The organism is Aeromonas sp. QDB63, assembly GCF_027707425.1.
In the GTDB taxonomy this organism is placed as follows: domain Bacteria; phylum Pseudomonadota; class Gammaproteobacteria; order Enterobacterales; family Aeromonadaceae; genus Aeromonas; species Aeromonas caviae.
Genome location: NZ_JAPCIS010000012.1, coordinates 1 through 55786, shown reverse-complemented (window position 1 = coordinate 55786; position 55786 = coordinate 1). Strand labels below are relative to the sequence as shown.

Sequence of the window (55786 nt, the reverse complement as noted above, 5' to 3'; positions counted from 1 at the left end):
CTGCCCCAAACCCGTGGTGGCCATGGTGGCTGGCTACGCCGTCGGTGGCGGCCACGTGCTGCACATGATGTGCGACCTGACCATCGCCGCCGACAACGCCCAGTTCGGCCAGACCGGCCCCAAGGTGGGCTCCTTCGACGGCGGCTGGGGCGCCTCCTACATGGCCCGCATCGTCGGCCAGAAGAAGGCTCGGGAGATCTGGTTCCTCTGCCGCCTCTACGACGCCAAACAGGCCCTCGACATGGGGCTGGTCAACACCGTCGTGCCCCTGGCCGAGCTGGAGCGTGAAACCGTGCGCTGGTGCCGCGAGATGCTGCAACACAGCCCCATGGCTCTGCGCTGCCTGAAGGCGGCCCTCAACGCCGACTGTGACGGCCAGGCCGGTTTGCAGGAGCTGGCAGGCAATGCCACCATGCTGTTCTACATGACCGAAGAGGGTCAGGAAGGGCGCAACGCATTCAACGAGAAACGCCGTCCCGACTTCTCCAAATACAAGCGGAATCCCTGATGACACTCGCCCTCTACCGCTACCAACTGCCCTTTACCCAGCCCCTGGCCTTTCACGGTCAGTTGCAGGTAGCGCGCGAGGGCCTGCTGGTACGCATCGACGATGGCTGGGGGGAGATAGCCCCCCTGCCAGGATTTTCCAAAGAGACCCTGGCCGACGCCCAGGCCGAGGCCCTCGACTGTTTGGCGCAGCTGGCGCGGGGACAGACCCCGACGCCACAGCTGCCCTCGGTGCAGTTCGGGCTCGACTGCGCCCGTCGTAGCTGGCCCGAGCAGGGTGCCCCCCTGCCCGAGCCCTATCCGCTGATCCAGGGCTCCCCCCAGGAGCTGCTCAAGAACTGGAAGCAGTGGCTGCACGAGACCCCCCTCAAGGCCAAGCTGAAGGTGGCCCGCTACCCCATGCGCGACGAGCTGGCGCTGATCCGGCTACTGCTCGATCGGCGCCCCAACCTCAAGCTGGTCCTGGACGCCAACCAGGGCTGGACCCGCGAGGAGGCCTGGGCCTTCTGCGGCCACCTGGATCCGAATCGCATCGAATACCTCGAAGATCTGTGCGCCGACTTCGAGGACATCGCCTTCGTCGCCAGCCGCACCGGCATGCCGGTGGCGCTGGACGAACTGCTGGCCCAGGGCAAGCCCTGGGAGCCCATCCCGCAACTGCGCGCCCTGGTGCTCAAGCCGACCCTGCTCGGCGCCCTGGCCAACAGCGAGGCCCTGGTGGCCCGCGCTCGCGAACTGAAGCTCAAGGTGATCGTCTCCTCCTGTTTCGAGTCCGGTCTCGGCCTCGGCCAGCTCGCCCGCCTCGCAGGGGAGTGGGCGCCGGATCAGGCCCCTGGCCTCGATACCCGCCGCTGGCTGGCCAGGGATCTGCTGGACAAGCAGGGACAACCCGATCCGGGCAGGATGGACCCCCTGTTTCACCGTGACTGACCCATGGTGACCCGTCAGATCCCACGGCAAGAAACCTGCCCGGTACGACGCTGGGCGACACTGGCCCCTCATCGCATTGCCATCCACAGCGGGGAGCCTCTTAGCTACCAGCGCCTCGACCTGCGCCTCAACAGCCTGTGCAATCAGCTCGCCCGGGCCGGGCTGGAACGGGGAGATCATCTCGCCGCCGTGGTGCGCGGCGCTCTGGAGGATGTGTTGCTGGCCTGGGCCTGCGTGCGCAGCGGCATCGTCTTCTGCCCCCTCAATCCCGCCTTTCCGGCAACCAGACACAGCGAACTGGCGAGCCAGCTCGAGGCCCGGGCATTCTGGTCGGCAGGCGAGATCCCGGCGGGCGACTGGCAAGCCCTCAGCCTCGACTTCACGGGCGATCTGGCCGCAGATGGGGAGTCCCCGCTGGTACCCGACCAGCCGAACAACATGATCCTCACCTCGGGATCCAGCGGTACCCCCAAGGCGGTGGTCCACCGCCTCGCCAACCACCTCGCCTCGGCCCGGGGTTCCGCCACCCTGATCCCCCTGGACGAAGCCTGCGGCTGGCTGCTCTCCCTGCCACTGTTTCACGTCGGCGGTTACGCCATCCTGTTCCGGGTCTTCCTGGCGGGAGCCGCCCTGGTGCTGGACGATCGCAGCCGCCCGCTCAGGGAGCGGCTCGAGGATCAGCCCATCACCCACCTCTCGCTGGTGCCGACCCAGCTCTGGCGCCTGCTGGCACAGGGGTTCGACCCATCCCGCACCCGGGTGCGAGAGCTGCTGCTCGGGGGCGCCGCCATCCCGGCCCCCCTGGTCAACCGGCTGACCGCTCTGGGGCTGGAGCCCAAGGTGAGCTATGGCCTCTCCGAGATGGGCAGCCAGGTCTGCACCGGGCAACCCTGCGCCGCCGGCGTGGTGGGTCGCCCGCTGCCGGGGCGGGAGGTCTGCATCCGCCAGGGGGAGATCTGCGTGCGCGGTGAGACCCTGTTTGCCGGCTATTTCAGGGAGGGCGAGCTGGTGCGCCCCCTCGATGAAGAGGGCTGGTTCCACACCCGGGACAAGGGCCGCCTCACTCCGGGGGGCGATCTGGTGGTGGAGGGGCGGCTCGACAACCTCTTCATCTCGGGGGGGGAGAACATCCAGCCCGAGACCATAGAGCAGCGGCTGGTGGATCACCCCGCCGTGGCCCAGGCCCTGGTGGTGCCGATGCCGAGCGACGAGTGGGGGCATAGGCCCGCCGCCTTCATCGACTGGCACGGCGAACCGGCACCATCTGCCGAGCTGGCCGCCTGGATCAGGCTGTCGTTACCCGGCTTCATGGTGCCGGACCAGTGGCATCCCTGGCCGGATCTCGGCGGCAATCTGAAACCCTCCCGCACCCTGCTCGCCCGCAGCTTGCGACAAGAGGAGTGACGCCTCCCCCATATGGGGCGGAGTCCTTGCTATCAACACAGCCCCCTTTGGGGCTGTTTTTATGTTGTTTGCTCCCGAATGCATCATTTCGCTGCGCCATCTGGCCAATTGATATTCCTTTGGAGCCCAATACCCTCTCTGGTCCCCACGCCTCTCCATCCACCAAAGGGATCATGATGAAGCACCTCTCTCCCCGGCTGCTGCTCCTGGCAGCCCCAAGCCTGCTCGCCACTTCGGCGCTGGCCAACTACTCCCCCTCCGACTGGCAACAGTATCAACTCAACGGTGAATCCAGCCGTCAGCTGGGGGATCGTCTCACCGAAGTGACCTTTGAACTGAGCGCCCACAGCAGCGACACCCCTTATCAGCAGTTGAGGGTGTATCGCCGCTTCGACTGGCGCGATGCCAACCTGGCCGCGCTGGCAGAGCAGCAGTGCGGCGAGCCGCAACTCAAGATCGAGCAGGGCTGGCAGATCCGTTACCTCAGCTGTGAAGAGGTGGTACCGGCCGGCAAGGCCGTCCCGGCCAGCAGCTATGACTATGGCTACGGCATGAAACAGGGCCGCTGGGAGCCCCTGGCGGGCACCCCGACCGCGCCGCGTCAGGATCGTCTGCCGCTGGCTGAGCGGGTCATCCTGGGTCACAGCGAGCAGGAGCTGGATCGCTGCGAGCTCAACGCCGAAGGTCGTTGCGCCGAGCAGGCATGGCAGTACCAGCCGCAAAACTGGCAGCAATTGAAGGTGTTGGAAGAGACCCCCAATGAACGGGATGGCCGCCTCGAGCAGATCTTCTTCCGCCTGCAGCCCATCGCAGGCAGCCAGGCCGCCAAGCAGGTGAGCGAGCTGCACGTCTGGCGCCAGTACACCTGGCTGCTGGACGAGATCAAGGCCCAGCAGGAGTGCGATGAACCCCAGACCCGTCAGGAAGGGGACAAGACCATCAGCTATCGGGTGTGCCGTCAGACCCTGCCCGCCGGCAGCGAAGTGCAGGTGGTCTTGAAGGACACCGGCTATCAATACCCGGTGGGGGGCAGCGAATGGCAGACCCTGCCGGAAACAACCGAGTGGCAGGAGAGCCGGGTGCTCAACCGCCCCATCGTGCTGGCCAGCAAGGAAGAGCAGATCGACTGTCGCCGTGCCGACGGCCGCGCCTGCTCCGAGCCGGATCTGCCGGGCACCGAACTGCTGGACGCCGAAGCGGCCAAGATAGTGCAGGATGCCAGTGGCCAGCCCGCACCGGTCTGGCAGGAGAACTATGGTCACGATGACACCAAGCTGCTGGCCGTGTCGCGCGGCATCCAGAGCCTGCTGGCGGCCAATCAGCCGGCCCATCCGGCCATGAAGCTGCTGCTGGAATACGTGCGAGCCCACAACTACCACAACTACGGCAAGCACAAGGAAGACGGCCCGGCCGCCGCCGAGGCGCTGGCTGAGGCGCTGACCGCGCTGGGTGCCCATCCGCTGCTCTTCCCGGAGCAGGCCAGCGACGAAGTAGGCGCCGTCATGGGTGCCTGGAGCATCGCCCTGCACGGCCAGTTCAAGAGCCCGGCAGTGCAGAGCCGTTTTGGCACCCTGCTCGGCGAGTTCAACCAGATGCTGGCCTACAGCACCCGCCATGCCAGCGAGATCAACAGCCGGCACCCCTGGGCGACCGGCCTGTTCGATCTGCTCAACTTCCTCGACTTCGCCAGCGACTACAGCGACCCCTTCGCCAACGACTTCCGCCAGCAGGATGGCGAGCTGCGCAAGCAGCTGCACGCCCTCGGCATGAGCGAGCTCGCGTTGTGGCAAGGAAGGGATGGCGCCGATCTGTTCCTGCTCAACAACGTGCTGGATGCCTACACCCGTCTCTACCGGGTCGCCCGCTACACCCGCCCGGACGAGCTCGACGGCTACCGCAAGCTGCTGGATGACTCCGTCATCGCACTGGTTCGCCACCACGACCTGATCCCCGGCGGCCAGCAGAGCCAGGACTTGCTGGAAGACATGTCGCTGACCCTCTCCACCTACTACCTGACCTACACGGACCGCACCAGCGAAGCCTGCATCAGCGGTGACTTCGCCGGGCTCTGCACCCCTGTCCGGGTGGAGGACGTGCTGCCCTTCGAGCACACCTGCTCGCCGACCCTGCGCCTGCGGGCCCAGGATCTGACCATGGCTCAGGCCGAGGGGATCTGCCGTGAACTGGGTGCCGAAGAGCAGCAGTTCCACCAGCAGATGGAGACCGGCTGGCAGCCGGTGGCGGATGATCACAACGAGGCACTGGAACTGGTGGTCTTCAACTCCTCCGCCGACTGGAAACGCTACGGCAGTGCCCTGTTTGGCGGCGTCTCCACCGACAACGGCGGCATCTACATTGAGGGAGATCCGGCACGCCCCGACAACCAGGCCCGCTTCTTCGCCTACGAGGCGGAGTGGAAGCGTCCTGCGTTCCAGGTGTGGAACCTGCGCCACGAGTACGTGCACTACCTGGACGGCCGCTTCAACCAGTACGGCAGCTTCGGCCACTACCCACTCAACCGCACCACCTGGTGGTCGGAAGGGCTGGCGGAATTCATCGCCCACGGTCAGTGCTTCTCCCGCGGTCTGGACAACGTCGCCGGCCGTCCGGCAGGGGATCGTCCGGCCCTGGCCGACATCCTGCACCTGGATTACGACAAGGGCGGCGAGATGGTCTACTCCTGGTCCTACACTGTGCACCGCTTCCTGAACGAGACCGGTCGCGGCGCCAGCTGGCTGGCCATGGCCCGGGCCCTGCGAGGCCCGGATCGAGAGCAGGCCATGAGCGCCTTCGAAGCCGAGCTGGACCAGCTGATTGCCAATGACAGCGAGGCCTACCAGCAGTGGCTCGGCCGCGAGCTGCTGCCCTGGTGGGAAGCCAGCAAGGACTCCGACGAGTGCAAGGCCAACGACTCTTCCCACTGAGAACGAGACGGCTATGACAAGGGGCGGCCATGGCCGCCCCTTGTTTATGGCGCCGTTTGATAAGCCCGGGATCCTGGCGCGCGCTGCGACAACCTCTGCCCGAGTGAGCCCCTGCGCCGCCATCAAACCTGACGCGCCACAACAACTTGTAATAGAATGACCCCCTGTCTTCTCTTACTTCAGACCCGAACCGCACCGCGCATGAAGAAGTTTGCCAAGATCCTGCTCGCCTGCCTCTGCCTGTTGCTGGCCTCCATCGCCGCCCTGCTTGGCTACAGCGAGTGGACCGTCTCGGACGCCCGTCACTACACCTATGACGACGTCAACGCGGTGCCCTACAACCGGGTCGCCCTGGTGCTCGGCACCTCCAAATACCTGATTGGCGGCAGCCCGAACCACTACTTCAAATACCGGATCAAGGCCGCCGCCGAGCTCTACAACAACGGCAAGGTGGACTACATCCTGGTCTCCGGCGACAACGCCACCGTGCAGTACAACGAACCGCGCCAGATGCGGCGGGCCCTGATCCAGGCCGGCATTCCGGCCAGCGCCATCTACAGCGACTACGCCGGTTTTCGGACTCTGGACTCCATCGTACGTGCCAAGGAGGTGTTCGGTCAGGCCCACTTCACCGTGGTCTCCCAGGCCTTCCACAACGAGCGCGCCATCTTCATCGCCCGCCATTTCGGCATCGAGGCGGTCGGCTTCAACGCCGTGGATCCCAGCGCCTATCAGGGCATCAAGACCCGGGTACGCGAGGTGTTCGCTCGCCTGATGGGGCTGCTAGACCTCTACGTGCTGGACAAGGGGCCCAAGTTCCTCGGCGAGCCCATCGTCATCGGCGCTCCCGTTCCCTGCCAGGCGTTGAGCACCATAGGGGCTAACCAGCCCTGCCTGCCCATTGCACCGCCCCCTCATCAGCCGAAGGCCAAGCAGGCAGCGGCAGTGAGCGCTGCAACCGCCACCAGTGCAGCGGCTGCAACCAGCAGTGCCTTGGCCACCAGCGCCGCCGTGCCGAGCGAAGCTACGCCTGTGGATAATCCGGCTGCCGCCAGCGCGGCAACGTCAACCGGCAGCACACTGACCCCTCAATAGCAGAGACCCGCCAACAGGCGGGTCTCTTTCATCAGGTGAAATGGGTCGTCAGGCCAGCGCCGCCACGTAACGCCGTGCCACCTCGTCCCAGTCGATCACGTTGTAAAACGCAGCTATGTAGTCGGGACGCTTGTTCTGGTACTTGAGGTAGTAGGCATGCTCCCACACATCCAGCCCGAGTATGGGGGTGAGCCCCTCCATCAGGGGGCTGTCCTGGTTCGCGCTGCTCACCACCTGCAAATTGCCGCGCCCATCGACCACCAGCCAGGCCCAGCCGCTGCCAAAACGGCTCAACGCCGCCTGGGTAAAGGCCTGTCTGAAGGATTCCAGCCCACCCAGATCCCGCTCGATCGCTGCGGCCAGCTCGCCGTCCGGCTCGCCGCCGCCCTGCGGACTCATCACCTGCCAGAACAGGCTGTGGTTGGCGTGACCGCCGCCGTGATTGCGCACCGCCCCCTGCACCTGGGCCGGCAGGCTGTCGATACGGGCAAGCAATGCCTCCAGCGGCAGGGCAGCCAGCTCCGGCAGATCGGCCAGGGCGGTATTGAGGTTGTTGATGTAGGTCTGATGGTGACGGCTGTGATGGATCTCCATGGTCTTTGCATCGATATGGGGTTCCAGCGCGTCATAAGCGTAAGGAAGGGCTGGCAGGGTATGGCTCATGTTCATTGTCTCTCCTGTTGGGCTCAATGCAGTTGATGGGCAGAGCCGGTCTGACACAGACATTGACCCAGGCTGCGCTGGATGCCGTCGTGATGACCGTGTTTGCCCAGAAAGGCGAGCAGCTCGGTACGGGTGCTGCGGGCGTGGCGAACAGCCGCCTCCCGCAGGGCAGCGGAACTGGTGGGGGACTGGCTGGTGGCCAGCAGGCAATCATGGATGTGACACAGCAGGTCGGCGGCCCGATCCGGCAGGGTCATGGCCACCAGCAGATCCGCCAGGTTGTGATGGGCCACCACCAGGGCCGCCACCGCTTCGTCGGCATCATGCCAGTCGGCAAACTGCTGGCGGGCAAGCCACAGCGCCTGCTGATAGCAGTCGAGCGCCCTGGCGTACTCCCCCGCATCGAAATGGCGGTTGCCACTCAGGGTCTGCGCTTTCCAGTGCGCCATGCTGCTGTCCGCTCCGGTGGTACCGACCCACCCCTTCACCCAGGTTCCCGTCATGACTCGACCACTCAAATGATAATAATTACTATTTAACTTATTTAATGGGCAGTCACAAGGAATAGTTGGTGCCGCCTTTTTTGCCCATATGGGTAGGGTTTTTCTGCAATCCCCGGTTTAGTGATCCCATCCACAGATACATTTGAGTTCAGCCACCATGCTGCCGGTACTGGCATGAGGCCGGTGGCTGCCCGGTGACGCCCCCCGGTGACGACCAGAGTGCAGCCGGTTTTTTCACAAGGACGGTGAAGATGAAAAGATGGCTATTGATGCTGTTGTGCGCCCTGCCCATGCTGGGTCAGGGGGCCGGTTATACCCAGACCCGCTACCCCATAGTGCTGGTGCACGGTCTGTTCGGTTTCGACAAACTGCTCGGAGTCGATTACTTCTACGGCATCCCCCAGGCCCTGACCCGGGATGGCGCCAAGGTCTACGTGGCCCAGGTCTCCGCCACCCAGAGCTCGGAGCTACGCGGTGAACAGCTGCTCAAGCAGGTGCAGCAGGTGCTCGCCGTCACGGGGGCAGAGAAGGTGAACCTCATCGGCCACTCTCACGGTGGCCCCACCATTCGCTACGTCGCTTCGGTCGCCCCCGAGCTGGTCGCCTCCGCCACCAGCGTGGGCGGGGTCAACCATGGCTCGGAGATCGCCGACCTGGTGCGGGCCAAGGTGACGCCGGGCTCGGCGGCCGAAGGTCTGGCGGTGGCCGCCGCCTCGGCCCTGTCCGGGGTCATCTCGCTGCTCTCCGGGGGAAGCCAGCTGCCGCAGGATCCCCTCGCCGCCCTCGACGCCCTCACCAGCACCGGCGCCCAACGCTTCAACCAGCGCTATCCGGAAGGGCTGCCGAGCCAGCATTGCGGCGAAGGGCCCATGCAGGCCGCCAACGGGGTCTACTACTTTTCCTGGAGCGGACGCGGCACCATGACCAACATCCTGGATCCGGTGGATCCGGCGCTGGCGCTGACCGGCAGCTTCTTCAAGGAGCCCAGTGACGGCCTGGTCGGGGTGTGCAGCAGCCACCTCGGCAAGGTGATCGGCACCCACTACCGCATGAACCATCTGGACGAGGTGAACCAGTCGTTCGGCATTCGCCACCTGTTCGAGACCGACCCGGTCAACCTCTATCGCCAGCACGCCAACCGCCTGCAGAGGCTGGGACTATGAACAGGGCATGGCTGATGGCCGTTCCGATGGCGGCGGCCCTGCTGCTGGGGGGCTGGCAGTATTGGCCCTCCGCTGACGCAACCGCCCCTTCGCCGCAACATGCCGGGCCCGCTTCCCCTCTGGTCAGGCAGGCCGCACCGCCGTCGGACAAGGGCTCGCTGCAGGCCCGCCATGAAGCCTTTCTCGCGGCCGAGGGCAGCCTGACGGTGCCGACGGATCCGGGCCTGGCCAGCTTGCAGAAGCTGTTCGACGAGCGCGAACAGTTGCGCAGGCAGCGTTTCACCCCGGTCGAGCAGGAGCAGCTGTTTGCCGAGGACAGGCTGATGGAGCAGTGGACCCTGCGCCGCAAGGCGCTGGCGGAGTCCAGCGATGCCGACAAGCCGCTGCTGGCGAGCGAGCTGGAGCTCTGGCTGGCGGAGCAGCCCCAGTGGTTTCGGGAGGCGGAGGCCAACAGCCGCCTGCTCGGCGATCTGCAGGCTCTGGAGCAACTCCCCGCAGCCGGGCGTGACGCCGCACTGCGCGAACAGTTGGGACCGGAGGCGGCAGACCGGTTGCTCCAGCTGGCAGAGAGCCAGCAGGGGTTCGAGCAGCAGCTGGCCGGCTATCTGGCAGAGATCAGGCCCCTGCCTGCCGAGGCCCGTGCCAGCCAGCAGCCAGAGATCCTGGCACGCTGGTTCGAGCCCGGTCAGTGGCGACGGGTGGAGGCCCTCACCCGGCTCACCCTGGGCGAGCAGTAACCGGCATGAAAAAGGGGCCCGCAAGTGGGCCCCCATTCTTTGACGCTGCCGCCCTTACTGCGGCTTGTTGGCACCCGGCAGCGGCTGCCAGGTGAGGCGAGTCACCCGATTGCCCTGCACCTCGCAGGTGAGGCAGAGATCCTGCCACCCCTTCTCCTGGCGCAGGGAAACTTCTCCCTTGATGCCCTCTGCACTTCTCTTGAGTTTGGCCGGCTCGAAGGTCACCTTGTCACCTCCGGCAAGCGCCATCAGCTTGCCATTGCAGAGCCACTGGGCGAGCTCGGCCCCCTTGAGCTTGACGCCCCCCTTGTCAGCCTTCTCCTCGGCGGTGCTCGGTGCAAACAACCCGCCCAGCTCGGCCGCCCGTCTGGTCAGCCAGGCTTCCCGCTGCTGCATGCTCATCTTGCTGACAAACTCCGCAGGCTGCCCCTTGTCGTCCAGCCACTGGGTCAGCTTGCCACTGTCATCGAAGGCGAACTGGGCGGCGGGCTCCTTCACCCCGAACAGCTTGCCGCCCTTGAAGTAGTAACGGCTCTCCCCTTCCTGTTTGCCCTGCTCGTTCAGGATGGGCACGGCGATGATGACGGGCGTGCCGTCGACCCAGGCCTTGATGTCAACGCCATCGTGGCTGAACAAGCGGGTATCGAGGGCGCTGTCGGCCCCCTTCTCCATCAGGGTGAACTGCTCGGCCAGGGAGGCGGCGAATGAAGGCAGGGAGCAGAGTCCCAGTCCCAAGCCGAGGCTCAGGGCGATCGCGGTTGTGCGCATAAGTGTCCTGTGGTGGGCCCGAAGGCCGGATTAACTCTCTACCAGCCAGACCCTCAGTCCCTCCCGGTGAGCCTCGCTCAAAGGGATGGACTGCCGGGACCGGTAGTCAAAATGGATCAGGGTCGTCTCGGCGGTCACCGCCAGCTCGCCGCCCTGCCAGGCTTCCTGCCAGAGCGTGAAGGAGCTGGTACCGATACGCCGCACGCCGGTCTTGATCGACACCATCTGGCCATAGAACAGCTCCCGTTTGAATTGCACCGTGTAGCCCGCAATGATCAGATGCCAGTCATGCACATCCAGCTCGGGCGAGAAGAGGCGAAACAGGGGATCACGGGCCGATTCAAACCAGACCGCCGGCACCGTGTTGTTGATGTGACCGAGGGCGTCCGTCTCTTGAAAACGGGGTTGGATCTGCATTTCCAGCATGGATGTCGACTCCTTGTCGTAGGACCGCGCACAGGCTAGCGCGCCAACCCGTCCGACTCAAGCGTCCCTGCCTGGGGGTGAGAGCCACCGCCGGTTTCCGGCTCCTGCGCCACCTGCTCGGGCTTTAACCAGGCGCTGCGAAAATCGAACCAGCCAAGGGCCGTCATGCGCACACCGTGCACGCCGACCCGGCTCTCCAGCTCCAGCCAGTGGTGAAACAGCGGCACGAACCAGCTCTGGCGCTGCACCTCGGCCAGCAGGGCACGGGGGCCGGGCTCTTCACCATGGGCGCGCCACTGCGTCAATCCCTGCCACAGGGCCTGCTGGCCGCCCCACACCCGGCGCAGCAAGGGGGTGCCCTGAAGCCAGGCGTAAGGGGCGAAGGCGTGCTCATGCTCCAGGTTGAGGGTGCCGAACCAGAGATCCACATCTTCATCCTCCCCGCTCACCCAGCGCCCGTAGTCCAGGGTACGCACCTCGAGCTGGATCCCCTGCTCTGCCAGCAGGCTGCTCATGGCGCTGGCGCACTCGTTGAACTCCAGATGCTGGTTGAAGCAGGCCAGTACCAGCCGAGCTGGCAGTCTGACCGGGCCTGGCTCGGGAAGAGGCAGGCTCTCGCGCCAGTGGGGCAGGAGGCCCAGAGCGCTGGTCCAGCCCCGCTGCAGTTCGGGTGCCACCCGGGCCATCAGGGCGATGGGGTTGAGCAGCCGGGTCAGCCACTGGCGCAGGGCCGGGTCCTGCAGGGGGACCGATCTGTCGTCCTGCAGCAGGAAGTAGCAGCCGGATTCCAGTTCTGACTCCCCGCGCATGGAACCAAGCTCCGGGGTGTCGCTGCCCAGCCTGACGTGGCTCTCCAGCCGTTCCGCCAGCTCCGGCAGCATCCAGATGTCGATCTCGTCGAGCAGGGCCCGCAGCCCGAAGTAGTCGTCAAATGCTTCGAGGCACAGGTGCAGGGGGTCGTTGGCGCTCACCCGATAGGGGCCGGTGCCCACCGGCTGCAGGGCGAAATTCGCCTCCCCCTTGAGCTCCCGCGGCAGGATGGCCGCCACCGGCTCGGCCAGCAGGTGCGGCAGCAGAGGATCCGGGCTGTCGAGATGGATGTCCAGGGTGCGCGGCCAGCGGCTCTCCAGCCGTGCCAGATGGGCGAACAGCGGGCGATCCCGCAAGGCCTGCAGGCTCTCCATCACATCCTCCACCACCAGTTCGCGGCCATGGTGAAAGCGCACCACGGGGCGCAGATAGAAGCGCCAGTGACAGGGGGCCAGACACTCCCAGTGGTGGGCGAGATCCCCCTCGATTTCCCCATTTTCCTCGTTTCGCCGGGTCAGACCGTTGAAGAGCTGGCGGCTCAGGTGAATTTCGGAGCGGCGCAAGGGCGCGGTGGGCAGCAGACCGGGCAGAGGCCGGTAGTAGGGCACCCTCAGGATCTGGCGCCCCTCCCGGGTGGCCTGGCCGAGCTGCTCGATAAGCAGCGGAGTGAGCAGATCCAGGCGATCTTCGGCCAGCCGCATCGCCTGCGCCAGCTGGCCCTGGCTCAGCAGATCCCGCAATCGGCGCCGGGTCAGGCTCTCCTGGTTGTCGAGCAGGGTGAGGCGGGAGCGCCGCCCCCGCCCTGCTTCTGCCGTCCAGCACAGCCAGCCCTGCCCTGCCATGCGGCGCAGCAGCAGGCGGGCATTGCGGGGGGTGCAGCAGAGCAGGTCCGCCACCTCGGCGAGGCTGATTTCCCGCTCGTCGCAGCCAAGCTGCTGGGCGAGCCGTTGAAATTGCTGATAAAGGCGGCTAGTAGGCATAAAAGAGGAAATCCCTTGACTGAAAGTCATCAGTTTTTACTTCCGCATTTTAGCTCAATACTGCTGGCGAACGTGAGAACCACAGCACAGGAGCACCATCATGAGCCATGCCAACCCCCTCAAACCGAACCGGATCCAGCAAACCCTCCGTCGCTACTTCCTGAGGATCCTGCCCCGCCCTCTGACGCTGGTCGAAGATCCCATGGCGCAGCTCAACCGCCTGATGCAGTGGGATATGCACCAGATAGACGACAGGGAGTATCGCCGCCGTCTCTGAGGTCGCCGTCACAAACGCCATCCGGTCACCGCCATCCCCCGGCATTGCTTTGCCGGAATGGGTGGTTTACATCGGCGCCAGGACTGCTAGATTGGACGTCTATCCATCCATAATGGTGACATCCAACAAGGAGTGTGTGATGAAAGATGCGACCCTGGCCCTGCACCACGGCTTTGCCAACGACCCCACCACCAAGGCCGTTGCCGTGCCCATCTACCAGACGGTGGCCTACGAGTTCGAGAGCGCCCAGCACGGGGCGGACTTGTTCAATCTGGCGGTGCCGGGGAACATCTACACCCGCATCATGAACCCCACCAACGATGTGCTGGAGCAGCGGATGGCCGCCCTTGAAGGGGGGATCGCCGGCTTGGTGGTCTCGGCAGGTTCCGCCGCCATCACCTACGCCATCCAGGCGCTGACCGCCGCCGGTGACAACATCGTCTCCACCCCCCAGCTCTATGGCGGCACCTACACCCTGTTCGCCCACATGCTGCCGAGCTTCGGGGTCGAGGTACGCTTCGCCAAGGATGACAGCGCCGAGGCCATCGCCGCCCTCATCGATGACAAGACCAAGGCGGTCTATTGCGAGAGCATCGGCAACCCGGCGGGCAACATCGTCGACATCGCCGCCCTGGCCAAGGTGGCCCACGCCCGCGGCGTGCCGCTCATCGTCGACAACACGGTCGCCACTCCGGTCTTGTGCAAACCCATCGAACACGGCGCCGACATCGTGGTGCACAGCCTGACCAAATATGTCGGCGGCCACGGCAACTCCCTGGGGGGCGTCATCGTCGACTCGGGCAGGTTCCCCTGGGCGGATCACGCCGAGCGCTTCCCCCAGCTGACCCAACCCGAGCCTTCTTATCACGGGGTGGTCTACACCGAGGCCTTCGGCCCGGCGGCCTTCATCGGCCGGGTGCGCACCGTGCCGCTGCGCAATACCGGCGCAGCGCTGGCGCCGATGAACGCCTTCCTGCTGCTGCAAGGGCTGGAAACCCTGAGCCTGCGCATGGAGCGCCACGTGGACAACGCTCTGCGGGTGGCCCACCACCTCAAGCACCACCCCAAGGTGGCCTGGGTCAGCTACGCCGGTCTGCCGGGTCACCCCCACTACCCGCTGGCGGAGAAGTACATGGCCGGTCGCCCCTCGGCCATCCTCTCCTTCGGCCTGAAGGACGGCTACGAGGCGGGTGTGCGCTTCTACGATGCCCTCAAGATCTTCAAGCGGCTGGTCAACATCGGCGACGCCAAGTCCCTGGCCTGCCACCCCGCCTCCACCACCCATCGCCAGTTGAGCGAAGAGGAGCAGGCCAAGGCTGGAGTGAAACCTGAGATGATCCGGCTGTCGGTGGGGATCGAAGCCATCGAGGACATACTGGCGGATCTGGATCAGGCGCTGGAGGCCTGAGTCAATCGACGAAGGAGCGGGCACCACGCCCGCTCTTTTTCATCCATCAGTGAACCGGCTACCGGGGCGCTGCGTATCACCGCCTTCCGTCACTGCGTCGAGGTTTTCATGATAGTCCTGCACCACCTGAACAAATCCCGCTCCCAGCGCATCATCTGGCTGCTTGAAGAGCTGGGCCTGCCCTACCAGATCAAGGCCTACCAGCGCGATGCCGCCACCTTTCTGGCGCCGCCCGAGCTCAAGGCCGTCCACCCCCTCGGCAAGTCGCCGGTCATCGAGTTTGACGGGCGGGTGCTGGCGGAATCCGGTGCCATCACCGAGTACCTGATCGCCCGCCACGCCCCGGACCGGCTGGCACCGGCCGCCGACAGCCCGGAGTATCCCGAATACCTGCAGTGGCTCCACTTCGCCGAGAGCTCCGGCATTCTGCCGCTGCTGCTCGACATGTTCGTGCGCAAGGATGGCAGCCCGATGCGCTTCCTGCCGGACTACGCCAAAGCCGAGTGCGCCAAGGTGCTGGGCTATCTCGATGAGGTGCTGGCAAACCGCCGTTACCTGGTGGCCAATCACCTCACCGGCGCCGACATCCTGAACTCCTTCCTGGTGGATCTGCTGGCCCAGAGCGGCCAGCTGGCCCAGTTCCCGCACCTTGAGGCCTACTGGCAGCGACTCAACACTCACCCGGCCCGCCAGAAGGCGGCAGCCCTGGAGCGCGAGCTGGACCGCAGCGCCGAATAAACGGCGGTGCCCCGATGACACCCTGCAAAACGCCCCGATGATCGGGGCGTTCTCTTTTCCGTTGGTCAGCCGGTGATCAGAGGACGAGGGAAAGGATCCGCGCCACTATGGTTGCCAGGATGACTTACAGCGCGTGGGAGAGGATCCTGGCTACCTTGTCGGGATCGATGTCCTGCTGCTCCCCGAGGGCGGTCAGCCCGAAACGCTTGAGGTTGGAGCAGATGCCGGGGATGCAGCCCTCGCTCAGCCCGTAGTCGGCAAGCCGGGTACCCACCCCCATCTGCTGGAAGAACTGCTCGGTGCGGATGATCACCTCCTCAATGCGCAGCGCCTTGTCCTCCCGGCTGGAGTGCCACACCCGCTCGGCAAACTGGGCCAGCTTCTCCTGCTTCTGGGCCGCTTGCTCCCGCAGCAGGGAGGGCAGCACCACCGCCAGACTCTGGGCATGATCCAGCCCGTGCAGGGCGGTGAGCTGGTGACCGATGGCGTGGGTGGACCAGTCCTGGGGCACACCGCGACCGATGAGGCCGTTGAGGGCCAGGCTGGCAGCCCACATCAGGTTGGCACGTACCTGGTAGTTGGTGGGCTCCGCCAGCGCCCGCGGACCGTTGTCCACCAGCACCTGCAACAGCCCTTCCGCCAGCCGGTCCTGCACCTCGCCCCCCACCGGGAAGGTGAGGTACTGCTCGAGGATGTGGACGAAGGCATCCACCACGCCATTGCCCACCTGGCGCGGTGGAAGGCTGTAGGTGGTGGCGGGATCCAGCACCGCAAACACCGGTTGCACCAGCGGATTGTAGAAGGAGAGCTTGGCCTCCCCCCGGCTCACCACGGCGGCGGGGTTGCTCTCCGAGCCGGTGGCCGGCAGGGTCAACACGCAGCCCAGCGGCAGCGCTGCCTTGATGGGGGCCTTGTCCCGCAGGATCTCCCAGGGATCGTCCCCCTCGAAGCAGGCCGCGACGGCCACGAACTTGGTGCCATCCACCACGGAGCCGCCACCCACCGCCAGCAGGAAGTCGATGCGCTCGCGCTTGACCAGATCCACCGCCTCCATCAGCTGGTCGTACTGGGGGTTGGCGCCGATGCCGGGAAACTCCAGCCACTCCCGGCCCGCCAGCGCCTGGGTCAACTGCTCATAGACCCCGTTCTGCTTGATGCTGCCACCCCCGTAGAGCACCAGCAGACGGCTGCCGACCGGGATCAGCTCCGGCAGAGTGGCTATCTGGCCTTCACCAAAGCAGATGCGAGTGGGATTGGCATATTGGAAGTTGTACACGGCAGAGCCCTCGGTTGATTGCATGCCGGGGAATTGTGCGCCTGCCGTGCCATCAGGTCAAAAACGGGAGCCTGTCGTCAAAAATACGATGCCAGCCTGCCGATGCCGGGCGCTCCTGCCCGGCTTTGCTATGGTGATAGCGGGAAGACGAGTTCGTCGCCCCCTCAAGCCCCTCCCGGGGTCCCTTTCCCACTCACAGGGTCTCTATCATGAAACTGAAGCACGCCTGGATTGCGGGTGCCCTCACCCTCTGTGCCCCTCCCCTGCTCTATGCCGCCGAGGTCACCACCCATGTGGCCGTGGCCCCCGGACAAGCCAGTCTCGCCGAAGAACTGACGGCCAGGGCAACCGTCACCGCCATCGACCTGGCCACCCGCAAGGTCAGCCTGAAAAATGCCGAAGGGCAGACCCTGGATCTGATCGCCGGGGAGGAGGTGACCAACCTTCCCCAGCTCAAGGTGGGAGATGTCGTGGCCTTGAGATATCTGCAACTGCTGGACCTGACCCTGCTCAAGGGCACCGCCGGGGTGAGAAAACGGGTGGTGGAAGTGGAAGGGGGCAAGGCGGCCGCCGGGGAGAAACCCGCAGCCGGCGCCGGCATGCAGGTAACCATCTATGCCGATGTCATCGACGTGGACAAGGCGCACCAGACCATCCGGGTCAAGGGGGTCGACCACACCCTGACCCTCAAGGTGCAGGATCCGGCCCAGTTCGCCCTCATCGCCAAGGGGGACCAGATCAAGGCCGTGCAGACCACCGCCATCGCCATCGGCATTGCCCCCCAGAGTCCCTGAACCCTGACCACGGCAGGCCGTGCCTCCCACGGCCTGCCAGCCCCGTGGCAAGGGGGCAACCCCTTGCCTTTAACGCCCAAGGATTGCCGTTTGAATCACATCATGCCTGGGAGGCGGATTTGCCGGTGAGGCGATCCATGGCCTCCTTGAGCATGGCATCGCGCTGCGCGGCCAGGTCCTTGCTCTGCGTTTCGCGCTCCTCGGCAGAGAGCGTCTTGTCATCCGCTATCCCCTTGAGCTGACGCTCGAGATCGTCAAATTTTTTGCGATCAAAGCCCAGGGCCTTGTCCACCATCTGCTGCACCCGCGCATCCTTGACGCCACCGGTCAGGACTGTGTTCTTGCCGTTCCTGGCCAGATGCTCGTAGGTCAACGCCTGCTGCGCCTTGCCGGTCAGCACCTGACTGGAGAGGCTGACCTGCTGAGACCAGCCGCTCTGCTTGTCGTCGCTGTCGCTGAGGGTCGCCAGGGCACGGTTCTGGGACGCGCTCTGGGCGAGTTGATGACCATAGGGTTTGATATCCATGAAGGCTCCACGCTCACTGCCGGCCTCGCCGGCTCCGGGGATGGTTTCCCCACCATGGGCCGGAGACAGCAAAATGCAGGCCAACTTGAGTACCCCCTCTTTCGACGGTTCAGCACGGGGTCGCAGCACGCCTCCTTCTGCACTCCATGACGAGTGCGACCAGACCCATCAAAAAAAGGCGCCCGAAGGCGCCTCTTGTGGACAGGAGTCGGCTCGTCATGACATCAGCGACGGCTGATGTGGAGCGGACCGAAGGTCTGGGCCACCGGCATGATCTCGATGCTGTTGATGTTGACGTGGGCAGGCTGCTCGCTGATCCAGAGTACGGTATTGGCGATGTCTTCCGGCAGGATGGCCTGCACCCCCTGATAGACGGTGGCCGCCTTGGCGTCGTCACCGTGGAAGCGCACGTTGGAGAACTCGGTGCCACCGCACAGGCCGGGCTCCACGTTGGTGACACGCACCGCCGTGCCCGCCAGATCCGCACGCAGGTTGAGGCTGAACTGCTTCACGAACGCCTTGGTCGCGCCGTAGACGTTGCCACCCGGATAGGGATAGGTCCCTGCGATGGAGCCGATGTTGATGACGTGGCCGCGGTTGCGCGTCACCATGCCCGGCAGCAGCAACCGGGTGATCAGGGTCAGGCCGCTGATGTTGGTGGCGATCATCTGCTCCCAGTCTTCCAGATCCGCCTTGTGGGCAGGCTCCAGCCCCAGTGCCAGGCCAGCGTTGTTGACCAAAAGATCCACCTGTTGCCATTCGGTCGGCAGCCCCTCGATGGCGGCGCGGGTGGCAGCCTTGTCCTGGACGTCGAACACCAGGGGCAGGAACTGCTCGCCCAGCTCCTCGGACAGGGCGGCCAGCCGTTCGGCGCGACGTCCGGTGCCGATCACCCGGTGGCCTGCGCTCACCAGCACGCGGCTGATGGCCTCACCAAAGCCGGACGAGGCGCCCGTTACCATTGCAATCATGTGAACCTCCATTGTTATTTGTCTTCTTGAAAAATCAGCACGTTATATGTCGCGCTTGCCCAGCTTTCGCCATGCGAACACCGCCAGATGCAGCAGGAAGAGACCCGAGCCCCCCAGCGCAAACAGCAGGCCGGTCAGGGCGTTGACCGAGGTATCGGCGCCGCACCACCACCAGACCAGCCAGCCGACGACCCCGATGAGAAAGGTCTGGGCGGCGCAGACCGGGCAGCGCCCGAGCTTGGCCCTGATGGCCGTGGCCAGGCAATCCTCGCAACTCATGATGGCGCCTGCCGCTCATCCCCCAGCGCCAGCACCAGGCGGTGGGCATGCTGGCCGGGCCCGTAATAATCGGGCAGCCGTACCCCGGGGCGAAACCCCAGCCCCTGATAGAGGGTCCTGGCTTCTGGGTTGGCGTCGGCGACCTCGAGGCGAATCGCCCCCCAGCCGGCCTCGCGCCCTTCCCGGATCACCTGCTCCAGCAGGCGGCGTGCCCACCCCTGACGGCGGACGGTCCAGCGGATGGCGAGGGTCTGGATGATGAGACGATCCCAGCCTTTGTGCTCCAGCACGCTCAAATAGCCCATCACCTGCGCCTTCTCGTCTTGCAGCAGCAGGGTGCGCCCCTTGGCCTGATTGAGCAGATAGTGCCAGCGGCTGCGGCCGAAGGCGACCTCGGGGGGAAAACAGTAGCGTTCCAGCTTCACGATGGCGCCCAAATCATCGGCTCGGGCGGCGCGCACGGTCAACACGGGGAGTCCTTGTTCGGTTATTTATCCTCAGCACCAGAAATGCGACTTGTATCACAAGTTACCAAGGCAGAATATTAGGCACTGTAACCTCTTGTTTCCCCTCGCGCCATTGTCGTGCTTGTCGGTGCATCGAAGCCCACTGGGGATCCTGCCGTTTCTGGCAGTCCTTTCTGTGGAGCCTGAAAATATGAGTACCTATGTCATCGTCGAGGAGCCGGGCGACTGGCCCTGCCATGCCGACTATCTGCTGACCGCCCGCACCTACCTGCAACACGGTCTGCCCACCACAGGGGGGCGTCCGCGCATCATCAACCTCTGCCGCAGCCTGGAACACCTGGGGGCCGGTTATTACTGCTCCCTGCTGGCCCAGGCCCGCGGCCACCACTGCCTGCCGGGATTGCAGGCCATCAGCCGGCTGCAACCCCAGCAGCCTCCCGCCAAGCTGTGGCGCAAATTGCAGGGCTGGCTGGCCCAGCAGAGCGAGGACAGGATCCGGGTGCGCGCCATCTTCGGCCAGTGCGAACAGAGTGAGCTGGCGGGGCTCGCCCGCTATTACTACGGCCTGAGCCAGTTGCCGCTGCAGGAGCTGACCCTCAAGCGCGGTCGCCACGGCTGGTCGGTGCGCCAGCAGGAGAGCCTGTCACCGCTGGCGCTGAGCCCGAGCGAGAAGGCGCTGATGGTGCAGCACGCCCAGGCGCTGGTGGGCACGGGGGACGAGGAGCAGACGGCGCCACGCTACCAGCTCGCCATCCTGGTCGACCCCAACGACGGCCGCGCCAGCAGCGATGCCCTGGCGCTGGAGCGTTTCATCAAGGCGGCCGCTGCCCAGGGGATCCAGGCCGAGATCCTGCCTCCCTCGGCCATCGAGCGGTTGCCGGAGTTCGACACCCTCTGGCTGCGCGCCGAGACCGCAGTCGGCCACTACACCTTCGAGTTTGCCCGCCGTGCCGAGCAGCTCAAGATGCCGGTCATCGACAGCTCCCGTGCCATCCTCGCCTGCAGCAACAAGCTCTATCTCTACGAGCTGATGGTGCGCAGCGGCGTGCCCATGCCCCCCACCACCGTCGTGACCCGCCGCGGCCGCCAGCATGTGGACGAACTGGTGCAGCGCCTCGGTCTGCCGCTGATGGTGAAGATCCCCGACGGCGCCCAGGGGCGCGACCTCGCCATGGCCAGCGATGACATCCAGCTCGCCCGCCTGCTGGACGAGGGGCTGGCCCGCTCCGCCCTGCTGCTGGTCCAGAGCCGGATCCCTGCCGAGTTCGACTGGCGCATCGGCTTTCTCGACGGCTCGCCGCTGTTCGCCTGCCGCCGTTACCGACCCGAACCCGGCAACCGCATCCGTCGCCGCAAACACCCCCTCGACATGAGCCGCATCGAGGCGCAGCCCCTCAACGACGTGCCGGAGCGGGTGCTGCAAACCGCCCGCCGCGCCGTGCACCAGCTCGGCAACGGCCTGTTCGGGGTGGATCTGCGCCAGCAGGGTCAGGGCTGCGTGTTGCTGGAAATCATCGACAACCCCTGGATACGTGGCGATATTGAAGACAGGGAGGCAAAGGACCTCTACGAGCGCCTCGCCCGGGCCTTCCGCCAGCGGCTGGAGAACCGGGGGCAGAGCGCGACAGGATAACAAGCATCGCGAGCAGAGGTGGATATGATGACAATGCAGTGGTGGGACATCGCGCCCCTTGGCTGGGAGAACATCCTGGTCTGTCTGGTGTGTGGCACCCTGGTGGGGCTGGAGCGGCAGCTTCGCGGCAAGCCGGTGGGGATCCGCACCTCTTCCCTCATCGTGCTCGGCACCTACTGTTTTCTCGCCATCGGTGCCGCCGTCAGCCCTCAGGGCGCCGATCAGGCGCGGGTGCTGGGTCAGCTCATCACCGGGGTCGGCTTTCTCGGGGCCGGGGTCATGATGACCCGGGATGGTCAGGTGCTGGGGGTGACCTCCGCCGCCGCCATCTGGATGCTGGCCGCCCTCGGCGCCCTCATCGGCATGGACATGCTGCATCAGGCGCTGCTGCTCACCGTCGTCACCCTCTCCATCCTGGTGGGGGTGGACTATCTGGAAGCCAGCTTCAAGAGCCTGCGCCGCGGGGTGCACAATCGGCTGGAACACTGGCGCCACGGGGCCGAGCCCTCGGTCTCTTCCCGCCGGGACGATCTGGGCAGCGGCATCGAGAAGTAAGCCGCCACCATGAAAAAGGGCTCCATCATGGAGCCCTTTCTGTTGTCTGCCTCCCTCAGCGCACCAGCAGGAAGCGACCGGTGAGGGGTGGCAAGTCCACCGTCACGCTGCTGCCACCGATGGCCAGGTTCTCGCCGCTCTGCAGATCCACCAGGGCGCTGCCGCTGCGCAGCTTGCCGACCGGCACGGCGTAGCTCTGGGGCGTGGTGGAGACGTTGAGCAGGTAGACTACTTGCTCGCCCGCCGTCTGCTTGATGTCGCCATAGACGCTCCCCTCGGCCACCAGCTTGACCCGCTCCCCCTGATAGAGGGCCGGGTGCCCGGCGCGCAAGGCCAGCAGATCGCTCAGCCACTGCTTGAGCTCGGCCTGCTCGCTGCTCGGCACGAAACCGGTGACACCGGGCACCTTGCCATCGCTGCGGGCCACGTGATCATCGCAGAGCCCCTGGGCCGCACAGTCGCCCCCCACCTGACTGGCAAAGCCAGGCACCTCGTCGCCAAACTCCTCGCCATAGTAGAAGGTAATGGGACCGGAGCGGGCAGCCATGAAGCTGAAGGCCGCCTTGTGCCGCTGCCAGTAGTCCGCCCCATTGAAGTTGCCCCGCTCCAGCAGATCGCCGAAGCGCACCAGATCGTGGTTGCCCAGCATCAGGTTGGGCATGGCGTGGTCCGGGTAGTTCTCCACCTTGTTCCAGCTGGCGTCGAGCACGCTGGCCCCCTGCCCGCCCTTGCCGGACTCTTCCACCGCCAGCGCCTGTACCAGACCGTAGCGCAGGGGGAAGTCGAACGCCGAAGAGAGCGCCGGGTTGTCGCTCGGGCCATAGGCCTGGGTGCGGATCTCGTCGGCGCCCTTCCACACTTCCCCCACCATGTAGCCGAGGGTGCCCCACTGCTGGCCGGCGGCCTTGCGCGCCGCGCTGGCCCGCGCCACCTCGCTGCGAATGGCGCGCCAGTCATCCAGCCCCAACTGATAAGCCTGATCGAGGCGCCAGCCGTCGATGCCGTACTGCTCGACCCAGTAACGGGCCACCTCCTTGAAGTAGGCCAGACTCTCGGGCTGGCTGTAATCCACCAGCTGGCCCGGGTAGCCTGCGCCGCCGCTCTTGAGGGCAGGCAGCCGCCCCTCTGGTGAAGGCTTGCTCACCCCCACCTTGTTGACGTGGCCGAACACCCCGTCGAGGAAGACATAGAGCCCGCGCTGGTGCGCCCCGTCCACCAGTTGCTTGAGCTGGGCGTTGCTGCCGAAGTTGGGATCCACGTTGAAGAAGTCGCAGGCGAAGTAGCCGGTGGCATCCAGCCGGTCGTCCCCGGCCTGGCCAGCGCAGGAGTCAAACACCGGGGTCAGCCAGATGGCGTTGACGTTGAGGCTCTTGATGTGGTCGAGGCTGTCGATGATCCCCTGCAGATCGCCGTTGTGCCGGGAGGGGCCGTAACCAACGCCGTAGTTGGCGCTGCCGTCGCCGTCGACGAAGGACTCCACCATCACCTGGTAGGTGCGCAGGTTGCAGGCTGGCTGATCATTGCCGTAGCAGGCGCGGCTGGCCGACGCGGGGGGCGGATTGACCACCGGGGGCTGGGGGTCACTGCTGCCACCGCCTCCCCCGCTGCCGCAAGCCGTCAGTAACAGGGCGGCCCCGATGAGGCCGCCACGACGCAACGTTCCTTGTTTCATTGTTATGTTCCCGCTGTGGTGGATGGGCGCCCAAAGCGCCGCACTGGGGTCATGATATCGACCTGACCGACGCGGGTCTGTGACTGAAAACGTTACCTGACTCAACGAGTTAGCATGTCAGAATCGATGCATGTTGCGATCGGGGAAGGCGGCGCGCTCGTCGATGGGCAGGATCAGGTGGTAGACCTCGTGGGCCGCCAGGGTGAAGCCCGTGGGCCACGCCAGTTGATGGCGATCATCGATGAAGACACGGGCGAAGCGACGCTCGGTCTCCATGGCCGCAAACAGCGGCTGGCCGCGCCAGGGGGTGAGATCCAGCACGCCTGTGGTGCCGTCGGAGAGCACCACGAACAAAGACCAGCCCTGCATATATTCCACATCGATGAAGACCGGCATCCCTTCGGCTCCGATTGAGAAATTCGGCGCCATTATAGGCACGACCCTTGTCTCGATGTGCCAGCAGGATCACAGTTTTCCCAGCGTTTTATGCTCTCTTCGAACCCTGCATCCCGTCACAAAAAAATCATAAAACGTGCCAACTTTTCCATGTATACCCCATGCCCATGCAACCTTTGCCAGGCGCCACTGTCATACTCCTGCACCATAACAACAATGCGTCCGGGGACTGGGCGCAAACAGGTTTGCAGGAACAATATGACCACCATCAGACAATGGCTGGGACCGGTTTGGCCCATCGCCGTATTTTCATTGATCGCGCTCATCTCCCTGACCGTCAGCCGCCTTGGCCTGGGGCTCTGGCAACTGGAACGGGTGGATGCTGTCTCTGGCTGGCAGGAGATGCTGCTGCAAGGCATTCGCGTCGACGTCGCCACCCTCTGCTGGGTCTGGGGCGTACCCGCCGTCTTGACCCAGTTGCTGGCCGGGCCCCACGCGCCGGGGCGGCTCTGGATGCAGCTTATCCGGATCTGGCTCACCCTGGGGCTCTGGCTGATGCTCTTTCTCGAGATCTCCACTCCCGCCTTCGTCACCGAATACGGGGTGCGCCCCAACCGCCTCTATGTGGAGTACCTCATCTATCCGAAGGAGGTGCTCTCCATGCTGTGGGCTGGCCGCAAGGGCGAGCTGCTGCTGGCCGTGATCTTCAGCGGCGCCGTACTCGGCGGTGGCTGGTGGCTGAGCGGCCGCCTGGTGCGTGACCTAAGCTTCCCCCGCTGGTACTGGCGCCCCGCCTTCGCCCTGCTGATCCTCGCCGTCGGCTTCCTCGGCGCCCGCTCCAGTCTCGGCCATCGCGCCCTGAATCCGGCCATGGTGGCCTTTGCCGACGATCCCCTGGTCAACGCCCTCACCGTCAACTCCGCCTACTCCCTCTTCTTTGCCATCAAGCAGATGGGGGCCGAGGAGGATGCCAGCCAGTTTTACGGCAAGATGGCTGACCATCAGGTACTCGACATAGTCCGCGAGGAGAGCGGCCGCCCTCTCGGCGATTTCACCTCTGCCGATCTGCCGAGCCAGACTTTCAACACGGCCAGCTACCAGGGCAAGCCCAAAAACCTGGTGATCCTGCTGCAAGAGAGCCTGGGGGCCCAGTTCGTCGGCACCCTCGGCGGCCTGCCGCTCACCCCGAACATCGATGCCTTGTCGAAAGAGGGTTGGGCGTTCGAGCAGCTCTACGCCACCGGTACCCGTTCGGTACGCGGCATCGAGGCGGTGCTCACCGGCTTCACGCCGACCCCGGCCCAGGCCGTGGTCAAGCTCGGCAAGAGCCAGACCAACTTCTTCACCATCGCCGACCTGCTCAAGCAGCGAGGCTATGACACCAGCTTCATCTATGGTGGCGAGAGCCACTTCGACAACATGCGCAGCTTCTTCCTCGGCAACGGCTTCACCACCATCGTCGAGCAGAAGGACTTCAAGAACCCGGTGTTCGAGGGATCCTGGGGCGCCTCGGATGAAGATTTGATGGCCAAGGCCAACGAGACCTTCGCGGCGCTGCACAAGGAGGGCAAACCCTTCTTCAGCCTGGTGTTCAGCTCCAGCAACCACGATCCCTTCGAATTCCCCGACAACCGCATCGCCCTGTACGAGCAGCCCAAGCAGACCCGCAACAACGCCGCCAAGTACGCGGACTACGCCGTCGGCGAGTTCTTCAAGAAGGCCAGGGCATCGGACTACTGGCAGGACACCCTGTTCCTGGTCATCGCCGATCACGACAGCCGGGTCGGGGGAGCCAGCCTGGTGCCCATCCCCCGCTTCCATATCCCGGGGGTCATCCTGGGGGACGGCATAGCACCGAGAAAGGACCCCCGCATCGTCAGCCAGATCGACATGGCCCCGACCCTGCTCTCCCTCATGGGCATCAGTGCCGACTACCCCATGCTGGGCAAGGATCTCACCCGCATGCCCGCCGACTGGCCGGGACGCGCCATCATGCAGTACGACAAGAACTTCGCCCTGATGCGTGGCAAGGATGTGGTGATCCTGCAGCCCGAGCGGGCGCCGGAAGGCTTCATCTACGAGGATGCGACCGAGACGCTCACCCCGGCGCCGCAGCCGGGCGCCATGAAGGATGCCGCCCTGGGGCTGGTCCTGTGGGGCAGCCTGGCCTATCAGCAGGGGCTCTACCGGACGGCGCAGGACAGCCGGCTGGCTCTCAACTGAGGAACCGCCCACAAAAAAACCGCCCTCGGGCGGTTTTTTCTTGCGGCTCGCACCGTCAGGGGTGGGGGAAGCAGGGAAGCGAGCGGCTGAACCTGTGCTCGAACACCAGGGAGGTCTCGAGGTGCACCACCTCTTCCCGGGAGGTGAAGTGATCGAAGACGAAATTGCGCAGGTGTTCGGTATCGGAGACGCACAGGTGCACCAGGAAATCATCCTTGCCACCCATGTGGAACAGGCTGATCACCTCGGGCAGGGCCAGGATGGCGTCGCGAAACGCATCGATGATCTGGCGACTGTGACGGGCCAGTTGCAGGGAGACCATGGCCTGGATGTGACCGCCCAGGGCCTGGTAATCCACCTCGCAGTGCGCCCCCTTGAGCACGCCATCCTGCTGCAGCTTGCGCACCCGCTCCAGACAGGTGGACGGCGCCACCCCGACCAGGGCCGCCAAATCCTTGTTGGTCATGCCCGCATCGCGAAACAGATGGGCCAGGATGTCCAAGTCCAGTTGATCCAGGTTTCTCATCTTTACTCCTTGCATCGCTCGATTTTTTTAGACTCTGCCCGTAAACCGGGCCGAACACAACGCAGATTGACATCGCCTCCGGCCCCTCTATGCTGTGCCGCACCCGCGGGATGCCGATCCCGTTGATCCCGGCCACCACGAGGAACCCCATGCTCAGTGCCCATCCCTTCTGGAGCCTGGACATTCCACGGCTCGACGGCCAGCTCCTGCTCACCCCCTGCCCCGGCAGCCAGCAGGTCCCCATGGCCGACGCCCTTGCCCAGTTGCAGCTGGCCGGTGCCGGCGGGGTGCTTACCCTGATGACGGAAGAAGAGCTGGCCCTGTGCGGGCCCCTCTCTCTCGGGCAGCTGGTGCAGGCCAGAGGCATGAGCTGGTTCCATCTGCCCATTGCGGATGACGAGGCACCGGATGCAGCCTTCGAACAGGCCTGGCCCGGGGTGCAACCCCGACTGCTCGCCCTGCTGCGCGAGGGACGGCACCTTGCCATTCACTGCCACGGCGGAAGCGGGCGTACCGGGCTGGCGGCCGCCCTGCTGCTGATGACCCAGGGGCTGCCCCAGCAGGAGGCCATGACCCTCATCCGGGCCAGACGGCCACGGGCCTTCACCCTGGCCTGCCACCGTCACTGGCTCGATACCCGTGGGCGGCGGCTGGCCGGGGCGGACTGATGGGCTCTATCCCTTGGGCTGCTGGTAGGTAAACACCTTGCCGATGTCTTCCACCTTGTAGCTGGTCAACTGGTAGACGTAATAGTTGAGCCAGTTGGAAAACAGCAGGTGACCGTGGCTGCGCCAGGTGGCGCGCGGGGTCTGGCTCGGGTCGTTGTTCGGGTAATAGTTGACCGGAATGACGGGGGTGAGCCCGGCCGCCAGATCCCGCCTATATTCCCCATCCAGGGTCAGAGCGTCATATTCCGGATGGCCGGTGACGAACACCTGGCGACAATCCTTGGTGGCGGCCAGATAGACACCCGCCTCTTCCGACTCGGCGAAGATCTGCAGATCGGTGTGGGCGCGGATGAGATCCCCGTCGAAGGCCGCATAACGGGAGTGGGGCGCCACGAATTCGTCATCGAAGCCACGCAGCAGCGCCTCGTGCTCGTCGAGGCGGTGGTGGCGATAGACCCCGGAAAGCTTCTCGCCGTGGGTCTGTTTCTCCATGCCGTACAAGGCTTTCAGCGCCGCCTGCACCGCCCAGCAGAGGAAGAGGGTGGAGGTGACATGCTGATGGGACCACTCGATGATCTCGACGATGCGGGGCCAATAGACCACCTCCTCGAACTCCACCAGCCCGAGCGGCGCCCCCGTGATGATCATGCCGTCGTAGTTGTTGCCTCTCACCTGCTCGAAGTCGTGATAGAAGTTCTCCAGGTGCGCCTGGGGCGTGTTTTTCGACTCCCGATCGTCGATGCGCAACAGATCCACGTCCACCTGCAAGGGCGAGTTGGAGAGCATCCGCATCAGCTGGATCTCGGTTTCTATCTTCTTGGGCATCAGATTGAGGATGAGCACCCGCAGCGGGCGGATGTTCTGGGTGACGGCCCGGGATTCCGTCATCACGAAGATGTTCTCCTGCCCCAGCACTTCGGCGGCGGGCAACTGGTCCGGGATCTTGATCGGCATGCTGACTCCCTGTACTGCATCGGTAAATATGTCTGGACATCTAGAAGCCTATAATAAAGCGCTCCCGCTGTCATCAGATACCTTTTGTATTCACCCCGCCCTTTGACTAGCATACGGCTCAGTGTGTCCCTCGTGCCCAACCCCATGACAGGAATCAAGATCTCCGTAGAACGGCTGCAAGTCGGCAATTATGTCTCCCTGCCTTTGGGATGGCGTGAGCACCCGTTTCTGTTCTCCAGCTTCAAGCTCAAGAGCGAGGAGGAGATCGAGCTCATTCGTCGCCTTGGCCTCAAGCTGGTGACCATCATTCCCGACAAGAGCGACACGCCGCCCAAGCCCCTCGGCCAGACCCAGCCCCAGGCAGATGAGGTTGAGGGGGAAGGTCTCCTCGCCCGCCAGGAGGAGATGCAGCAGGAGAAACTGCGGCGCATCGAGCAGTTGCAGCGCTATCGCCGCGACCTGCAGCAGTGCGAGAAACAGTTCCGCCAATCCCTGGCCCAGGTGCGCAACCTCATGGGCAAGATCCAGTCCCGCCCCCTCAACGCCATCAGCGAGGCCCAGGAGCTGATCAACGCCATGACGGAGCAGCTCCTCTCGGTAGACGAGATGGTGCTGCACCTGGTCTCTGACAGCGATGATGGCAACAGCCTGCAGTTTCACTCCCTCAACGTCAGCGTGCTCAGCATGCTGCTCGCCCGGGAGTGCAAGTTGCCGGCCGAGGCGATCCGCCAGGTCGGCATGGGGGCCCTGTTCCATGACATCGGCAAGCTGAGGATCCCGAGCCAGATCCTGCGCAAGACGGAGCCGCTGACCAAGCCGGAGCAGAACCTGATAGCCCAGCATCCCCGCTACGGCCTGGAACTGCTGGGGCTGGTCAGCGATTTTCCGGAAGCGGCCAAGCAGATAGTGCAGAACCACCACGAGTATCTGGACGGCACCGGCCCCCAAGGGCTCAAGGGCGATCAGCTCGATCCCCTCACCCAGATCGTCTCCCTCATCAACGAGTACGACAACCTCTGCCACCTGGAGGCCAAGGTGCCCTACGCGGCCCTCGGCAGCCTCTACAAGCAGCGCAAGTCCCAGTTCAACGCCGATCACCTCGGCATGCTGATCCGGCTGATGGGGGTCTATCCCCCGGGCAGCGTGGTGCAGCTCTCCAACGGCCAGGTGGGGCTGGTGATGTCGGTCAACGCCTCCCGCCTGCTCTACCCCGCCGTGCTGGTATACGACCCCCGCATTCCGCGCCAGGAGGCGGCCATCATCGACCTCGACGCGGCCGGGCTGACCATCGCCAAGGTGATCCAGCCCAAACGCCTGCCCCCGGCGGTGTTCGAATACCTCAACCCCCGCACCCGGATCAGCTACTACTTCGAACACGGCAAGCCCTGAGAGGGCTGGCCCCACCCAAGGAGTCCCCATGCGCATCGAGATCATCAGCACAGGCGACGAGATAGTGACCGGCCTGGTGGTGGACACCAATGCCGCCTGGCTCAGTGCCCTCTTGCTGGAGCAGGGCTGGCAGGTGTGCCGCCGCGCCACCGTGGGGGACAACCTCGCGGATCTGACAGCCGTGCTGCAGGAGAGCGCCAACCGCGCCGAGGTGGTACTGGTGTGCGGGGGGCTCGGCCCCACGGCGGACGACCTCACCGCCCAGGCCGCGGCCGAGGCGTTTGACCAGCCCCTGACCCTGTTCCCGGACTGGCTCGCCACCATGGCCGAACGCTATGCCAGCCGGGGCCGCACCATGGCACGGAGCAACACCAAGCAGGCCTGGCTGCCCCGGGACTGCGAGATCCTCGACAACCCGGTGGGCACCGCCTGCGGCTTTGTGGTCCGCCACCCGGCCAGCCACGGCCAGAGCCGGCTTTTCTTCACCCCGGGCGTGCCGTTCGAGTTCAAGCAGATGGTGCGCGAACAGATCATGCCCCGCCTCAAGGCGCTGGCCGGGGAAGAGACGGACACCGAGCTGCGCCGTTTCTACACCTTCGGCGTCTCGGAGTCCGCCCTCAGCGACATGCTGGATGCGGCCCCCTGGCCTGCCGGCATCGAGCTGGGCTACCGCTCCTCCATGCCTCTCATCGAGCTCAAGCTCATCGGCCACGGTGCCAGCACCGCCGACATGGACGCCGCCGAGGCGAGGCTGCTTGCGGCCATCGCCCCCTGGCTGGTAGGGCGTGGCAACGAGGCGCCTGCCAGCCAGATCCTGGCCCTGCTGGGGGAGCGGTCGCTGCACCTGCAAGAAGGGGAGAGCCGGGGCGCCCTGCTGGCCATGTGTCACGGGCACCCGGCCCTGACCGCCGGCTTCAGCCACACCCTGAGCGACGATCTGACTCAACTGGCGGTGCCCGCCGCCCCCCTGAGCCTCACCATAGGCCGTGCCGGGCCGGACGGCGTGCCGCTGCTGCTCTGCGCCGACGGGCAACTGCACGGCCAGACGCTCAGGGTCAGCCACCCGGATCCCGCGAGCGGTCGCCGGATCCTCGCCTTCGCCGCCCTCGACATGCTGCGCCGCCACCTGCTGGGGCTGCCGGTGCTCGCCGATTACCTCACCCTGACCCGAACGGCCAGATGCCAGGAAGGCGCCCGGGGCTAGAAGTGAGCCAAGCCTGCGCCGCCATGGACCCAGTACCCGGCGAGCGCCAGGGTCAGCAGGCAGAAGGCCCTCTCGTAACCCCCGCCGCTCTTGAGGGGCAGGCCGGGCAGGCGAAAGCGCCGACGCCAGGGCCAGAGCAGGGGAATGCCCATGGGGGTGAGCCAGTCCCCCAGCAGATGGCTGAGATAGCCCACGATGAGGGCATCCTTCACCGCCCCCGACAGCAACCAGGGGGCTTCTACCTGGGCCAGCCCCCAGACCCCCATCCCCACCGCCAGCAGGCTGTGGGTGAAGCCACGATGGCCGAACAGCCGGGAGAGCGGCCCCGAGATCCAGGGCAGTTGCCGCCCGAGCAGGGAGCGGGGGTGATCGAGATCCGGCAGCAGGGCGCTCGCCAAGGCCATGGGGACGATGTGCCACAGGCTGGCATCGGCCAGGGCCGGAGTCAGTTCGACCTTGTGGGCAAGCAGGACGCAGGTGACGGAAAACAGCAGGTGGCCTTGGGCGGTCATGGGCTCATTCGGTTGGACAGAAAAAGGGGCTGATCGGTGGCGACCAGGGTCCTCGCCCTGGGGCGGCGGCAGATTAAAATCCTTCTCTTCCTGCCTGGCAAGGTGATTTGCATCGCCACCTTCAACGTGATGGACACTCTGGATAGCGAAAGCATAAAAAGTCAGCATATTGCGCTAAAAAACTGCAATGGAGCCTATGGCATGGCCGGGTCTGCCCCTCTCCCGTCAGCCGATATTTCCTCAACCCGGCTCACCCATTTGCATTCAGATCGTTGACCCGGAAGGAAAAATACCCGAATACTGCGCGTTGGATCCGCCCCGGCGGCATTGGATGCCGGCAAGGAGAGGCCCCGGCATGGGGCAAACCGGACAGGGACAACGAAGGAGGGCCCGGTGTTAAGCAAAGCGTGGTTTCAGCTGTCGGCCGACATGAGCTATGTCTGCCTGCGCATCACCCCGGGCCTCACCGAGCCCATCCAGGAAAGCGACGTCCTGGCCCTGCTGCGACTCTCCAACTGTCGGCGCTACGAACCCCTCGGCGAGGGGATCCGCGAAGCCGTCACCCTGCTCAACGCTCTCATCGCAGAGCCGGATGCCCCCGCGCATCCGCCAGTCCCCATTGCCCGGCGCCAGGATGCCAGGCTGCTCATCCAGGTGGACAAGGACCAGATGAGCGCCAGGGCGCAGATCACCGCGGACTGGGGCGGCCAGCCCCTGACCCTGGCCCGGTTGCAGGAGGCCCTGGCGGCCAGCACGGTCAAGCAGGGGGTGAGCGAGCGACTGCTTGCCGCCGCCATCCAGGCAGCGGGTGAGGCGGCCCCCGGTGCCCAGCTCAATCCCGTCATCGCCCTCGGCAAGGCCGCCAGGCACGGCCTGGATACCCGCCTGGAGCGGCTGGTGGAGACCGCAGCCGAGCGGATCCTCAAACCCCAGGAGCGGGATCACGGCAAGGTGGACATGCGCGACCTCGGCACCCTGCTCACCGTCAAGGCGGGGGCGTTGCTGATGCGCAGGCACCCCGCCACCCAGGGCATCGACGGCTTCACCGTGACGGGCCAGACCCTGACCGCCCGCCACGGCAAGGAGAGCGCCATGACGCCGGGTGACGGCACCTGCCTCTCCCCCGAGGACCCGGACCTGCTGCTGGCGACCCGCCCGGGGCTCCCCTGTCAGGAGCGTGCCGGGATGCGGGTCGACGAGGTGCTCAACGTCAAGCAGGTCGACATCCGCCACGGTCACGTCGAGTTCGAGGGATCCCTGCTGGTCACCGGGGACGTCATGCCCGGCATGCGCGTCAAGACCAGCGGTGACGTGGTGATCGGCGGCTTCGTCGAGGGCGGCTACATCGAATCCGGCGGCACCATCACGGTGCGCAACGGCATCATAGGGCGCAAGCTGGCGGACGACGAATACCTCTGCCACCTCAACGCCGGGGGGGAGATCCACGCCAGCTATGCCCAGTACGCCAGGCTGGAGGCCGATGGCGACATCCATATCCTGAGCCAGCTCAGTCACTGCTATTGCCGCAGCGGCCAGGATCTCAAGGTGGGGGACAGCGCCATGCGCAAGGGGCACCTCATCGGCGGCATCAACATCGCCAATCGGCTCATCATGGCCCCGGTGCTCGGAGCCTCGGCGGCCAACCGGACCCGGTTGCAGATCCTCGGTGGCTATTTCAGCCAGAAGGAGCAGGAGCTGGCGCTGCGCCAGCGCAAACAGACCTGCGCCGAGCAGATAGACAAGCTGCAGGATCTCATCCTGCGTCTGCTGCAACTGCCCCGTGACAAGCGCAATCCCGAGACCCTGCAGAAGATCAAGGCGCTGCGCACCCGCCAGTTCGACGAGAGCAAGAGCCTGGACGAGCAGCTCGTCGAGGCGCAGCGGGAGCTGCAGGCGCTCATGGCCAACATGGACATCATCGCCACCCAGCGCCTCTTCCCCGGCGTCGAGGTGGAGATGGCCCACCACCACAACAGGGTCGACATCGAGCACGGCCCCATCCACTTCGCCATCCGGGAAGATCAGCTGCAACTGACCCCCTACCAGGGCCAGCGCTGAGGGGCAACGTGCCCCCGCGTCGGCAAGGCGGCGTGATCCCGGCGGCGATTTTCGCTACACTCGGCCTCCCCATGGCCCCATCGGGCGGGCCGGCCAGACTCAGGTAGTGAGAAGATGTACAAGCTGATCGCATTGGATATGGATGGCACCCTGCTGACCCCAGAGGGCCGAATCTCCCCCCGCACCCAGGCCGCCATCGCGGCAGCCCGCGCCAAGGGCGTGACCGTGGTGCTGGCCTCCGGCCGCCCGCTGGAAGGCATGACCGCCGCCCTGACCGAGCTGGGCCTCACCGGACAGGATGACTACGTCATCTGCTACAACGGCGCCCTGGTGCAGCAGGTGTCCGAGCAACGCATCATCCGCAGCCAGTTGCTGACCGGCAGCGATGCCCATGCCATCGCCCACCTGGCCTGTGAGCTGGGGGTGAACATCCACGGCTTCTCCGTCCGCCAGGGGCTCATCAGCCCCAGGATCAGCCCCTACACCGAGCACGAATCCCGCCTCATCGGTCAACCCATCAACCTGGTGGACTTCGCCACCCTGCCCGACGACGAGCAGATCATGAAGGTGATGATGATTGACCCAGAGCCCCTGCTCTCCCGCGCCATCGCCCAGCTGCCCGCCGAACTCCACGAGCGCTATACCGTGGTGCGCAGCGCCCCCTACTTCCTCGAGTTCATGAACAAGCGCAGCAACAAGGGCACCGGCGTCGCCGCCCTGGCCGAGCACCTGGGGCTGGATGCCTCCCAGGTGATCGCGGTGGGGGATGCGGGCAACGATCACCACATGATCGCCTACGCCGGACTCGGGGTCGCCATGGGCAACGCCACCGACGAGATCAAGGCGCTGGCACAGCACACCACGGGGCGCAACGATGAAGACGGGGTCGCCCAGGTGATCGAACGTTTCATCCTGAACGCCTGAGTCGACAAGGGGCCCTGTGGGCCCCTTCTGCTATCCGGTCGCCCGGCCAGATGTTTAATATATCAACCATCAAATCTCTCGCCGCACCAGGCATTCCCCCTCAAGCCCCTTTAAATGGGACTCACAGCCGTATCCCGACATCAACGGTTAACATAATTGCATCATTTTGTTTGACATATTGAACGGCCTTGGCAGACTGGAGGCAGGATCCAGGCTGTCGTTGCCAAGGCTGACCGACGATTCTGGCACGCTGGCGCGACCCTGATCCCACGACCATGCCTTGAGGCATGCCCTTGCGAGCCGAGGCGGCAAGGGCCTTCCCAAGGCGCAGGATGAGACCGCCAAGGATAGCCAAGGTGACCTATGCCCAACCCCAGTTCCCATAACAAACCCGTCGTGCTGATGACCATGGGGGCCCAGGCCCGCAGTGGCCACGCCTACCAGGTCATGACCCACAAATACATCAAGCCTCTGGTGGAGATCAGCGGCTGCGTGCCGCTGCTGGTGCCCACCTGCTGTGGCACCGAGGATCTGGAGCAGTATCTGGACCTCGCCGACGGGGTCTATCTGAGCGGTGCCGGATCCAACATCGATCCTGCCCTCTATGGCCAGGAGAACCTCACCCCGGAGAAGCCCCAGGACAGGGACAGGGATCTGTTCGATATTCCCCTGGTACGCGCCGCCCTCGACCGTGGCCTGCCGATCCTCGGGATCTGCCGCGGCATGCAGGAGATCAACGTGGCCCTGGGGGGCGACATTCACCAGAAGGTCTATTGCGAGCCGGGTTATGACGATCATCGGGAGGATGCGGATGACCCGGTGGACGAGCAGTATGGCGAGAGCCATCAAGTCGAGCTGGTGCCCGGTACCTGGCTGGCCGAGCTGATGGGGCAGCCGTCGATTCCGGTCAACTCCCTCCACGGGCAGGGGATCAAGACGCTGGCCAAGGGGCTGGCCCCCCTGGCCCATGCCGAAGACGGGCTGATCGAGGCGATCCACGCTCCCGCCCTCTCCCCCTTCCTGCTGGCGGTGCAGTGGCACCCGGAGTGGAAGGCCAGCGAGAACCCCCACTCCATCAAGCTCTTCACCGCCTTTGGCGACGCCTGCCGCCGGTTCAGGCAGCAGGTCGGCTAGTCGCCGACCCCTTGCCCTTGAGCCTGGGCAGGGCCCCGTGCATCGGGGGCTGCCCAGAGGCATCCGACGTGACGGGCCTGTGAACCCCACACGCCATCAAGCTGCCCACTGCCTTCGGCGACGCCTCCTGCCCGCTCAGACAGCAGACGGGCTAGTCGCCAAATCCCTTGCCCTTGAGCTTGGGCAGGGCCCCGCGATCAGGGCGCAGGGTTCGGCAGACATCCAGCCCCTTGAGGCCCCGCTGGATATGGTCCGGGGCCTGCCCGAGCACCATGCCGTTGCCGCGATAGAGCCGGGCATCCTCCAGCTCGAACAGCTCGCCGCCGATGAGCAGTTGCTCCCGGCCATTCACCACCTTGCCCCGTTTCAGGGGCAGGGTCATGTCCACCTGGACCTCGCCGGTGGCGCACCCCTCGCGCCAGCGCGCCTCGTTGGAAAACGGGGAGATGGCGATCTCCCGCCAGGATCCGTCCCTGAACTCCATCCGGTAACGGTCTTGCACCAGATCGCATCCCGCCAGCACCATGGGGATCGCCAGCCAGATGACACCCTTCATTCCCTTCACGCCCTTGCTCCCTTGTTGTTATTGCCAGATATAGATCACGGAATCTGTCCCTCACCCCCAGCTCAGAGCAGCAGGGTGGCCAGATCCTGCAGCTGCCCCAGCTCCACATCCGGCAGCAGCGACAGCGACTGCCAGGACTGACCGCTCTCGTTGAGCCAGGCGGCCCGAAAGCCGTGCAGCCTGGCCCCCAGCACGTCGGTCACCGGGTGATCCCCCACATGAAGGATGCGGCCGGGGGCCAGCCCCAGGGCCTCTTGCACCTGCACGAACATGTCGGGCGCCGGTTTCATTCTGGCTCCCGCCCCCGCCTTGCAGACCAGGGTGAAGTAGCCAGCCAGACCCGCCTGCTCCAGATCCAGGTTGCCGTTGGTGATCACCGCCAGCGGGTAGCGCGCCGCCAGACGAGCCAGCAGGGCGTGAGTCGCCTCGCTCACCTCTATCTTCGAGCGCTCGGCCATGAAACCGGTGAACACCGCCCGGGCCTGCTGCTCCGCCAGCCCGGGCTCCATGCCCCCCTGCACCAGGGCCTCGCGAATGCCCCGCTGCCGCGCCAGGCTGACGTCGTGGCTCAGCGCCGGGTGGTCCAGCAGCAACTGGCGCTTGAGCGCGAGCCAGCGCGGTTTGTCCAGCATGGCGGTAGCCAGGTATTCGCTGCGCAGGTGGTCCAGCATCCACTGTTCCGCCCGCGCGATGGCGGGGCCGTTGTCATAGAGGGTGTCGTCCAGATCGAACGAGATGGCGGCCACCGGCTGCCAGCGACGGTAAAACTGCATGGCTGTTCCTCTTTACTCCTCATCCTCTGGCGTTGCGAGCTCCCGCCTGACCCGGGCGACGTGGAGATTGTCATCCCAGCAGATCGCACACCACATCACTCATCCTCCGGCGTTTCCGGATCCCGCTTCGCCCGCGGGTGGGCACTGTCATATACCTTGGCCAGATGCTGGAAGTCGAGGTGGGTATAGATCTGGGTGGTGGAGAGATCCGCATGCCCCAGCAGCTCCTGCACCGCCCGCAGGTCGCCGGAGGATTCCAGCATGTGGGTGGCGAAGCTGTGGCGCAGCTTGTGGGGGTGCACGTGGGCATTGAGAGCCTGCTTGTTGCCCCAGCCGTCGAGCCGCTCCTGTACCGAGCGGGCCGAGAGCCGCTGCCTGCGCTTGGAGACGAACAATGCCTCCCCCTCGTCACCGGCCAGCAGGGGGCGTACCTTGAGCCATTTGTGCAACCACTCCACCGCCATCCGCCCGATGGGCAGCACCCGCTCCCGCGAGCCCTTGCCGATCACCCTGAGCTGGCGCTCGTCGAGCTTCACATCCGCGAGGTTGAGCCCCACCAGCTCGGCAAGGCGCAGGCCGGAGGAGTACATCAGCTCCATGATGGCGCGATCCCGTACCGCCAGCGGATCCTGCTCGTCGGTGATGTTGAGCAGCTGGTACATCTCGTCCACGTCCAGGTTCTTGGGCAGGGGCCGCCCCTGCTTGGGGGTGACGATGCCCCGCGCCGGGTTGGCGGTGAGCCGCCCCTGGCGCACCTGCCAGTCGCAGAAGCTGCGCAGGGCCGACACCTTGGTGGCAAGGGAACGGGGCGCCAGCCCCCCCTTGTGCATCCGGGTCACCAGACTGCGCACCTGGCTCGCCTCGAGCCGGGCCCAGTCGTCGACCCCGAGCTTCACCAGCTCGGCGGTCATGGCTTCCAGGTGGGCCTGATAGTTGCTGCGGGTGTGGGGGCTGAGCTGGCGCTCGACCCGCAGGTATTCGATAAAGGCGTCCAGCTCCCCCGCCAGTGCGACCGGCAGGGGGTCGGCGGCAGGGAACACCTTGGCAGGGGATCGGGTCGTTGCCTTAGCCACGGGCCAGCTCGGGCAGACGCAGCTGCAACAGACGCCCCAGCTGACCCAGCAGCAGGGTGTCGTTGTGGGGGGTGAAGTGGCTGGGATCCGAGCTCGCGAAGGCCAGCACGCCGAGCTCCCCGAGCCGCATCAGGGCCACCGAGTTGACCAGCACATCATTGCCAAACAGCGCCTGCTTCTCGCTCTGGTTGAGGCGGCCGAAATAGTAGTCCGTGCCGGGCAGGCGCTGCCCCAGCAGTTGTTCGAGCTGTTTGCCCTGCGCCAGGAAACGCTGCTCGGGGCCGCTCAGCTGGAAATGCCTGGGATTGAGCCAGAGCCGCAGGCCGGTGAGTCGCAGCCGCTGGACGAAGGCCTTGCCCATCACGGCGCTCAGCTCGAACAAGGTCTGGCAGCCGTAGATCTCCCCGTAGAGATCCGCGTAAACCCGAAAAATCCGCTCGTTCTCGCTGGCGACCCCCATCAGTTCGGTGATCTCCTGCTCCAGCTGCTCGATGCGCTCCCGCTGTCTGTCCAGCTGGCGCTCCACCAGGGAGATGGTGCCCTTTTGCGCATGGGGAATGCGGATCTTGTCCAGCATGGCCCCGTGACGCAGGAAAAACTCGGGATAACGGGCCAGGTACTCCAGCACTGTGGCTTCATCCACCAGTGATTCCTGCCGTTTGAGTTCGCTCATAACTTGGTTGATCCATCCGAAAAAGGGGCCAAGGGCCCCGATATGATCCGTTGATGGAGCGGGATCACCCGCTCCTTGTCTACAACTCTATCTGGCCGTCAAAGACGTGCTCGGCCGGTCCCGTCATGTAGACGGGCTGACCCGGTCCCTTCCAGGCGATGGTCAGCTTGCCACCCGGCAGGGTGACGGTGACCCGCTCCTTGAGCTTGCCCTGGCTGATGCCTATCACCACGGCCGCACAGGCCCCGGTCCCGCAGGCCAGGGTCTCCCCCACCCCGCGCTCGAAGACCCGCAGCTTGATCTCGCTGGCGTTGACCATCTCCATGAAGCCGACGTTGACCCGCTCGGGGAAGCGCTCGTGGCGCTCCATGATGGGTCCCAGGGTCTCCACCGGCGCATCGGCCACCGAGGGCACCTCGATGACGCAGTGAGGGTTGCCCATGGAGACGGCGCCGCACATCACGGTGTGATCCTGGGCCCGCAGCAGATACGTCTTCTCCGCCTTCTGGGCACGGAACGGGATCTTGCCCGGCTCGAACTGGGGCACCCCCATGTTGACCGTGACCTGGTTCTCCCCTTCCAGCTGCAGAGTGATGCGGCCCCGGGCGGTGCTGACCGCGATGCGATCCCGGTTGACCAGCCCCTTGAGACGCACGAAACGGGCGAAGCAACGGGCCCCGTTGCCGCACTGTTCCACCTCGCTGCCATCGGCATTGAAGATGCGGTAGTGGAAGTCGAGCTCGGGGTCATAGGGCGGCTCCACCAGCAACAGCTGGTCGAAGCCGATACCGAAGTGACGATCCGCCAGCTTCTTGATGATGTCGTTGCTGAAGAACACCTTCTGGGTGACGCCATCCACCACCATGAAGTCGTTACCGAGGCCGTGCATTTTGGAAAACTCAATCAACATCGCGCGTTCCTGTCTCACCGTTAATCACGCTCTCACATGGAGGAACGCTGAAAATCCATCCATCACGGCAGCAGGTGCTCGCCACGCCAGAGATCCGCCAACTGCTCCCGCTCACGGATGAGGTGCGCCTGGTCACCGTCCACCAGCACCTCGGCCGCACGGGGTCGGGTGTTGTAGTTGGAGGACATGGTAAAGCCGTAGGCGCCGGCGGAACGCACCGCCAGCAGGGAGCCCTCGGCAATCGCCAGGGTACGCTCCTTGCCGAGGAAGTCGCCGGTCTCGCACACCGGGCCCACCACGTCATAGAGTGCCTTCTCGTGGGTCGCGCGGCTGTCCACCTCGATGATGTTCATCCAGGCGCCATAGAGGGAGGGGCGCAGCAGATCGTTCATGCCGGCGTCGATCAGGGCGAAGTTGCGGGTCTCGCCGGGTTTGAGGAACTCGACCCGGGTCAACAGCACACCGGCGTTGGCGACGATGGCGCGGCCCGGTTCGAACAAGAGGGTCAGATCCCGGCCAGCCAGCTTCTGCTTGAGCGCCTCGGCATACTCGGTGGGGTGCGGCGGCTGCTCGGCGCCGTAGTTGACCCCCAGACCGCCGCCCACGTCCAGGTGATGGATGTGGATGCCTTCCGCCGCCAGCTCGTCGATGAGCTTGAGCAGCTTGTCCGCCGCCTCCATAAAGGGATTCAATTCAGTGAGTTGCGAGCCGATGTGGCAATCCACCCCCTTGATCTCGATGTGGGCCATGGCCGCCGCCTTGCGGTAGATGGCGGGCGCCTGTTCGATGGGGATGCCGAACTTGTTCTGCTTGAGGCCGGTGGAGATATAGGGGTGCGTGCCTGCGTCGATGTCCGGGTTGACCCGCACCGAGACCCGCGCCTTCTTGCCCATGCTGCCTGCGACCCGGTTCAGGCGCTCCAGCTCGGCTTCGGACTCCAGGTTGAAGCAGAGGATCTCTTTTTCCAGCGCAAGGCGCATCTCGGCTTCGCTCTTGGCGACGCCGGAGAAGACCACCTTGGCCGGATCACCGCCCGCCGCCAGCACCCGGGACAGCTCGCCGCCGGAGACGATGTCAAAGCCCGAACCGAGACGTGCCAGCAGATTGAGCAGGGCCAGGTTGGAGTTGGCCTTGACCGCGTAGCAGATCAGGTGGGGAATGTCGCCCGCCGCCTGGTCGAAGGCATGCCAGTGGCGTTCCAGGGTGGCGCGGGAGTAGACATAGAGCGGAGTGCCGTACTGGTCGGCAAGCTGTTGCAGGGGAAGCTGTTCGGCCTGAAGCTGACCGTCTGCGTCGTAGTTAAAGTGATCCAAGGGGGCGGTTCCTTCCTAGATTATTGCGGCGCGGCCTCTGAGGCCGGTGTAGCGGTCGCAGGCGAGGCGGCTTGCGGTGTACTCTCTGTCTTGGGCTGTGTCTGCTCTGCAGGTGCGGGCTGTTCGGCCGGCGGCATGTAGAGCGGCCCCGTCAGGCCACAGGCGGCCAACCCGAGCGACAGCGACGCGGCAAACAGGCACTTGGTGAACTGGGTAATCATAATGGTTCGCTGCGAAAAAATTTTTGGCCCTCTATAATCGCACTCACATTGTTAAAAGCAACAGGATAAACCGATGAAGGATCACGAGTATCACGCCCTGACCGACGCCTTTTTCCAGTATGTGGAAGACACCATCGACGAGGGGTATCCGGATATCGACTGCGAACGCGCCGGCGGGGTGCTGACCCTGAGCTTCGAGAACAAGACCAAGGTCATCATCAACAAGCAGGAGCCCCTGCACCAGATCTGGGTCGCCACCCGGGAGAACGGCTTCCACTTCGAGCTGCGCGGTGACAGCTGGATCGACAACCGCTTCGGCGACGAGCTCAAGGCCCTGCTGACCCGGGCCTGCACCACCCAGGCCGGCGAGCCCGTGGTCTTCTCATGACGGATCTGCATCCCGAAGGTGCCCGCCATGCGGTGATCTGGCTGCACGGGCTGGGGGACTCCGGCGCCGGCCTCGCCCCCCTGGTGGAGGCGCTGGCCCTGCCCGCCGACCTGCCCGTCCGCCATCTGCTGCCGGATGCTCCCGAGCGCCCCATCACCATCAACATGGGCTACCGGATGCGCGGCTGGTACGACATCAAGAGCTTCGAGGATCCGGCGGATCGCGCCGTGGAGTCCCATGTCAGGGAGTCAGCAGCCCGTATCGCTTCGCTGATCGAACAGTTGGTGGCCGAGGGTTTCGCCCCCGAGCGCATCGTGCTGGCCGGCTTTTCCCAGGGGGGCGTCATCGCCTCCTTCACCGCCCTGCGTCATCCGGTGCCCCTGGCAGGCCTGCTCTGCATGTCCACCTATCTGGCGGTACCCGATGCCCTGCCCGGCGAAATGAGCGAGGTGGCCCGCGCCCTGCCCATCTGCTACATGCACGGCATCTATGACGACGTGGTGAACCTCTCCATGGGCTGGGACGCCAAGAACCGGCTGGAAGCGGCGGGACTCAGCCCCGAGTGGCACGAATACCCCATGCGCCACGAGATCTGCCGCCCCCAGCTGGGCGACATTCGCAGCTGGTTGCTGGCCCGCCTCGGCGCCTGATTGTCGGATCACGGGTAAGACAACGGCCTGCATCAGCAGGCCGTTTGCTTTCATCCCTGACGGCGATGCTCGCCGACATCCGTCACTGGCTGCGCCCCCTCCACGCCAGATTCCCGTACCACGGATAGGACAACGGCCTGCATCATGCAGGCCGTTTGCCATCTTGCCGGTGCTGTTATCAGCACATCATCCTACTTCCCGCGCCGCGCCTGGCGTGTCCCGCTGCGGGCTCTGGCTGCGGTAGGGGATCACATCGAGTTTGTCACCCACCTGCACGATTTCGTAGTACTGGGGCAGGTTGAAGTTGCTGAACTGACCCGCATTGCTGAATCGCTCGTGACCCGAGGTGTAGAACCGGTTCACCCCCTGTACCAGTTCGTCCTTGTTGCCGGCGAAGTGCTGGTAGATCTCCACCCGATTCGCCTCGTCCAGGATATAGATGTTGGTGCCTGCATCCCGGGTATCGAAGAAGAACTGCACCAGCCCTTCGCTGGCGTAGGCGTCGACGATACCGGGCAGGTGCTGGCTGTGAGTCTTGTCGAGGCGCAGCGGCAGGTGATCCAGCTTGTTGTGGGAGATGTGGCGGTAGAAGTCGATGGCGTTTTCCAGCTTCTTGACCGACACCCCGCGCCGCTCGAAGAAGATGCCGTACTTCTCCTTGCCGAGCGCCAGCGTCTTGACCAGCTGCTGCTTGTCCCGGGCCAGGCGCAGCTCGATGCATTCAGCCACAAGCTGCTGGAAGCGGGTGCGCACCAGGGAGCGGAAGTGCTGGCTGTAGCAGAACACCTCGATCATCTCGGGGGCCGCGGCGTCCTGGTGCATCTTGCCGAGGATGGTGGTGAGGGCGTCCACCACGGCTTCCTCTCCCTCGAAGTGCAGGGTGCGGATCTCGCTCCAGGAGTTGCGATAGACGAGATCCACGGATCCCACCAGACACTCCTGGTTGCGACCGAACGAGAAGACATCGGCGGCGTTGGCATCGAACTCGATCACCTGCCCCACCCAGTGGCTGGACGGGTCCGTCTCCAGGTTCAGGAAGATGGAGAGCTGGCGGATCTCGCACGGCCGGCTCAGGGCCAGGTTGGTCGCACGGGGATACTTGACCGGGAAGGTCCCGGAGAGATCGCGACAGAACTGATGCAGGTTGTCGATGTGCAGATCCGAGCCCTGGTTGAACAGGTGCACCCGGGACTGGGGCGTCAGCAGGCCGTTGAAATAGGCCCAGGCCACCAGCTTGCTGATGTAGCCGTTATATTCGAGCGGCGCCCGGCCAATGATGTCGGCGGGTTCGAGGGAATGCTTGTAGAGATACCAGCCGGCGCGATTCAGGCGACCGTGGGGTACCTGTACCAGGCTGAGATCCGGCTCGCCGAGATCCGGCGCAATCTTGAGGTTGATGCGCTGCACCTTGCCCGGCAGGCTCTCGAATGCGGCATAGAGCTTGCGCGACAGGATGCCGATGTCTTCCGGGTTGATGGACTCGCTGATGTTGTTGCGCCGGGCGAACTGGATGAGATTGCGGTAGCTCTGCATCAGAGCCTCCAGCAACTCGGCGTAGGCCACCTTGACGTCCTCGACCTTCCACTCCTGGCGGTGATCAAGGTGGTAAAGGCGCTCCGGACTCCAGCCCCAGTAGGCTACCAGCTGGGCCATCTGCTCCCGGCGCCAGTCCGGGGAGTGATCTTCCTTGGGATGGCTCAGCCCGTCGCACACCTTCAGATAGAAGCAGCGACGCACCAGATCGAGGCGCTGCATGTCGCCGATGGACTTGAGGTAGTTGGTCACCTTGTCCAGCATCAGGCAGTAGTTGTCGAGGCGGTAGTGCATCCCCTCGTTGTGCTGGAACCAGTCGCGACTGGTCACCGACAGCAGCCGGGTGTTGGGATACTCGTGGGAGTAGGCCTCCATCAGCACCGACTTGAGCACCGCCTTGTAGGGGGAGTCGATCCCCTTGTAGAGCTGCCACAGGGCGGAGCCGAAATACTCCTCGGCAGGAATGCGATCAAAGCCCCCCAGATCGAGCCAGTCATCCTGGCTCAACTTGCCGTGGGCAAACAGGCCATTGACGTAGTCGTCGTAGTGATCGTCATATTCGGCCGGCACCAGATACCAGAGCAGCCGCTTGCCGGCGATGTGCATGGCGCTGCGGTAGAACTCGTCGAGCAGCAGCAGGTGCTGGGCGCTACCGCAGCTCTCCCCCTGCATCTGGGCATCGTTGCGCTGACGGAACTTGTCTTCGGGGATCAGGAAGAAGTTGAGATCGACCCCCCGCTGCTCGGCCCACATGGAGAGGTGCTGGCACTTCTGTTCCAGCAGGGCGAGGCGCTCGCTCGACAGACCGGCCACGTGACAGACCCAGATGTCGAGATCCGAGTGGCAGCACTGACCGATGGAGGAGGTGCTCCCCATGGAGTAGAGGCCCTGGATGGACTTGTCGTGGGTACTGAGACCTCCCTGGCAGTTGGCGTTCTGGCAGAGATCCTGAATGAAGGCCTGCTGGGCCTCGTTGGCGACAAAACTCCAGATACCATGAGGCACATCCCCTGCCACATAACCGGGCAACAGGGGGTGATTGAAGTGCAGCATGACAGGCAGCAAGTGGAAAACCTGCTGCCCGTAGCGACTCATGAGATCCAGCGCTCGTTGCGTCTTGAGACGATTGAGTTCGTCGTAGCGCGCCACCAGCGTGTCGAGTTTAACCAGCAATGCCCTACCTATGGGGAAGAGAAATGACGCACCAAAACGGGGAGACGTCAAAAAAGTGTGATCATGTTAACAATGCAAACAGCAGTGGTAAACAAGCCCGCACACAATCACCGGATTATTTCTGACCCCGTTCGTAACGGTATCAGAGGAAAGCAATAAAGTTGCTTACTTTCAATAACTTAAAATCAATTATTGGCTGAATGAAAATAATTTTCAGCCCCCGTTTTTGAGCTTGGCCCCGCTTTTGCGGGCTGCGCCATGAAAGCCCCTGCAAAGGGTGGTAAGATCGTTTTCCTCTCAAAAGATGAAACAACTGATTGATATGGCAGCCCGAACCCTGAGAATTGCCACTCGAAAGAGCCCACTGGCCCTGTGGCAGGCCAATTTTGTGAAAGATCGGCTGGAGGCACTCCATCCGGATCTGCAGGTCGAACTGGTGCCCATGAGCACCCAGGGTGACAAGATCCTCGACACCCCCCTCGCCAAGGTCGGCGGCAAGGGGTTGTTCGTCAAGGAGCTGGAGACTGCCATGCTGGAAGGGCGTGCCGACATCGCTGTCCACTCCATGAAAGACGTACCTGTGGAGTTCCCCGATGGACTCGGCCTGCACACCATCTGTGAGCGCGAAGACCCGCGTGATGCCTTTGTTTCCAACCATTTCAACCAGATAGACGAGCTGCCTCAAGGGGCCGTGGTCGGCACCTCCAGCCTGCGCCGTCAGTGCCAGCTGCGCGCTGCGCGCCCTGATCTCGTGATCCGCGACCTGCGGGGCAACGTCAACACCCGCCTCGCCAAGCTGGATGCCGGTGAATATGACGCCATCATCCTGGCCGCCGCCGGCCTGAAACGACTGGAGATGGCCCATCGTATCGCCGCCTTCATCGAACCCGAGCAGAGCCTGCCCGCCAACGGCCAGGGGGCGGTCGGCATCGAATGCCGCCTCGACGATCACGAGCTGCACGCCCTGCTGGCGCCGCTCGAACACCCCGAGACCCGCATCCGGGTGCTGACCGAGCGCGCCATGAACCGCGCCCTGCAAGGTGGCTGTCAGGTGCCCATCGGGGCCTATGCCCTGGTACAGGGAGAAGAGGTATGGCTGCGCGGCCTGGTGGGCAGCCCGGATGGCAGCCACGTCATTCGCGATGAGATCCGCGGCCCCCTGGCAGAGGGCGAGGCGCTGGGCCACACCCTGGCCCAGCGCCTGCTGGCCGCCGGCGCCGACGTTATCCTGGCCGAGGTCTACCGGGCATGAGTGCAGCACAGCCAGGTTCACGGTCATCTGCCTGGAGCGCCCCCTGATGGTCCCCCTGGTGGTGCGCCCGGCCGCCCAGGCCAACCAGCTGGTGCAGATGCTGCGCCAGCTGGGTCATGCACCGCTCTGCTGTCCGTTGCTGGAAACCCGGCCGGGATGCGACCTCCCTCACCTGGGTGACATGCTGCGAGAGGCGGACCTCGTTATCGCCGTCAGCATGCATGCCGTTCATTTTGCACATCATTTTCTGTTGCAAACTGGTCAGACCTGGCCACATATTGATTACTTTGCAGTCGGTCAGGCGAGTGCGGATGCCTTTGCCGAGGCGGGCATCCAGGCCCTGTGCCCGGCCGATCCCCGCAGTGAAGGGCTGCTGGCCCTGCCGGCGCTGCAAGGGGTGAGTGGCCGCCGGGTGCTGATCCTGCGCGGCAACGACGGGCGGGATCTCATCGCCCGGACGCTGGCCTCACGGGGCGCACTGGTGCACTATTGTGCCACCTACGAGCGCCACTACCCCGATCTTGACGGGGACGCATTGACCCGCCACTGGCAGGCAGCCGGGCTCGACAGCCTGCTCATCACCAGTGGCGAATTGTTGCAGCGGTTGCTGGCCCTGGTGCCCGGCCCGCAGCACCCCTGGCTTTATGACCGCCTGCTGGTGGTGCCCAGTCCCCGGGTGGCCGAGATGGCAGAAGGGGCTGGTTTTACCCGTATCGTGATTGCCCAAGGTGCATCCAACCAGGCTCTGGTGGCCGCCCTGGAACTGAGGAAGATGGAATGACTGAACAGCAAGAAGTCCAGCCGAGTGCCGCGGCCACCGTGGCCGACAACAACAAGCCCGCTCCCGGAACGACAGGGAGCAAGAAGGGCAGCTCTGGCACCGTGCTTGGCGGCATCGCCATCCTGCTGGCCCTGGGGCTGGCCGGTGGTCTCTATGTGCACGGACACCAGAACGCCGTTGCCCAGCAGGCCGAACTGGTAGCCCTCAAGCAGCAACTGGCCGACGCCATGACCAGAATTGATCAGGGCAGCAGCAAGGATGCCGAACAGATCGGTGCCCTCGGCAAGAGCCAGCAGCAGTTGCAGGAGGCGCTGGACGCCTTGCAGACCAAAGTTCTGGATCTGGACGACAAGCGCCCCAATGACTGGATGCTGGCGGAATCCGAATACCTGGTGCGCATGGCGGGCCGCAAGCTGTGGCTCGAACACGACATCGTCTCCGCCATCACATTGCTCGGCAACGCCGACGAGCGCATCAAGGCGCTCAACGACCCCAGCCTGATGCCCATCCGCAAGGCGCTGGCGGAAGACATCGCCAAGCTCAAGGGGATGCCGCGGGTCGATCGCGAGGGGTTGACCCTGAAGCTGGCCGCCCTCTCGGACCAGATCGAGCTGCTGCCCCTCTCCACTGTCAGCATGCCGGAAGCCAAGAGCGAGCCCGACCAGACCGTCAGCACCAACCCGGACGAGTGGCAGAGCAACCTGAAGAAGAACTGGGTCAAGTTCACCGAAAACTTCATCACCATTCGTCGCCGGGATGGCGCCGTGGAAGCCCTGCTCTCCCCGCAGCAGGAGATCTTCCTGCGGGAGAACCTCAAGACCAAGCTGCTGCAGGCCCAGCTCGCCGTCTATCGTGAACAGCAGTCCCTCTATGTCGACAGCCTGGAGAAGGCCCAGCGCTGGCTGACCCAGTATTTCGATGCCGACAACAGCGCCACCCAGTACATGCAGTCCGAGCTCGACAAGCTCAAAGGCGAGCAGATCCAGTTTGACTACCCGGATCAGTTCAAGACCCAGACCATGCTGGAACAGGTGCTGACCGAACGCCTGCAACGCATCCTGGCCGGCAACTGAGGAGGAGACCATGATTCGTCTGATCGTCATAGTCGCCGTGATGGTGGCGGGCCTCATCTTCGGGCCCGAAGCCTCCGGCAACAAGGGCTATGTGCTCATCTCGCTGGGCAACTACACGGTGGAATCCTCGGTCACCAGCGCGGTGATCCTGGCGGTGCTGTTCTACGGCGCCCTGCTCATCGTGGAATGGGTGCTGGCCCGCCTGTTCGGCCTGCGCCGCAAGACCCAGGGCTGGTTCGGTTCCCGCCGCCGCCGCAAGGCCAACCTGCAAACCGTCAATGCCACCCTGGCCATGGCCGAGGGGCACTACAACCAGGCCGAGAAGCTCCTCATCAAGGGCGCAGACAACAGCGACACCCCGCTGCTCAACTACCTGAGCGCCGCCCGGGTGGCCCAGGCCCGGGGCGATGACGTGCGCCGGGATCACTACCTGCAGAAAGCTCAGGAAGAGAACCCCAAGGCAGAGCTGGCACTGACCCTGATCCAGACCCAGTTGCAGATTGAGCAGGGCCAGTACGACAGCGCCCTCGGTCGCCTCGAGTCCATCTATGCCCTCAACCCGCGCCACCCCATGGTGCTGGATCAGCTGCGTCAGGTGTATCTGGCCCGTGAAGACTGGGCGGCCCTCATCGATCTCGCCCCTGCCCTGCGCAAGGTGGGCAAGCTGACCGCTCAGCAGGAAGAGACCCTGCTGCACCAGGCGTGGTGCGGTCGTCTGGAGGCCGCCAGCGACTCCCTCGACACCCTGCGCACGGTCTGGCAGGGTCTGCCCCGCAAACAGCGCCAGGATCCCGTGCTGCTGGCCAGTTACGGGGATCGCCTGCGCCGATTGGGGGCCGATGCCGAAGCCGCCGATCTCTGGCTGGAGGCCCTGCGCAAGGATCCCTCCCCCGAGCTGTTCGCCCGCCTGCCCAAGCTCAAACTGGACGACTACCAGCCCATGCTGACCCTGCTCAGAAAGATCCAGGATCAGCCTGGCGCCGAAGCCGCGCTGGCCCGGGTCTGCCTGCTGGCCGGTCAACTGGACGAAGCCCAGCGGCTGCTGGAGCAGGAAGTGGCGAAGGCGCCTGATGCCGCCCTCTACCACGCCCTCGGCCAGGTGATGGACAAGCGCCGCCTGACCAATAAGGCCAACGAGTACTACCGCCAGGCATTGCAGCTGGCCGACGTCTGATCGGCGCATCTGCCTGAATATGGTTTGCATCTTCTCCTCCGAATAGATGGAGATCTCGATGGGACAGGGCGTAAACGAACACAACACAATTACTCTGATTTTTAAACTGGCCCTGGTCGAGCAGATTGAAGAAGGCAAGCTCACCTATAAACAGACGCAGACGCGTTATGACACTCAGGGCCGCTCTACCTGAGCTAGGTGACGGACACCTGCTCACGCAAAATAGTGGCAACTAAGAGATGAATGCCGAGTCGATGGTGATCGAGAAAACACTGAAGCAACAACGTGACCACGGAGAGCTTATTCATCATTCGGACCACCAGGTGCAGTATTGTTCGGGGTTGTATCAGTCATTGCATGAACAACACGGGGTCAAATGCTTGATGACAGATACTCATAACTGTCACCAAAATGCACTGAGATCTTGAAAAGAGAGTCACTGCTGCAAAGCCTGCAGAGGCTGGCGCAGGCGGGGAAAAGTGCGAAAGGCAGTGGATACTTATAACCTGGAGCAACCGCATCAGGCATTGAAATACAGAACCCCTGATGTGACGCATCGGGGGTTCTGAGTGCTAAAAGCTAGCTGAAAATGTGTAGACCTATCTCAGGACTAGACACCATATTCCAGATCGGACGGAGGGGATCAGTGCCCCGCCAGTTTCATCTGCTCGACCAGTACGGAGCCGGTCTTGAGGCTGGAACGCTCATCCTCATCACTGCCCACCGCCACGATATGGCTGAACATGTCGGCTAGATTGCCTGCAATGGTGATCTCCTCCACAGGATAGAGGATCTCGCCATTTTCAACCCAGAAACCGGCTGCGCCGCGGGAGTAATCACCATTGACGATGTTGACCCCCTGCCCCATCAGCTCGGTCACCAGCAGCCCGGTGCCCATCTCTTTGAGCATGCCCTGGAAGTCCTGGCCGGTATTGGAGACCTGCCAGTTATGGATGCCCCCGGCGTGGCCCGTGGTGGTCAGGCCCAGTTTGCGGGCGGAGTAGGAGGTGAGCAGCCAGCTCATCAGCTCGCCGCTGCGGACGATGTCCATGTCGCGGGTGCGAACCCCTTCCCCGTCGAACGGGGTGCTGGCAAGTCCTCCCGGCAAGTGGGGGAACTCCTGGATGGTGAGCCACTCGGGCAGGATCTGCTTGCCCAGTTTATCCAGCAGGAAGCTCGACTTGCGATAAAGGTTGCCCCCGCTGATGGCCATCACCAGATGGCCCCACAGGCCGGCAGCGGTATCGGGGTGGAACAGCACAGGGGCATGGCGGGTGCTGATCTTGCGAGCCCCCAGGCGGGAAACAGTGCGCTCCACCGCCTCGTCAGCGATGCGCTGGGGGCTCCACAGCCCGTCCAGGGAGCGGCTGGAGGAGTAGCCGTAGTCGCGCTGCATGTCGCCATCCTGCTCGCCGATCAGTACGCAGCTCAGGGAGTTGCGCGATGCAGCATAGCCTTTGACGAAGCCGTGGCTGTTGCCATAAACCTTGACGCCCAGGTGGCTGGAGAAACTGGCTCCGTCAGAGTGCTTGATGCGGGCATCCCGTCCCAGGGCCAGCCGCTCGCACTCGATGGCCAGCGCGATGCCACGCTGGGGATCCAGCTCGATTTGGTGGCACAGTTGCAGGTCCGGGGCATCCCAGGCCAGCAGATCCGCATCCGCAAGACCGGCGCAGTCATCGGGAGAGGTATGGCGGGCGATCTCCATGGCCGCTTCCACGGCGGCGCGAATGGCCGGCTTGGTCAGATCCGTGGTGGAGGAGGAACCCTTGCAACCGTCGCGATAGACGGCGATGCCGAGTGCGCCATCCTTGTTGAATTCGATGCTTTCCAGCTCGCAGCCCCGGGTGTTCACCGAGAGGCCGGTCTGTTTGCTGATGGAGACTTCGGCAAGCCCGGCGCCCAGCCCTTTCGCTATCTCAAGGGCCTCGGCGACCACGGCCTCGAGATGGGATTGATCCTGGCGGATTTGATCTTGCTGGTCCATAACTCACATCTGTATGAAGGGAAGGAAAGGGGCTAAGCATATCAGACCCCTGCGCCCAGCGGGAGAAGCTGGTAACATATCCGCCAAACGTGAATGACAGGAATACAGAGACCGATGAGTCAATATCAAGACGACAACGAGTGGGAAGACTGGGGCCCCAGCAAGAGCCAGCTCAAGCGTGATGCCGAGGCCTTGCAGAAGATTGGGGAAGAGATCGTCTCCCTGAGTCACAGCGAGCTGGAGAAGATCCCCCTGGATGAAGAGCTCGCCGAAGCGGTCGAGCTGGGTCGCAAGCTCAAGCCGAAGAAGGATGAGTCCTTCCGTCGCCATCTCCAGTTCATCGGCCGTCTGATGCGTAGCCGCGATGTGGCCCCCATTGAAGAGGCCCTCTCCATCATCAAGATGCGTCACTCCACCGTGAACGCCCGCCTGCACCGCCTCGAACAGTGGCGCGAGCGGCTGATCACCGAAGGCGACAGCGCCCTCAACGAGCTGATGTCCCAGTTCCACGAGCTGGATCGCCAGAAGCTGCGTCAGCTGATCCGCACCGCCAACAAGGAACGGGAGCTGAACAAGCCGCCGGTAGCCTATCGCGAGATGTACCAGTACCTGCGCGGTGAAATTGAAGATCTGTTGTAAGTGATGACTCACGTCCACCTCATGGCGGCATGCAGTACATAATCAAACGGGGCCGAAATGGCCCCGTTTTTTCATGCGATGTCCGCTCAGCTGCCCGCCATGCACTGGGTGTGAGTAGCGGGTTGCAGATAGGGCACCAACAGGGGGGCCATCCCCTTGAGCACCTGTACAGGCAGCGCCGACGTGAAGCGGAACTTGTCGGACTGGCTGCCGGGTACATAGGCCGTCAGCGTGCCGAAGTGATCATCCCCGATGTAGAAGACGAAAGTCGCAGTCCGGTTGCGAGCCAGTGAACTGGTCACATTGCCGTAGCGACCGACCGTCTCGATCCGGTTGTCCCCGGTCCCCGTCTTGCCCCCCAGGGCCAGGACAGTACCATCCTGCAAGGCGAAGGCCCCGGCGATGCGCCGCGCCGTCCCCCCTTCCACCACCTTGGAGAGTGCATTGCGCAAGGCGTTGGCCACCTCGGCAGGCATCACCCGTTCCCCCTGGGTGTTCGCCGGCTCAAAGACGGTGGCGAAGGGGGTCCCCTTGGCAAAGGAGAGGTGCTCGATGCGCAGGGTCGGCGCACGAATGCCGCCGTTCTGGATGATCCCCATCAGCTCGGCCAACGCAGCAGGACGATCGCCCGAGCTGCCCAGTGCGGTCGCCAGGGACGGAACCAGGTGATCGAAGGGGTAACCCAGGCGAGCCCAGCGCTGATGGATGTCGAGGAAGGCCTCAACCTCCAGCATGGTGCGGATCCGGCTATCCCGGGCACTGCGATGACGGGTCTTGAACAGCCAGCTGTAGACCTCCTGACGCTCGTCACGGCTGGCGGTTACCGCATCGGTAAAGGTGGCCTTGTCAAACTCCTTGAGATAGGCAAGCAACCACAGCTCGAGTGGATGCACCCGTGCGATATAACCTTGATCCGGCAGAGAATATTTGCCGGGGCCGTAATTGGTATAGAGCTGCTCTATGCGCTTCTCGGTCAATTTCTCCCGCGGCAGGCGCTTGACCAGGAAAGCGGCAAAGTCGGCCTGGGAGGCTTCCGGCATCAGATAGCGATGCACCGCGGCGAGACGCACCGCGCTGGGTTTGAGACCATCGAGGAAGGTATCGAGCTGCTCTTCTGCACTCTTGCCACGATATTTGCGCCAGAACCTCAGCAGATAGGTCTGGCCCTCCTTGTCGGCAAACTTGGCGAGATACTCGGTACGGCGAGGATCCCTGTCATCTTTCAACAACTGGGCACGATTTCCCTCCTTGTAGAGGCTGTAGCGGACGATGTCCCGCATCAAGCGCACGAAGGGCAGGTTGATGGATTCCCGCAGCGCATCGCGAATGGGGGGGATGCGACCGTTGTCTTCCTTGCGGAAGTTGTTGAAGGTGTGCATGCCACCGCCGGTAAAGAAGCCTTCATAGGGACTCGCGGAATACTTGCGGTCCAGTGCGGCCTCCAGCATCACCGGCAGGCTTCTGTCCTTGGCACTCATCAGATAGGCGATGGCCCAGCGGCTGATGTTGTCCTGATCGGACACTTCGATCTTTCGCAGGCTCTCCACCGGCATATTGCCGTAGCTGTCATGCAACTCGGTGACAATCTCGAGATAGGTCGTCAGCACCCGCAACTTGGCGGTGGATCCCAGTTCAAGCTTGCTGCCCTCATTGATGTCAAACGGCTGGTCCGTGTTGTCGGTCTGCACCCTGACCTTGACCCCTTCCGGCGTCTTCTCGAACAGGGTAAAGCTGTACTTCACATCACCCGTCTTCTCCGGCGAGAGCAGGCGCTCACCGAACAGGCCCACCTGGGCTGCGAATGCAGGGTCTGCCAGTTGCTGCAGATACCGTGACACCTCGTTCTGCAGCGGCATATTGAGGGTGGTGTTGGCCATCAGATCCATGCGATCCAGGTCATAAAGCTGCACCCCGAGCTGACGACTGAGACGAGTGCGAGCCACCTGCAGCCCCTTGTTGTTGTTGACTCGAGTGATGGCAGGTGCCTGCAGGAAATCGCGGAAGACCAGCTTGGCCTTGAGAGCCGACTCCATCAGGGGGGGCGTGATCATTCCCTCCTGCACGAAGAGTCGCAGATAGCTGTCTGTCAGGGTCGACAGGGCTTCTCTGCCCTGCGCCAGGTAATAGGAAGGACGGCGGTGGGCGATCATCAGGGAGACAACCTGGCGCAAGGCAAGGCCCTGCTCGGCCAGGGTGGAATCCTGGTTGCGAGCGGGATCCAGCAGTCGATTCACCTCATCGACATTGGCGCCAAACCAGACCCAGAGGCCATCACCGAGACCGTGCACCTCGCCATAACCGGGCGCCGCAGAGAGCGGGACCGAGTTGAGGTAGGCCCAGGCAACCAGCTTGCGGGCCTCCAGGGTCTCGGGCCCCAGCCGATAGGCACGAACGCTGGCCGAGACCATCTGGCGGATCTTCTCGGTCGGCGAAACGGTCAGTCCATCGGGAGAATGACGATACTTCTCCACCTGGGTCGCCAGAGTGCTGCCGCCAGCGGATTGATCCTGCATATCCAGCGCCTTGCCCACCTGAGACAGCGCCGCCTTGGCAAAGCGCGGCCAGTCTACGGCCGGGTTGGCCAGCGGTTCCTTGTTGCTCAGGAGTTCACGGTTCTCGATAAACAGCAGAGACTGGATGACCAGGGGCGGTATGGCATTGAAATCCGGATAGTAATGAGTCGGATACTTGTACTGGTAGAAAGGTTCTGCACGGCAGTCATAGAGTGTCAATCCTGCCTGGACCTTCTCGGTATAAGGCACGAAGAAACCGTGGCTGGCGTAGTTGTAGAGCGCATCGGAAAAACGGACCTGTTCGCTCACCTGGTAGCCACGCTGAACGAGACGTTCCTGGATCATGGGCATCAGCACATAACCGAGTCGCTTGTCGAACGGGCCGTCGTCGGGGAAGGCAATTTGCTTGCTGGGGCCGGGTTCGATCTGATAGGTCAGGGTGGCCGCATAGCGGGAGATCTCCTGTGACTGCAGTCGGGAGGTCTTCATTTCATAACCCACCAGGGCGATCGCGGCAGCCAGGCAAAGCAAAAAGATAAAACAGAACAACCAGCGCCACCAGGGTCGGCGTTTACGCTGTTGTTGCCCGTCCGTATTAGGTACGGATGAATCCTGAGATGCCACTTTATTTGAATCCGTCTGTTTTGATGCGCCCATATCAGCCCCACCATGGTTGCGCAATTTATTGTCTTTCAATCAAGCTTAGTCGTTTCAAGTCAAGGGCTTGAAATCTATTGACCGCTTTGCAGCGATGTTAACAGGGCGATTGTGAAAATGGGAGCCGATTGTTGCAACGCGGCAAGAGATCCGAGCTGCGGCATGAAAATGAAACACCGGCCAGAGGCCGGTGTTGACGAGAGCGGGGCGGTATTATTTGCTGGTGCTCATACTCTTCAGCTTGGTACTCAGCTCCTTGCGCTCCTTGGAAAGCTCGGCATTTTTGATGATATGGTCATCTACGCGCTCTTCATAATCTGTCCGCATGTTGGCGATGATGGCCTGAACCTCGTCAATACTCATGCCGGGCTTGATATAGTCACTCAGGTTGTCGAGCAACAGTACCCGCTTCTGGTTGTCACGGATCTTTTTCTCGTTGTCCGCGATTTCACGCTTGAGCTTGTTCTGACGACGGGACATACGCACATATTCCAGCACATCGTTGAAGGTTGACTTGTTTACTTGTTCCATATCGGTACCACTGAGTGAAGGTGAATAAAAACAGGCTGAGAGTCCCATACCAGAAAAAGAAACCGAAACCATGGCACGGGCAAACCCGGAATGCCCCTTACTCTACCGAGTTATGATTCAGATACAACCCCAATCGCAGCGCGGGCGGCGGGTTTAGACAGAACAGCTCCGACTGGGTTATTACGCTAAAAATGATGAAAACGGAGAGAGCCAACATGTGGGTTCGGCAACAAGTGAACGTGAACGACGAACAGCACCATAGTGCCCGTTTGCCCTCCAGTGAGGGCTGAATTTCAGGCAATAAAAAACCCCGCTCGAGTGAGCGGGGTTTCTTGTATTGGGTGCCTGGCAGTGTCCTACTCTCGCATGGCGAATGCCACACTACCATCGGCGCTACAGCGTTTCACTTCTGA

The 55786-nt window shown here is 64.0% G+C and carries 54 protein-coding genes and 1 pseudogene (1 of these 55 cut by a window edge); 29 read left to right on the top strand and 26 right to left on the bottom strand.

Features of this window, described 5'->3' with window-relative positions:
- The 5 genes from menB to PG879_RS10340 all read left to right on the top strand — a co-directional run.
- A protein-coding gene (gene menB, locus PG879_RS10360) for a 1,4-dihydroxy-2-naphthoyl-CoA synthase (protein WP_039039779.1) crosses the window boundary here: on the top strand, positions 1–508 show its 3' portion. Its footprint begins 353 nt before the window's first position; the window shows 508 of its 861 coding nt (coding positions 354–861); its start codon lies beyond the left edge, outside the window; its stop codon occupies positions 506–508.
- Positions 508–1437 carry an o-succinylbenzoate synthase gene (gene menC, locus PG879_RS10355; protein ID WP_041212276.1) on the top strand — a complete coding sequence of 310 codons (930 nt, stop codon included), beginning with the start codon at positions 508–510 and terminating at the stop codon, positions 1435–1437. Before menB ends, menC begins: the two co-directional genes overlap by 1 nt.
- Before the next feature lie 3 nt (positions 1438–1440).
- The gene (gene menE, locus PG879_RS10350) at positions 1441–2841 is read left to right on the top strand and encodes an o-succinylbenzoate--CoA ligase (RefSeq protein ID WP_270830138.1); all 1401 of its coding nucleotides are present in this window, start codon (positions 1441–1443) and stop codon (positions 2839–2841) included.
- A gap of 176 nt (positions 2842–3017) precedes the next feature.
- Positions 3018–5765: a collagenase gene (locus tag PG879_RS10345; protein ID WP_270830137.1), complete on the top strand. Its 2748-nt coding sequence runs from the start codon at positions 3018–3020 to the stop codon at positions 5763–5765.
- A gap of 156 nt (positions 5766–5921) precedes the next feature.
- Positions 5922–6860 (top strand): SanA/YdcF family protein, encoded by a 939-nt coding sequence (locus PG879_RS10340; protein ID WP_270830136.1) that lies wholly within the window; start codon positions 5922–5924, stop codon positions 6858–6860.
- A gap of 48 nt (positions 6861–6908) precedes the next feature.
- Here the strand turns inward: PG879_RS10340 and PG879_RS10335 are convergent, their stop codons facing one another.
- Together PG879_RS10335 and PG879_RS10330 are read right to left on the bottom strand one after the other, a co-directional pair.
- Positions 6909–7523 carry a superoxide dismutase gene (locus PG879_RS10335; RefSeq protein WP_219596979.1) on the bottom strand — a complete coding sequence of 205 codons (615 nt, stop codon included), beginning with the start codon at positions 7521–7523 and terminating at the stop codon, positions 6909–6911.
- 23 nt (positions 7524–7546) lie between these two features.
- Positions 7547–7972 (bottom strand): hypothetical protein, encoded by a 426-nt coding sequence (locus PG879_RS10330; protein WP_029313599.1) that lies wholly within the window; start codon positions 7970–7972, stop codon positions 7547–7549.
- A 305-nt stretch (positions 7973–8277) separates the two neighbouring features.
- Between PG879_RS10330 and PG879_RS10325 the strand changes: the two genes are divergently transcribed.
- Complete coding sequence (locus tag PG879_RS10325; protein WP_029313597.1) at positions 8278–9189, top strand: lipase family alpha/beta hydrolase; 912 nt, start codon at positions 8278–8280, stop codon at positions 9187–9189.
- The gene (locus PG879_RS10320) at positions 9186–9926 is read left to right on the top strand and encodes a lipase secretion chaperone (RefSeq protein WP_270830134.1); all 741 of its coding nucleotides are present in this window, start codon (positions 9186–9188) and stop codon (positions 9924–9926) included. Before PG879_RS10325 ends, PG879_RS10320 begins: the two co-directional genes overlap by 4 nt.
- A 54-nt stretch (positions 9927–9980) precedes the next feature.
- On the opposite strand, the gene PG879_RS10315 is transcribed toward PG879_RS10320, so the two are convergent.
- Genes PG879_RS10315 through sgrR form a run of 3 tightly spaced genes read right to left on the bottom strand, consistent with a single transcriptional unit; the run spans position 9981 to position 12910 of the window.
- Positions 9981–10694: a hypothetical protein gene (locus PG879_RS10315; RefSeq protein WP_010672732.1), complete on the bottom strand. Its 714-nt coding sequence runs from the start codon at positions 10692–10694 to the stop codon at positions 9981–9983.
- Positions 10695–10724: 30 nt separating this feature from the next.
- Positions 10725–11120, bottom strand: coding sequence for an acyl-CoA thioesterase (locus PG879_RS10310; protein ID WP_270830133.1), 396 nt, complete (start codon positions 11118–11120; stop codon positions 10725–10727).
- A 35-nt stretch (positions 11121–11155) separates the two neighbouring features.
- On the bottom strand, positions 11156–12910 hold the full coding sequence (sgrR, locus tag PG879_RS10305) for an HTH-type transcriptional regulator SgrR (protein ID WP_270830131.1): 1755 nt from the start codon (positions 12908–12910) through the stop codon (positions 11156–11158).
- A gap of 100 nt (positions 12911–13010) precedes the next feature.
- Between sgrR and PG879_RS10300 the strand changes: the two genes are divergently transcribed.
- The 3 genes from PG879_RS10300 (at position 13011) to PG879_RS10290 (ending at position 15333) form a co-directional block, all read left to right on the top strand.
- Positions 13011–13187 carry a hypothetical protein gene (locus tag PG879_RS10300; RefSeq protein ID WP_080769963.1) on the top strand — a complete coding sequence of 59 codons (177 nt, stop codon included), beginning with the start codon at positions 13011–13013 and terminating at the stop codon, positions 13185–13187.
- Positions 13188–13326: 139 nt separating this feature from the next.
- Positions 13327–14595, top strand: a complete 1269-nt coding sequence (locus PG879_RS10295; protein ID WP_270830130.1) for an O-acetylhomoserine aminocarboxypropyltransferase/cysteine synthase family protein — start codon at positions 13327–13329, stop codon at positions 14593–14595.
- A 108-nt stretch (positions 14596–14703) separates the two neighbouring features.
- The gene (locus tag PG879_RS10290; protein ID WP_270830129.1) at positions 14704–15333 is read left to right on the top strand and encodes a glutathione S-transferase family protein; all 630 of its coding nucleotides are present in this window, start codon (positions 14704–14706) and stop codon (positions 15331–15333) included.
- Between the two features lie 124 nt (positions 15334–15457).
- On the opposite strand, the gene PG879_RS10285 is transcribed toward PG879_RS10290, so the two are convergent.
- Complete coding sequence (locus PG879_RS10285; RefSeq protein WP_270830128.1) at positions 15458–16633, bottom strand: iron-containing alcohol dehydrogenase; 1176 nt, start codon at positions 16631–16633, stop codon at positions 15458–15460.
- Between the two features lie 185 nt (positions 16634–16818).
- On the opposite strand from PG879_RS10285, the gene PG879_RS10280 reads away from it, so the two are divergent.
- Entirely contained in the window at positions 16819–17403 is a 585-nt protein-coding gene (locus PG879_RS10280) for a hypothetical protein (RefSeq protein ID WP_041212267.1), read from the top strand.
- 100 nt (positions 17404–17503) lie between these two features.
- On the opposite strand, the gene PG879_RS10275 is transcribed toward PG879_RS10280, so the two are convergent.
- The 4 genes from PG879_RS10275 to PG879_RS10260 all read right to left on the bottom strand — a co-directional run bounded on the left by PG879_RS10275 (position 17504) and on the right by PG879_RS10260 (position 19649).
- The gene (locus PG879_RS10275) at positions 17504–17929 is read right to left on the bottom strand and encodes a hypothetical protein (protein ID WP_029313593.1); all 426 of its coding nucleotides are present in this window, start codon (positions 17927–17929) and stop codon (positions 17504–17506) included.
- Between the two features lie 224 nt (positions 17930–18153).
- Positions 18154–18900, bottom strand: a complete 747-nt coding sequence (locus tag PG879_RS10270; RefSeq protein ID WP_270830127.1) for an SDR family oxidoreductase — start codon at positions 18898–18900, stop codon at positions 18154–18156.
- A 42-nt stretch (positions 18901–18942) separates the two neighbouring features.
- On the bottom strand, positions 18943–19179 hold the full coding sequence (locus tag PG879_RS10265) for a DUF3624 domain-containing protein (RefSeq protein WP_041212265.1): 237 nt from the start codon (positions 19177–19179) through the stop codon (positions 18943–18945).
- Positions 19176–19649, bottom strand: a complete 474-nt coding sequence (locus PG879_RS10260; protein ID WP_103259406.1) for a GNAT family N-acetyltransferase — start codon at positions 19647–19649, stop codon at positions 19176–19178. The genes PG879_RS10265 and PG879_RS10260 overlap by 4 nt, the downstream gene beginning before the upstream one ends.
- A 187-nt stretch (positions 19650–19836) precedes the next feature.
- Here PG879_RS10260 and PG879_RS10255 point away from each other — a divergent pair, with 187 nt between their 5' ends.
- Together PG879_RS10255 and PG879_RS10250 are read left to right on the top strand one after the other, a co-directional pair.
- Positions 19837–21279, top strand: a complete 1443-nt coding sequence (locus PG879_RS10255; protein WP_270830126.1) for a RimK family protein — start codon at positions 19837–19839, stop codon at positions 21277–21279.
- Between the two features lie 24 nt (positions 21280–21303).
- On the top strand, positions 21304–21834 hold the full coding sequence (locus PG879_RS10250) for an MgtC/SapB family protein (RefSeq protein ID WP_039039793.1): 531 nt from the start codon (positions 21304–21306) through the stop codon (positions 21832–21834).
- A gap of 55 nt (positions 21835–21889) precedes the next feature.
- On the opposite strand, the gene PG879_RS10245 is transcribed toward PG879_RS10250, so the two are convergent.
- Positions 21890–23506: an alpha-amylase family protein gene (locus PG879_RS10245; RefSeq protein WP_270830124.1), complete on the bottom strand. Its 1617-nt coding sequence runs from the start codon at positions 23504–23506 to the stop codon at positions 21890–21892.
- A gap of 117 nt (positions 23507–23623) precedes the next feature.
- Complete coding sequence (locus tag PG879_RS10240) at positions 23624–23902, bottom strand: DUF2442 domain-containing protein (protein ID WP_041214353.1); 279 nt, start codon at positions 23900–23902, stop codon at positions 23624–23626.
- 258 nt (positions 23903–24160) lie between these two features.
- On the opposite strand from PG879_RS10240, the gene PG879_RS10235 reads away from it, so the two are divergent.
- Positions 24161–26125, top strand: coding sequence for an LTA synthase family protein (locus tag PG879_RS10235; RefSeq protein WP_270830122.1), 1965 nt, complete (start codon positions 24161–24163; stop codon positions 26123–26125).
- Positions 26126–26180: 55 nt separating this feature from the next.
- Here the strand turns inward: PG879_RS10235 and PG879_RS10230 are convergent, their stop codons facing one another.
- Complete coding sequence (locus PG879_RS10230; RefSeq protein ID WP_010672715.1) at positions 26181–26651, bottom strand: Lrp/AsnC family transcriptional regulator; 471 nt, start codon at positions 26649–26651, stop codon at positions 26181–26183.
- A 149-nt stretch (positions 26652–26800) separates the two neighbouring features.
- Here PG879_RS10230 and PG879_RS10225 point away from each other — a divergent pair, with 149 nt between their 5' ends.
- Positions 26801–27319 carry a phosphatase domain-containing protein gene (locus PG879_RS10225; RefSeq protein WP_039039797.1) on the top strand — a complete coding sequence of 173 codons (519 nt, stop codon included), beginning with the start codon at positions 26801–26803 and terminating at the stop codon, positions 27317–27319.
- 6 nt (positions 27320–27325) lie between these two features.
- Here PG879_RS10225 and metA read toward each other — a convergent pair whose 3' ends face one another.
- Entirely contained in the window at positions 27326–28273 is a 948-nt protein-coding gene (gene metA, locus PG879_RS10220) for a homoserine O-acetyltransferase MetA (protein ID WP_010672713.1), read from the bottom strand.
- 144 nt (positions 28274–28417) lie between these two features.
- Here metA and PG879_RS10215 point away from each other — a divergent pair, with 144 nt between their 5' ends.
- Together PG879_RS10215 and PG879_RS10210 are read left to right on the top strand one after the other, a co-directional pair.
- Complete coding sequence (locus PG879_RS10215; RefSeq protein ID WP_270830121.1) at positions 28418–29662, top strand: HD-GYP domain-containing protein; 1245 nt, start codon at positions 28418–28420, stop codon at positions 29660–29662.
- 28 nt (positions 29663–29690) lie between these two features.
- Positions 29691–30866, top strand: coding sequence for a CinA family nicotinamide mononucleotide deamidase-related protein (locus PG879_RS10210; RefSeq protein ID WP_270830120.1), 1176 nt, complete (start codon positions 29691–29693; stop codon positions 30864–30866).
- Here PG879_RS10210 and PG879_RS10205 read toward each other — a convergent pair.
- Entirely contained in the window at positions 30863–31378 is a 516-nt protein-coding gene (locus PG879_RS10205; RefSeq protein WP_010672710.1) for a metal-dependent hydrolase, read from the bottom strand. The two genes, PG879_RS10210 and PG879_RS10205, sit on opposite strands and share 4 nt — an antisense overlap.
- 393 nt (positions 31379–31771) lie before the next feature.
- On the opposite strand from PG879_RS10205, the gene PG879_RS10200 reads away from it, so the two are divergent.
- The 3 genes from PG879_RS10200 to PG879_RS10190 all read left to right on the top strand — a co-directional run bounded on the left by PG879_RS10200 (position 31772) and on the right by PG879_RS10190 (position 35494).
- Complete coding sequence (locus PG879_RS10200; RefSeq protein WP_042880970.1) at positions 31772–33436, top strand: DUF342 domain-containing protein; 1665 nt, start codon at positions 31772–31774, stop codon at positions 33434–33436.
- Between the two features lie 114 nt (positions 33437–33550).
- Complete coding sequence (yidA, locus tag PG879_RS10195) at positions 33551–34360, top strand: sugar-phosphatase (protein WP_270830119.1); 810 nt, start codon at positions 33551–33553, stop codon at positions 34358–34360.
- A 363-nt stretch (positions 34361–34723) separates the two neighbouring features.
- Positions 34724–35494: a gamma-glutamyl-gamma-aminobutyrate hydrolase family protein gene (locus PG879_RS10190; protein ID WP_043154048.1), complete on the top strand. Its 771-nt coding sequence runs from the start codon at positions 34724–34726 to the stop codon at positions 35492–35494.
- Positions 35495–35645: 151 nt separating this feature from the next.
- On the opposite strand, the gene PG879_RS10185 is transcribed toward PG879_RS10190, so the two are convergent.
- From PG879_RS10185 to lptM, 7 genes are all read right to left on the bottom strand, one after another.
- On the bottom strand, positions 35646–36050 hold the full coding sequence (locus PG879_RS10185; protein WP_270830153.1) for a hypothetical protein: 405 nt from the start codon (positions 36048–36050) through the stop codon (positions 35646–35648).
- Between the two features lie 71 nt (positions 36051–36121).
- Positions 36122–36832, bottom strand: a complete 711-nt coding sequence (locus PG879_RS10180; protein ID WP_043154052.1) for an HAD-IA family hydrolase — start codon at positions 36830–36832, stop codon at positions 36122–36124.
- 95 nt (positions 36833–36927) lie between these two features.
- Positions 36928–37905 (bottom strand): tyrosine recombinase XerC, encoded by a 978-nt coding sequence (xerC, locus tag PG879_RS10175; RefSeq protein WP_223924544.1) that lies wholly within the window; start codon positions 37903–37905, stop codon positions 36928–36930.
- Entirely contained in the window at positions 37898–38578 is a 681-nt protein-coding gene (locus PG879_RS10170; RefSeq protein WP_010672702.1) for a DUF484 family protein, read from the bottom strand. The genes xerC and PG879_RS10170 overlap by 8 nt, the downstream gene beginning before the upstream one ends.
- A 79-nt stretch (positions 38579–38657) precedes the next feature.
- Positions 38658–39488, bottom strand: coding sequence for a diaminopimelate epimerase (dapF, locus tag PG879_RS10165; protein WP_029313578.1), 831 nt, complete (start codon positions 39486–39488; stop codon positions 38658–38660).
- A 62-nt stretch (positions 39489–39550) separates the two neighbouring features.
- A complete protein-coding gene (gene lysA, locus PG879_RS10160; protein ID WP_039039806.1) occupies positions 39551–40801 on the bottom strand; it encodes a diaminopimelate decarboxylase in 1251 nt (416 codons plus the stop codon).
- A gap of 20 nt (positions 40802–40821) precedes the next feature.
- Positions 40822–41022: an LPS translocon maturation chaperone LptM gene (gene lptM, locus PG879_RS10155; RefSeq protein WP_010672699.1), complete on the bottom strand. Its 201-nt coding sequence runs from the start codon at positions 41020–41022 to the stop codon at positions 40822–40824.
- A 73-nt stretch (positions 41023–41095) separates the two neighbouring features.
- Here lptM and cyaY point away from each other — a divergent pair, with 73 nt between their 5' ends.
- Positions 41096–41410 (top strand): iron donor protein CyaY, encoded by a 315-nt coding sequence (gene cyaY / locus PG879_RS10150; RefSeq protein ID WP_010672698.1) that lies wholly within the window; start codon positions 41096–41098, stop codon positions 41408–41410.
- Positions 41407–42060: an alpha/beta hydrolase gene (locus PG879_RS10145; RefSeq protein ID WP_270830118.1), complete on the top strand. Its 654-nt coding sequence runs from the start codon at positions 41407–41409 to the stop codon at positions 42058–42060. Before cyaY ends, PG879_RS10145 begins: the two co-directional genes overlap by 4 nt.
- A gap of 186 nt (positions 42061–42246) precedes the next feature.
- Here PG879_RS10145 and PG879_RS10140 read toward each other — a convergent pair whose 3' ends face one another.
- On the bottom strand, positions 42247–44766 hold the full coding sequence (locus tag PG879_RS10140; protein ID WP_042879398.1) for a class I adenylate cyclase: 2520 nt from the start codon (positions 44764–44766) through the stop codon (positions 42247–42249).
- Between the two features lie 322 nt (positions 44767–45088).
- Between PG879_RS10140 and hemC the strand changes: the two genes are divergently transcribed.
- The 6 genes and pseudogenes from hemC to PG879_RS10110 all read left to right on the top strand — a co-directional run.
- Positions 45089–46018: a hydroxymethylbilane synthase gene (gene hemC / locus PG879_RS10135; RefSeq protein WP_182935144.1), complete on the top strand. Its 930-nt coding sequence runs from the start codon at positions 45089–45091 to the stop codon at positions 46016–46018.
- A 46-nt stretch (positions 46019–46064) separates the two neighbouring features.
- A complete protein-coding gene (locus tag PG879_RS10130; RefSeq protein ID WP_041214343.1) occupies positions 46065–46799 on the top strand; it encodes a uroporphyrinogen-III synthase in 735 nt (244 codons plus the stop codon).
- Entirely contained in the window at positions 46796–47872 is a 1077-nt protein-coding gene (locus tag PG879_RS10125) for a uroporphyrinogen-III C-methyltransferase (RefSeq protein ID WP_039039811.1), read from the top strand. Before PG879_RS10130 ends, PG879_RS10125 begins: the two co-directional genes overlap by 4 nt.
- A 10-nt stretch (positions 47873–47882) precedes the next feature.
- Positions 47883–49046, top strand: a complete 1164-nt coding sequence (locus PG879_RS10120) for a heme biosynthesis HemY N-terminal domain-containing protein (protein WP_039039812.1) — start codon at positions 47883–47885, stop codon at positions 49044–49046.
- 58 nt (positions 49047–49104) lie between these two features.
- Positions 49105–49239: a hypothetical protein gene (locus PG879_RS10115; RefSeq protein ID WP_010672691.1), complete on the top strand. Its 135-nt coding sequence runs from the start codon at positions 49105–49107 to the stop codon at positions 49237–49239.
- Positions 49221–49615: pseudogene (locus tag PG879_RS10110) on the top strand (integrase core domain-containing protein); the annotation flags it as partial. The gene PG879_RS10115 and the pseudogene PG879_RS10110, both read left to right, overlap by 19 nt.
- A gap of 74 nt (positions 49616–49689) precedes the next feature.
- On the opposite strand, the gene pmbA reads toward PG879_RS10110, so the two are convergent.
- Positions 49690–51033, bottom strand: coding sequence for a metalloprotease PmbA (gene pmbA, locus PG879_RS10105; protein ID WP_039039813.1), 1344 nt, complete (start codon positions 51031–51033; stop codon positions 49690–49692).
- 114 nt (positions 51034–51147) lie between these two features.
- On the opposite strand from pmbA, the gene yjgA reads away from it, so the two are divergent.
- Positions 51148–51672, top strand: coding sequence for a ribosome biogenesis factor YjgA (gene yjgA / locus PG879_RS10100; RefSeq protein ID WP_333563501.1), 525 nt, complete (start codon positions 51148–51150; stop codon positions 51670–51672).
- An 86-nt stretch (positions 51673–51758) separates the two neighbouring features.
- Here the strand turns inward: yjgA and PG879_RS10095 are convergent, their stop codons facing one another.
- Both PG879_RS10095 and tmaR read right to left on the bottom strand, forming a co-directional pair.
- A complete protein-coding gene (locus tag PG879_RS10095; RefSeq protein ID WP_270830116.1) occupies positions 51759–54842 on the bottom strand; it encodes a transglycosylase domain-containing protein in 3084 nt (1027 codons plus the stop codon).
- 213 nt (positions 54843–55055) lie between these two features.
- Positions 55056–55373 carry a PTS system regulator TmaR gene (gene tmaR / locus PG879_RS10090; protein ID WP_010672687.1) on the bottom strand — a complete coding sequence of 106 codons (318 nt, stop codon included), beginning with the start codon at positions 55371–55373 and terminating at the stop codon, positions 55056–55058.
- Between the last annotated feature and the right edge of the window lie 413 nt (positions 55374–55786).

Excerpts from the sequence above, each read along its gene's own strand:
- PG879_RS10345 (WP_270830137.1), top strand. The coding sequence starts at position 3,018 with ATGAAGCACCTCTCTCCCCGGCTGCTGCTCCTGGCAGCCCCAAGCCTG.
- PG879_RS10130 (WP_041214343.1), top strand. The coding sequence starts at position 46,065 with ATGGTCCCCCTGGTGGTGCGCCCGGCCGCCCAGGCCAACCAGCTGGTG.
- PG879_RS10315 (WP_010672732.1), bottom strand. The coding sequence starts at position 10,694 with ATGCGCACAACCGCGATCGCCCTGAGCCTCGGCTTGGGACTGGGACTC.
- PG879_RS10335 (WP_219596979.1), bottom strand. The coding sequence starts at position 7,523 with ATGAGCCATACCCTGCCAGCCCTTCCTTACGCTTATGACGCGCTGGAA.
- yidA (WP_270830119.1), top strand. The coding sequence starts at position 33,551 with ATGTACAAGCTGATCGCATTGGATATGGATGGCACCCTGCTGACCCCA.
- yjgA (WP_333563501.1), top strand. The coding sequence starts at position 51,148 with ATGAGTCAATATCAAGACGACAACGAGTGGGAAGACTGGGGCCCCAGC.
- lptM (WP_010672699.1), bottom strand. The coding sequence starts at position 41,022 with ATGATTACCCAGTTCACCAAGTGCCTGTTTGCCGCGTCGCTGTCGCTC.
- PG879_RS10245 (WP_270830124.1), bottom strand. The coding sequence starts at position 23,506 with ATGAAACAAGGAACGTTGCGTCGTGGCGGCCTCATCGGGGCCGCCCTG.
- PG879_RS10170 (WP_010672702.1), bottom strand. The coding sequence starts at position 38,578 with ATGAGCGAACTCAAACGGCAGGAATCACTGGTGGATGAAGCCACAGTG.
- PG879_RS10285 (WP_270830128.1), bottom strand. The coding sequence starts at position 16,633 with ATGCAATCAACCGAGGGCTCTGCCGTGTACAACTTCCAATATGCCAAT.
- PG879_RS10295 (WP_270830130.1), top strand. The coding sequence starts at position 13,327 with ATGAAAGATGCGACCCTGGCCCTGCACCACGGCTTTGCCAACGACCCC.
- dapF (WP_029313578.1), bottom strand. The coding sequence starts at position 39,488 with ATGTTGATTGAGTTTTCCAAAATGCACGGCCTCGGTAACGACTTCATG.
- PG879_RS10145 (WP_270830118.1), top strand. The coding sequence starts at position 41,407 with ATGACGGATCTGCATCCCGAAGGTGCCCGCCATGCGGTGATCTGGCTG.
- PG879_RS10275 (WP_029313593.1), bottom strand. The coding sequence starts at position 17,929 with ATGGATATCAAACCCTATGGTCATCAACTCGCCCAGAGCGCGTCCCAG.
- PG879_RS10180 (WP_043154052.1), bottom strand. The coding sequence starts at position 36,832 with ATGCAGTTTTACCGTCGCTGGCAGCCGGTGGCCGCCATCTCGTTCGAT.
- menC (WP_041212276.1), top strand. The coding sequence starts at position 508 with ATGACACTCGCCCTCTACCGCTACCAACTGCCCTTTACCCAGCCCCTG.
- PG879_RS10240 (WP_041214353.1), bottom strand. The coding sequence starts at position 23,902 with ATGCCGGTCTTCATCGATGTGGAATATATGCAGGGCTGGTCTTTGTTC.
- sgrR (WP_270830131.1), bottom strand. The coding sequence starts at position 12,910 with ATGCCTACTAGCCGCCTTTATCAGCAATTTCAACGGCTCGCCCAGCAG.
- PG879_RS10115 (WP_010672691.1), top strand. The coding sequence starts at position 49,105 with ATGGGACAGGGCGTAAACGAACACAACACAATTACTCTGATTTTTAAA.
- PG879_RS10190 (WP_043154048.1), top strand. The coding sequence starts at position 34,724 with ATGCCCAACCCCAGTTCCCATAACAAACCCGTCGTGCTGATGACCATG.
- PG879_RS10225 (WP_039039797.1), top strand. The coding sequence starts at position 26,801 with ATGCTCAGTGCCCATCCCTTCTGGAGCCTGGACATTCCACGGCTCGAC.
- PG879_RS10210 (WP_270830120.1), top strand. The coding sequence starts at position 29,691 with ATGCGCATCGAGATCATCAGCACAGGCGACGAGATAGTGACCGGCCTG.
- PG879_RS10300 (WP_080769963.1), top strand. The coding sequence starts at position 13,011 with ATGAGCCATGCCAACCCCCTCAAACCGAACCGGATCCAGCAAACCCTC.
- PG879_RS10235 (WP_270830122.1), top strand. The coding sequence starts at position 24,161 with ATGACCACCATCAGACAATGGCTGGGACCGGTTTGGCCCATCGCCGTA.
- PG879_RS10325 (WP_029313597.1), top strand. The coding sequence starts at position 8,278 with ATGAAAAGATGGCTATTGATGCTGTTGTGCGCCCTGCCCATGCTGGGT.
- PG879_RS10255 (WP_270830126.1), top strand. The coding sequence starts at position 19,837 with ATGAGTACCTATGTCATCGTCGAGGAGCCGGGCGACTGGCCCTGCCAT.
- cyaY (WP_010672698.1), top strand. The coding sequence starts at position 41,096 with ATGAAGGATCACGAGTATCACGCCCTGACCGACGCCTTTTTCCAGTAT.
- PG879_RS10330 (WP_029313599.1), bottom strand. The coding sequence starts at position 7,972 with ATGGCGCACTGGAAAGCGCAGACCCTGAGTGGCAACCGCCATTTCGAT.
- PG879_RS10230 (WP_010672715.1), bottom strand. The coding sequence starts at position 26,651 with ATGAGAAACCTGGATCAACTGGACTTGGACATCCTGGCCCATCTGTTT.
- PG879_RS10270 (WP_270830127.1), bottom strand. The coding sequence starts at position 18,900 with ATGATTGCAATGGTAACGGGCGCCTCGTCCGGCTTTGGTGAGGCCATC.
- PG879_RS10120 (WP_039039812.1), top strand. The coding sequence starts at position 47,883 with ATGATTCGTCTGATCGTCATAGTCGCCGTGATGGTGGCGGGCCTCATC.
- PG879_RS10310 (WP_270830133.1), bottom strand. The coding sequence starts at position 11,120 with ATGCTGGAAATGCAGATCCAACCCCGTTTTCAAGAGACGGACGCCCTC.
- PG879_RS10250 (WP_039039793.1), top strand. The coding sequence starts at position 21,304 with ATGATGACAATGCAGTGGTGGGACATCGCGCCCCTTGGCTGGGAGAAC.
- PG879_RS10265 (WP_041212265.1), bottom strand. The coding sequence starts at position 19,179 with ATGAGTTGCGAGGATTGCCTGGCCACGGCCATCAGGGCCAAGCTCGGG.
- PG879_RS10205 (WP_010672710.1), bottom strand. The coding sequence starts at position 31,378 with ATGACCGCCCAAGGCCACCTGCTGTTTTCCGTCACCTGCGTCCTGCTT.
- pmbA (WP_039039813.1), bottom strand. The coding sequence starts at position 51,033 with ATGGACCAGCAAGATCAAATCCGCCAGGATCAATCCCATCTCGAGGCC.
- PG879_RS10215 (WP_270830121.1), top strand. The coding sequence starts at position 28,418 with ATGACAGGAATCAAGATCTCCGTAGAACGGCTGCAAGTCGGCAATTAT.
- PG879_RS10125 (WP_039039811.1), top strand. The coding sequence starts at position 46,796 with ATGACTGAACAGCAAGAAGTCCAGCCGAGTGCCGCGGCCACCGTGGCC.
- PG879_RS10320 (WP_270830134.1), top strand. The coding sequence starts at position 9,186 with ATGAACAGGGCATGGCTGATGGCCGTTCCGATGGCGGCGGCCCTGCTG.
- PG879_RS10185 (WP_270830153.1), bottom strand. The coding sequence starts at position 36,050 with ATGAAGGGTGTCATCTGGCTGGCGATCCCCATGGTGCTGGCGGGATGC.
- PG879_RS10290 (WP_270830129.1), top strand. The coding sequence starts at position 14,704 with ATGATAGTCCTGCACCACCTGAACAAATCCCGCTCCCAGCGCATCATC.
- PG879_RS10280 (WP_041212267.1), top strand. The coding sequence starts at position 16,819 with ATGAAACTGAAGCACGCCTGGATTGCGGGTGCCCTCACCCTCTGTGCC.
- PG879_RS10340 (WP_270830136.1), top strand. The coding sequence starts at position 5,922 with ATGACCCCCTGTCTTCTCTTACTTCAGACCCGAACCGCACCGCGCATG.
- menE (WP_270830138.1), top strand. The coding sequence starts at position 1,441 with ATGGTGACCCGTCAGATCCCACGGCAAGAAACCTGCCCGGTACGACGC.
- hemC (WP_182935144.1), top strand. The coding sequence starts at position 45,089 with ATGGCAGCCCGAACCCTGAGAATTGCCACTCGAAAGAGCCCACTGGCC.
- metA (WP_010672713.1), bottom strand. The coding sequence starts at position 28,273 with ATGCCGATCAAGATCCCGGACCAGTTGCCCGCCGCCGAAGTGCTGGGG.
- PG879_RS10095 (WP_270830116.1), bottom strand. The coding sequence starts at position 54,842 with ATGGGCGCATCAAAACAGACGGATTCAAATAAAGTGGCATCTCAGGAT.
- tmaR (WP_010672687.1), bottom strand. The coding sequence starts at position 55,373 with ATGGAACAAGTAAACAAGTCAACCTTCAACGATGTGCTGGAATATGTG.